This window comes from Empedobacter falsenii (genome assembly GCF_019308355.1).
GTDB lineage: Bacteria > Bacteroidota > Bacteroidia > Flavobacteriales > Weeksellaceae > Empedobacter > Empedobacter falsenii_B.
The window spans coordinates 1-57,671 of record NZ_JAAGKM010000009.1 but is presented as its reverse complement, the minus strand read 5'-3'; the positions used below and the strand labels follow the sequence as shown (position 1 = coordinate 57,671).

Genomic DNA, 57,671 nt, shown 5'->3' with positions numbered 1-57,671 from the left:
TCGTTTGAATGGTCCTTTTACGCCAGATTTAATGACACCAGTTTCTAAAATGAAAGAAACTGCTGCAGCTAATGGTTGGCCTTTAGATGTAGAATGGGGATTAATAGGGTCTTGTACAAACTCTTCTTACGAAGATTTAACACGTGCAGCTTCGATTGCGCAACAAGCTTTAGATAAAGGTTTAGAAGTGAAATCATCTTTTGGAATTAATCCTGGTTCTGAGGTAGTTCGTTATACTGCGGATCGTGATGGTTTATTAAAAACTTTCGAGGATTTAGATGCGGTTATCTTTACAAATGCTTGTGGACCTTGTATTGGTCAATGGGATCGTGAAGGTGCGGATAAAGAAGAAAAAAATACAATCGTTCATTCATTCAACCGTAATTTCAAAAAACGTGCGGACGGAAATCCAAATACATATGCTTTCGTAACATCGCCTGAAATGGTTGCGGCGATTGCAATTTCTGGACGTTTAGATTTTAATCCATTAACAGATAAATTAATCAATAAATTTGGTGAAGAAGTAATGTTAGATGCTCCAAAAGGAGAGGAATTACCAACAAAAGGTTATGCTTATGAAGATAATGGATATCAAGCACCTGTAGAAGATGGTTCTCGTGTAGAAGTGATCGTAAATCCAAATTCTGAGCGTTTACAATTATTAGAAGGTTTCAAACCTTGGAATGGTGAAAATATTACTGGAGCTAAATTATTAATCAAAGCATTTGGTAAATGTACAACTGACCATATTTCTATGGCTGGACCTTGGTTACGTTTCCGTGGACACTTAGATAATATTTCGAATAATACATTGATTGGTGCCGTAAATGCATTCAACCAAGAAACAAATTCAGTTAAAAATCAATTAACAGGAGAATACGGACCAGTTCCAGATACTGCACGTGCATATAAAGCGGCAGGTGTACCTTCTGTAATTGTTGGTGACGAAAACTATGGAGAAGGTTCTTCTCGTGAGCATGCGGCGATGCAACCACGTCATTTAGGAGCTGTTGCAGTTTTAGTACGTTCTTTTGCACGTATCCACGAAACAAATCTTAAAAAGCAAGGAATGTTAGCGTTGACATTTGCTGACAAAGCAGATTATGATAAAGTACAAGAAGATGATACAATCAACTTTATTGATTTAACGGAATTTGCGCCAGAAAAACCTTTAACAATCGAGTTTGTTCATGCAGATGGATCTAAAGATTTAGTTGTAGCAAATCATACATACAATACACAACAAATTGAATGGTTCAAAGCTGGTTCAGCATTAAATTTAATTAAAGCGCAACAAGCGTAATAATTATTTCAACATAAAAAGTAAAAGCCGATGTATTTCTACATCGGCTTTTTTTAATTGAAAATATTTTTTTTAAGATATTATTAACATTTGAAATACTAAAACAAAAAAAACCTCAATCATTTGATTGAGGTTTTAAGCAGTGGTGCCTCCAGGAATCGAACCAGGGACACAAGGATTTTCAGTCCTTTGCTCTACCAACTGAGCTAAGGCACCGCCTTAATTGTGATGCAAATATAGAGCGAAAATCCGTTCTACCAAACATTATTTAAAATATTTTTTAGACGAAAAAGCTATCTTGTTCATTTACCGAGAAATAAATTTTAAAATATTTTTATCTTTGCAAAAAATGAGTGGTTTTAATATTTTAATAGAGATTTAACAACTCATTTTTGCAATCTAATTTTTACAATTCGCAACAAATCATCATATTTGCGTCTTAGAATTCTATTATACATTCATAATGAAGTGGATTATTTGTAGTTTATCACTATTTAGCGTGGTAACAATAAAAGCTCAGTCAATATCAGTTTCACCTTATTCGGCATACGGAGTAGGGGAGCAATTGTTTGATAATAATACTGAACAAGCTGGTATGGGCGGTATCTCAACGGTTCCTACGAATCCTTTTGGACAAAGTGCGAATTTTTCGAATCCTGCAGCAAACCAAAACTTGCGTATGACAACTTTCAATGCAAGTGGAAGTGGAACTAATTATAATTTCAAATCTGGAACAGATAAAGAAAATGCAGGTCGTTTCAATGTTTCTAATATTTCATTGGCTTTTCCAGTTGGTGAAAAAGGAAGTTTCGGAGTTGGTTTTCAACCTTACACAGCGTTGGGATATGATATTATGAATACTTCTGAGAAAAATAATATCAAACAAACTGTACAGATGAAAGGTGATGGAGGGTTAAATAGTCTTCATGCTTTTTATTCAAGAAATCTTTCAAAAGGATTTTCTTTAGGTTTGCGTGTTAATTATCTTTTCGGAGAGTTGCAACGTAACGAGATTTTAGCTGTAGATGGAGCAAGTTTAGCTGTAGATTATAGCGATAAATCGAACTATCGTGGTGCTCAATTTACGTTAGGATCTATGTATACGAAGAAAATTGGAAAAAATAACAATTTAAACATTGGTGCTACTTATACATTAGGAACTAAGTTAAGAACAGATGTGACAGATCTTACAACTTCTTACACATATATCGGAACAACACAATATTCTGTAGATACAATTTCTATTATTAGAATTGATAATGGAAAAACTAAGATTCCACAACAATTTACTTTAGGAGCATCATATTCTAAAGATAATACGTGGTCGTTAGCTGTAGAAGCGAAATATAATAATTGGAAAGATTTCTCTCAACCATTAGAAGGTCAAAATACTACAATGTCTTCTGCAGTAGATTACAAAAACAATGTACGTTTGGCAGTTGGAGGATATTGGATTCCAGATTATAACAGTTACAAAAGTTATTTTAATCGTGTAACGTATCGCGCTGGGATGTATTATCAATCAGCTCAGTATTCTATTCACGGAACAGATATTGATGCTTATGGAGCAACTTTAGGTTTTGGATTTCCAATTGGAAAACAAAATGATGGCTCTATGATGAATATTTCGTTAGAGTACGGACAAAAAGGAAAAACAACAAACAACTTAATCAAAGAAAATTATTTAGGAGTTAAAGTTGGATTTGATATTAACGATATTTGGTTTAGAAAAAGAGTTATTGACTAATTTTGGACAAACAAAAATTGTATAAAAAAGCAAACGAAAAAGTTTTAATTAAACCGAGTATTGTATTTGGTCTGATTAGCGTTTTCGTTTTGCTTTTTTCTTGTAAAAAAGAACTTCCTCCTATCAGTAAAAAGAAGGTAGAATTCCCAACACGCACACTTATCAATGCAAATATTATCAACAAAGATTCTGGAAGAATTTCGGGTAATTTGCGTTCACCATTAATCGAAGAATATACAACCGTAGATTCTCCTTACACGATTTTTAGAAAAGGTTTAAACCTTGACTTTTATCAAAAAGGAAGTGTGAAACCAGGTTATTTTCAGGCAGATTGGGGAAGATTAAGTGATGTAACAGGAATCTACGAATGTAGAGGAAATGTAATTATCGTAAATGAGAAAGGTGATTCGTTGAAAAGCGAGCAATTATTTTGGAATAAGAAAAATAAAACAGTTTATACATCGAAAGAAGTTTACTTAATTAGCAAGGAAGGCGATTCGTTAACAGCGAAAAACGGTTTGCAAGCTACTGACGATTTAGAAACCTATACTTTATTCAATAATCAAGGATTTAAGTATGTTGATGATAATCAAAAATTCTAAAGAGCGTTAAAAAAATTAACAAAAAAGCGCATACTTGTCGCTTCTTCTATTTTATTATTCAATGTATTGTCGTATTTTCGCCACCTATTATAGAAATAACATTAAAATAAAACAATGGCAGTTTTAGGAGAAATTCGTAAAAAAACTTGGCTGATCTTCGTGGTAATCGGAGTTGCAATGTTAGCTTTCGTTGCAGGAGATTTATTCGGAGAGAATTCAAAAATAAAACAATTATTTACTGGAGATCCGTCTGTAGTTGGTACAGTGAACGGAGAACCTATTGGTATTGCAGAATATCAGAGTGCGTACGATCAAACACAAAAGATGTACGAAAATCAAGGTCAAACTGCAACTCCAAATCAAATTGCTCAACAAACTTGGAACAGCTTAGTTAGTCAGAAAGTGTTGAAACAACATGCTGAAAAATTAGGTTTAAAAGTTTCTGATGATGAATTTTGGAGCTATACAGCTCAAAACTTCGGAATGGCATCTGGTGCAGAAGCACAACAACAGATTGCTCAATTAGAAGCGAATGCGGCATCAAGCCCAGAAGCGCAACAACAATATAGAGGTTGGTTGCAAACTGCTGAACAAATAAAATTACAGATTTTATCTCAAAAATATTTTGGTTATGTAATGGCTGGTACAGCGGTTACAGGTAAAGAAGCGGATATTCAACAAGGATACAATATTTCGAATGCAAATATTCAGTATGCATTTGTTGATTATGCAACTTTGGCTAAAAAATTAAATGTAAAAGTAACAGACGAAGAAATTTCTGCTTACGAAGCGAAATATCCAAAATTGTTCAAAGCAGAAGGTTTAGTAAAATTAAGTTACACTTATTTCCCTGCTGGAGCTTCGACTGCTGATGACGCTGTTGCTTTAGCAAACATCAAAAAGTATCTGTCAACTCAAATTGTTCATGACGAAGTAAACAATGTTACAGATACAATTGCAGCATTTGGTTCTGCAAAAAGTGATTCGGTTTATGTGACTCAAAATTCTGAGAAACCATTTATTCCAAATTATTTTACAAAAGCAGAATTGGAACAAGCTCAATTAGGACCAGAAGCTACAAACTTCTTGAAAACTGCTACAGTTGGACAAATTGGTGGACCTTTCAAAATTGGAAATACATACCAATTATACAAACTTTCGAAATCGAAAGAAGTAAAAGATTCTGTAAAATCTAGTCACATCTTAGTTTCTTATACAGGAAGTGCTGCTGGAAACGGAGTAAAACGTACAAAAGACGAAGCAAAAAAATTAGCTGAGCAAATTTTAGCTGAAGTAAAAGCTAATCCAGCTTCTTTTGGTGAAGTAGCTTCAACAAAATCTGATGATAAATCATCTGCTGTACAAAAAGGAAGCATTGGTTGGGTTGGAAAAAACAATCAATTAGATCAAACTTACAATGGATTTATTTTTACAAAACCAGTTGGAACAGTTGATTTGGTAGAATCTCAATTTGGGTTCCATATCATCAAAGTTGATGATGCGAAAAACAAAACAGCTTATCAAGTTGCAAACATTGTAAAAACAATTGAGCCTTCTAAAGCGACAACAGAAAAAGCATTTACAAATGCAAGAACATATGTTCAGAATGTTGAAGGAAAATCATTGAATGATTTCAAAAATACTGCGAAAAAAGGTGGTTATTTAAATAATACAACAGAAGGAATTGAGCGTTATGCTGCAATTGGTCAAGATATTCCAAACGATCAGGACGGAGATATCTTAAAATGGGCTTTTGACAAGAAAACAGATAAAGGAGCAACAAACTTGTTTACATCTTCTACAGGAGATTACATCGTTGTTCATTTAGTTGAAAAATTTGACAAAGGTTTAGCACATCCAAGTGTTGTTCGTCAATATGTAGAGCCAGTTTTGATGCACGAAAAAATTGCTAAATTGGTTGATGAGCAAGTTGCAAACGGTGGATTGAATGCTTTTGCATCTAAATTCGGAGCGAAAAAAGGAAATGCTACGGTTAACTTCTCTAATTCTAATTTAACTGGAATTGGTTTAGAGCCTAAAGTTGTAGGAGCTGCGTTTGGTGTAAAACCAAATCAATCTTCTAAAGCGATTGCAGGTAATGCTGGAGTTTTCTACATTATTCCTTCAAATCAACAAATTCAAAAGAATCAAAAAGGTTCAATGATTTTGGATAATTTAAACCGTCAATTACAAGGACGTTTCCAACAAACATTGTTACAATCATTGATTCAAGCTGCTGACGTGGTTGATAACCGCGATAGAGCTTTACGTTAAGATTTAAATTTCTTATAATATAAAACTCCCAAGCTGTAAAGTTTGGGAGTTTTTTTTGATATATTTTTAAAACAGTTTTCTAAATCATAAATATAAATTTCCCATTTCGGGAAATAATTTATAACTTTATCAAAATAAAATAATTGAGAGTCATAGCTAGAAAAATATTACGAGAATTTTGGGAAAAACATTCTGATTGCGAACAGCAATTAAAATCGTGGTATCAAGAAGCTGAAAAAGGAACTTGGAAAAGTTTGAACGAATTGAAAAATGAATATCCAAGTGCAAGTATTTTAGAGGAAAATAGAGTTTGTTTTAACATAAAAGGAAATAATTATAGGTTAATTGTAAAAATTAATTTTAATTATCAAATGATGTGGATTCGATTTATAGGGACTCACGCTGAATATGATAAAATAGACGCAAATAAAATTTAAGATAATGAGATTAAAACCTATAAAAACAGAACAAGACTATCTTCAAGCTTTAAATAGACTTGAAGTGATTTTTGATGCAATTCCTGGATCTAATGAAGGAGATGAATTAGAAATTTTAGGCATTTTAATAGAAAAATACGAATCTGAAAATTTTCCAATTGAACTTCCAGATCCAATTGAAGCAATTAAATTTAGAATGGAACAACTTAATTATTCGCAAAATGATTTGGCTGAAATAATAGGTTTGAAAAGTAGAGCGAGTGAAATTTTAAATAGAAAGAGAAAGTTATCATTAGAAATGATTAGAAAACTGAATGAAAAACTTCATATTCCGTCAGAAGTTCTAATTCAGGCATATAAATAAAAATCTCCCAAGCTTAATAAGTTTGGGAGATTTTGGTTTATGGAAATTGATTATTTATTTTTTTTCAATTTCTGATAAAAAAGATTGAATGGAATCCATTTTATCTTTAGTTGTTATGATTTTGAAGAAAATAATATCACGATCATCATTGTCTTTAGAAATTTCAATTTTATGATAAGAATCTGATTCGGATAATTCAAACCATATTTCTTTATCGCAATTAGTTTGAAAAAGATTATATTTTATTATATCTAAATCCTTTTGAAAACTAAATTCTTGTTTAAGGAGTTTGATAAATTTATTTAGATAAGTTGAATATATCCAAAAATTATTTTCTTCCATATTTTTAATAGATTAACTTACTTATCAAACCCATTCGGATATTCGCTTTTTACAAGCTCTATCTTCGCTTCTACAGCTTTTTGTAAATCTTCTTGGTATTTGATTAATCTTTCTTGCAAAGTTGGATTAGTCGCACCTAAAATACGCGCAGCCAAAATTCCTGCATTCTTCGCAGCATTCACAGCAACCGTCGCAACCGGAATTCCATTTGGCATTTGCAAAATAGACAAAATCGAATCCCAACCATCAATAGAATTTGACGATTTAATAGGAACACCAACAACAGGAAGCGGCGTAATAGACGCAACCATTCCTGGTAAATGTGCGGCGCCACCAGCACCAGCTATAATGACATTTATTCCACGTTCGTGAGCCGTTTTTGCATAATCAAACATACGTTGTGGCGTACGATGCGCAGAAACAATTGTTAATTCGAAAGGGATATTTAGTTCTGTTAATAGATCGGCTGCTTGTTTCATGATAGGCAAATCGCTATCACTTCCCATTATAATTCCTACCATAATTGTTACTTTTTTGCCACGACTTTCACCGTTGCGTTAACTTGTTTTATGTTTTGTTTTAATTGTTCTAAATCATCGTTCACCAATGTAACGTGTCCCATTTTTCGACCTGGTTTTGTGATAGTTTTTGCGTACCAATGCAAAAATGTTCCTGGAATCGTCAATAATTCTTCAATATTTTCGATTTCTGCTTGTCCAGTTTGTCCTTCAGCACCAATCAAATTGACCATTGCAGAAGTTGTAAACAATTTTGTAGAACCAAGTGGTAATTGCATTAACGTTCTTAACATTTGATCGAATTGTGATGAATAAGCCGCTTCGATTGTCGAATGTCCCGAATTGTGAACACGAGAAGCTGTTTCGTTAACCCAAATAGATTGGTCTTTGTTAACAAACATTTCTACTGCGAAAACTCCTGAAGATTTCAATGCTTTTACAACATCGCGAGCAATTTGTTCCGCACGTTCAGTGATTTCTTTCGGAAGTGTAGAAGGCATTAATAAATAATCTAATAAATTATATTCTTCGTTTATAACAAATTCTACGGTTGGATAAGTCACGATATTTCCTGAATGATCGGCAACTGTAACCACTGCAATTTCGCGATCCAAATCGGCTGGCGTTTCGAAAATTGAAGGAGCTTGAAGCATTTTGTCTAAATCAGCTTCAGATTTTAGGAATTGAACACCTTTTCCATCATAACCATCTTTTCGAGATTTTTGAAAAATCGGATAATTGATGTCTTGTTTCGATTTTAAATCTTCCCAATTATCTAATCCAAAATAAGGCGCAGTCGGAATATTATTGTTGACATAAAATTCTTTCTGAACTCCTTTGTCTTGAATAATCGCTAAAGCTTCAGGATCTGGAACAACGCGTTTTCCAATTGATTTTAGGTAACGTAACGCTTCAACATTTACGTGTTCGATCTCAATTCCGATCGCATCTAAATCTTTTCCAAATGCAACAACCGTGTCATAATCTTTGAAATCGCCTTGTACAAAATGATGTGCATGTGGTGCGCAAGGTGCATCAGCAGCTGGATCTAAAATACTAATCTCGCAAGGATATTGCAATGCATTTTGCAAAAACATATACCCCAATTGTCCTCCTCCTAAAATTCCGATTTTTATCATATTGCGAAGTTAATGAATAATATAATTTCTATTTTTACGAGAATTAAAAAAGTATTGACGAGATGTTAACAAAATGGAGTAGAATTTTATTTTTTGTATTTGCTGGAATTTATTTAACGAGCAAGAGTTTTTATCAATATTTTGTATTCGATATGTTGGTGCAATATTCTATATATGCGCTGATTATTGCTTTTTTCTTGTGTTTGATTTACAATTATTCAATTCGAAAAGAAGAAAAGAAAAATATTTTATGGTTGATTCCTTTGGTTGCGATTCCAATTATTACGTATAAAAACTTAGGAAATTTCTATTTTGGAGAAAATGCAAAAGGAGAAAAATCTAATTTTAAAATTACGTCGATCAATATTTTTTCTCAAAATGAAGAATTTCAACATCTAAAAGATTATTTAGCTAAAGATAAAAGTGATGTAATTGTTTTACAAGAATTAACGCCTGCTTGGCAAAAACATGTAGAGTTTATCCGAAAAGAATATCCATATTATAAAGAAGAGGTGAGAAGTAACAATTTTGGAATTGCGATTTATTCTAAAATTCCATTCTCTAAAGTATCTACAAAAAATTATATTGATGAAATGCATCCGTCTATTTTAGCGGAAATTATTGTAGACGCTAAGCTGGTAAGCATTTTAGCAACACATCCTGTTCCGCCTTTACCAAATCAGGCTCGTTTTGAAAGACGAAATAAACAATACGAATTGATGAAGCAAGAAATTGATGCTTTACCGAATGAAAATATCATTTTAGTTGGCGATTTGAATTCAACAGTTTATTCTCCGAACTTCAAATTGGTGCAATCGGATAAAATGAAAGATGCTCGTTCTGGTTTTGGATTGAATAATTCTTGGAATGCTTTTATTCCAATTTTTCGCACAAATATTGACCAATGTTGGGTTTCGAAGAAAATAAAAGTGACCAATTTTTATCGTGGAGATGATATAAAATCAGATCATTTTCCGATTGTTGCAGAACTGAAAATAGATTAAGAATTTGGGTTAATTTTTAAATTTCAAAAAAAAGATTACCTTTGAAGTTCAATCGAAAGGGGTGCTTCTTTACAAGAGGCTGAGATTATACCCAAAGAACCTGGGCAGGTAATGCTGCTAAGGGAACTGGTACTTCACCAAATTACATTCGCGCGTAAATTATAAAAGTGTAAGATGGCTCCTTTCATAATATTTTTTAAAATTAATTATGAAAAGGTCGATTTTTTTATTGTCATTATTTGGTGCATCTATTCTTTATGCACAAGAAAAAGATTCTATTCAAAAAGAAGAAATTCAATTAGGAGAAGTTTCAATTGTCGAAAAACTTCCGATTACAGTTGAAAAGGTAACTGATAAAATGTTACAAAAGAAGAATTTGGGACAAGATATTCCAACTTTGTTAAATTCTGCTACGTCTGTTTCTATAACTTCCGATACTGGAACAGGAATTGGTTATTCGTCTATCAAAATTCGTGGACTTAATGAACAATCAATCAACGTTACATTAAATGGAATTCCGCTTAATAATCCTGAGTCTCAAGGTGTTTTTTGGGTGAATATGCCAGATTTGGCTTCATCTACAAGTTCTATGATAATTCAGAGAGGAGTTGGAACTTCATCAAACGGGATGGCTTCTTTTGGAGCAAGTGTTAATATCGAATCTCAAAATCCGTCTATCGTTCCTTTTGCAGAAGCAAATGTTTCTTTCGGAAATTATAAAACGCAAAAATATACAGTTCAGGCTGGTACGGGAAAAATACTAAATAATAAGTTGAGTATTGATGGACGTTTTTCTAAGATAAATTCAGATGGATATGTAGACAGATCTTGGTCAGATTTAATCTCTTATGATTTTACTGCCTTATATGAATTGAATGAAAAAACAAAGTTTAGATTTCAGAATATGTTTGGAAAAGAACAAACGTATCAGGCATGGAGTGGTGTAGATGCTGAAACTTTAAAAAAAGATAGAACATATAATTTTGAAGGAGAAATTTTAGACGAAAATGGAAAGGTTGAAGGTTTTTATAAAAATCACACTGATAATTACCGTCAAAATCATTATTTTCTTTCGTGGTTACAAGATTTTGGGAATAATTGGAAATCAAATTTAACAGTTCATTACACAAAAGGTAAAGGTTATTACGAGAGCTATAAAAATAATCGCAGTTTGAAACGTTATAAATTGGATTATTTAACTTCAGAAAAAAGAAATTTAATTAATCGTGAATATCTTGATAATGATTTTTATGGTTTTAATCTTGAAGTTGAAAATCAACGTCTAAATGATTTTAAAGTATTTTTCGGATTATCTGCAAACGAGTATGATGGCGATCATTATGGAAATGTTTTATGGGTAAAAGGCACGGATTTTAAGGATAAAGATTTCAAATATTACAACAATCGTTCTGTGAAAAAGCAATTGGCAGCTTATGCGAAAGTGTTGTATCAATTGAATAAGTTTGAATTATTTGGTGATTTGCAATATCGTTATGTTGATTATGATGCGAAATATTTACCAAATGGGAAAAATGATGATGAAAAGTTTAGACCATTTTCGGATACATTCAATTTTGTGAATCCGAAAGCTGGGATAAATTTTAAAATCAATTCTTCGAATGTATTGTATGCTTCTTATGGTATTTCACATCGTGAGCCTTTGAGAAATGATTATGTAGATTCTAAATCTAAACCAAAAGAAGAATTTCTACAAGATTATGAATTTGGTTATAGAAAAGTAGGACAACTTTCTTTGAGTGCAAATTTGTATTATATGGATTACCAGAATCAGTTGGTTGCAACAGGAGAGTTAAATGAAGTAGGTGCAAGAAAGCGTGTTAACTCTGGAAATAGCTATAGAAGAGGAATAGAGTTGGATGCGAATTATAAGGTTATTCCGAATCACTTGAATATTTTTGGAAATTTAACTTTAAGTCAAAATAGAAATATAAATTACGAAGAGGAGGTTTGGGATGAAAAAGGAATTTCTTCTATAAAAAATTATGGAAAAACAAAAATTTCGATGTCACCTGATGTGATTTCTGCTTTTGGTTTTGAAGTTATTCCTTTCAAAAATGTGTTGATTAATTTGACGAATAAATATATTGGTGAACAATATTTATCAAATACAGAACCAGTAGATGGAAAATTAGATAGTTATTTGGTTTCGGATCTTTTGATTCGATATTCGCCAAAAGTAAAAGGAATTAAAAACCTTGAATTTTCATTCTTGATTAATAATTTATTTGATGTAGAATATGAATCAAACGGTTATTATTACGGAAAAGCATTTTATTTTCCACAAGCTGGAATTAATGTTTTTGGCGGAGTTGGAATTCGTTTGTAAAAAGTCAAAAGCTCGAGATTTATCTCGAGCTTTTTTTATTCTTCAATATATTCAAGAGGAATATGCCAAATTTCGGTTTTATTTTTTTCTCGAAAGAAATCTAAATGTCCAATTTCATCTAATCCATATTCTTTTGGAATGATATTCAAACGTTTTTTCTTCGCATTTTTCAAAACTAATTTCCCAAATAAATCTACAGATTTTGGCGTTGCCATAAAATCATCATCCAAACTAATGATTAAAACAGGTTTTGTAATTTCATCATACAAATTTTGCGTTTCATCAGCGTAACCTAGAATTGAAGTTTCATTCAGAATTAGTTTTCGCCAATCTTTCGCAATTCCGATTGGAATTGGTTCACCCATTCCAACCTTTTGAGAAGGAAAAAATCCATAAAAAGCAGATAAAATAGGAATCGCAATACGAAAAAAGAAATTCACTTTTGGTTTATCCTTTTGATGAAAATTTTTGATATAGCCATATTGAGAACCAATCGTTACAATTTTATCATAAACTTTGTAAGCGCGTGTCAAACCAATCATAATTCCACCGATACTATGACCAATTAAAAATTTTTCGTGATTGGGATAAAATTCTTCGATATATTGTGTCAAACCTAAAAAATCTTTATCGGCCCAATCTGTAAAATGCGCTTTAAAATCTTTTAACTTTTTGGGTTTAGAATCGCCGATTCCGCGATAATCATACGTAAAAACCAAATATCCCTTATTAGCTAAATACGTTGCATATTTGGCATAAAAAGTTTGTTTAACACCAATTGCAGACGAAATGACAATGATTTTTTTGGTTGCGTTGTTTTCGCCAAAAGAGGTTACGGCAATTGGATATTTGTCGGAAGCTTCTAGTATGAATTTTTTCATTCTTTTTATTTGATAAGGTAAAAAATATACCTTTACAAGGTAAATCAATCTTATGAAAAAAAATATTTTAATTCTATTAATCTTATTCTCTTCAAAAATGTTTTCTCAACAATTAAAACCTGATAATGTGATTGGTTTTTGGAAATTACAAGAATCGGGCTTTTATGAAAATGGCAAAAAAGTGTCTAAAGAATTTGATGATTGCCGGTTAATGAGAAATTATACAATTTGGGATAATGGATATGCTATTTATAACTATGTAGAAGGAAGTAATGGCAATTGTTTTCCTAGTGAGCCTCGATTAACATTGTGGCGAATTGTTGATAATAGAATTCAATTTTACATTGATGATTATATTTTTGAGGATAGAATTGTGAAAATTAATCAAGATAAAACGATAACTTTTGAAACATATATTGATAAAAAAATTGTAGATTCTGATAAGAAATTTGAGAAAATAGCAAATACAATCAGTTATGATATTTTACGTAAACAATAAATAAAGAAAATAAGTTTTCAGGTTTATTTTTTATATTCACTTTACGTCATTCAAAATCTTTATTTTTACCACATAATTATTGAACCGAATGAAAAATATATTCAGCCTATTTTTAGCATCAATTTTATTGCTTTCAGTTTTTTCGTGCAAAGAAGACGATTCGTTGGCAATATCGCAAGATCAATTGTTGCGATCTGGAAAATGGCAATTGAAAGAAATTAGAAAAACGAAAGGGAATATAACGGAAACAGACAAGTTGTTGTCTTGTGAGCGACAGTCTACATTAGATTTTTCGGATGTTACGAATTATAATTCTAACATGTATAAAACCGAAAAAGGAAATTGTGTACAAGAACAAACGACAGGAACGTATGTGTATAATACGTCTAAAACAAAACGTTTGTTAACGATGTCTCTGAATGATACAACGTACAATTATTATGTGAAGCAGTTAGATCCAAAATATTTGATTTTGCAAGATACGTTGAGTAAAGTAGATACGATAAAGCTTCGTTTGCAAGTTTTTGAAATTGTAAAATAATAATGAAAATACCTTCCATTTTGGAAGGTATTTTTTATTCGAACATTTTTCGTGTAATAAAATCTTTGTCTAAACTCCAAGCGCGTGCAGGAGAATATTCACGTCCATAATAAATGATTTGAATATGTAATTTGTTCCACAACTCTTTTGGAAAGATTTTCTTCGCATCTTTTTCTGTTTCCTCAACATTTTTACCTTTTGTCAATTTCCATAATTTCATCAAACGATGAATATGTGTGTCGACAGGAAAAGCAGGATGACCAAACCATTGAGACATCACAACCGAAGCGGTTTTGTGTCCAACACCAGGTAATTCTTCTAATTCTTCAAAACCTTCTGGAACTTCGCCATCGTATTTTTCGATTAAAATTTCAGATAATCGTTTGATATTTTTGGCTTTTGTGTTTGATAAACCAATTTCGCGGATATAATATTTTATTTCATCTACTTCTAATAACGACATTGCTTTTGCGTTAGCAGCTTTCGCAAATAATTCGGGTGTTACTTGATTCACTTTTTTATCTGTTGTTTGGGCAGATAATAAAACGGCGATCAATAATGTAAAAGCATCTTGATGGTCTAATGGAATTGGTGGAACTGGATATAATTTTTCCAATTCATCAATCACAAATTGGATACGCTCTTTCTTTAACATCATAAGTTCTGAAACTTTTTGTGTAAAAATAATGAAACATCTTTAATTATGCTTTAAATAATCAGCCACAAGCTTTCTTACAAAAAAATAAAAGTAAATATTTAGCGACTTATTTTGGCGTTGTATAACATTACATTTGTAGTATAAATAAAAGATTAATTAGTTAAATCAGTTACGATTCAAGATTTAATCATTATTTTTACGAGAAGTTCTAAAGACAAATCAAGATGTTAAAAATAGGAGATAAAGTTCCAGATTTTAAAGGAATTGATCAAGATGGAAACGAAGTTTCGTACCAAGATTTTGCAGGAAAAAAATTAGTCGTTTTCTTTTATCCAAAAGCAAGTACACCAGGTTGTACAGCCGAAGCATGTGATTTACGCGATAACGAAAATGCGTTGAAGGCGCAAGGTTATCATTTGGTTGGAGTAAGTGCAGATTCTGTGAAAAGACAAAAGAATTTTGCTGAGAAGAACAATTTACGTTTTCCTTTGCTTGCAGATGAAAATCATGAAATTCTGAATGCTTTCGGTGTTTGGGGACCAAAGAAATTTATGGGACGCGAATTTGATGGAATTCATCGTACAACGTTCATTATTGATGAAAAAGGAATGATTACGGATGTAATTGAAAAAGTGAAAACAAAAGAACACGCAAAACAAATTTTAGAAAAATAAAAAATAATATAATGAGCGATTTAGACAATAAAAAGAAAGCGTTACAGCTAATCTTAGATAAGATGGACAAAGCTTACGGAAAAGGAACTGTAATGCGTATGGGAGATTCGGCTGTTGATGATAAAATAGAAGTAATTCCTTCTGGATCTTTGGGATTAGATTTAGCGTTAGGAGTAGGAGGTTATCCTCGCGGACGTGTTATCGAAATCTATGGGCCAGAATCTTCTGGTAAAACAACATTGACATTACACGCTATTGCTGAAGCGCAAAAAGCTGGTGGTATCGCTGCTTTTATTGATGCTGAGCATGCTTTTGACCGTTATTATGCAGCGAAATTGGGTGTTGATGTAGAAAACTTAATTATTTCTCAACCAGATAATGGTGAGCAAGCATTAGAAATTGCAGATAACTTAATTCGTTCGGGAGCGATAGATATTATCGTAATTGACTCTGTTGCGGCACTTACTCCAAAAGCGGAGATTGAAGGTGAAATGGGAGATTCTCGTATGGGATTACAAGCGCGTTTGATGTCTCAAGCTTTACGTAAATTGACAGGAACAATTAATAAAACGAAATGTACAGCGATTTTCATTAACCAATTACGTGAAAAAATTGGTGTTATGTTTGGTAATCCAGAAACAACAACTGGTGGTAATGCCTTAAAATTCTATGCATCTGTACGTTTGGATATTCGTCGTTCTACTCAAATCAAAAATGGAGATGAGGTAATCGGAAATCATTCGAAAGTAAAAGTGGTTAAAAATAAAGTTGCTCCTCCATTCCGTCAAGCAGAATTTGATATTATGTATGGTGAAGGAATTTCTAAAGTTGGAGAAATTTTGGATATGGGTGTTGAGAAAGGAATTGTAAACAAATCTGGTTCTTGGTATTCATACAACGATAGCAAATTAGGACAAGGTCGCGATGCTGTAAAAGAAGTATTGAAAGATAATCCTGAATTGGCAGAAGAAATTGAAGCTAAAATTGTCGCATTAATCAAAGGTGAGCCAGTAGATGGAAAACCATCAGTTGATAATCCAGCTGACGAAGCAGAATTATTTGCTGAAGATTAATTCGAAAGAATTTTTATATAATGATTTTAAGCTCTGAGGTAACTCAGAGCTTTTTTGTTTATCTTATTTTACATAAATCGCATAATCTCCTTTTATCATTTGTAAATTCTAAAGTTGTTTTTAAATCACAAGATGTTAAGTTGTACGAGACATCTTTTCCGTTTTCAATATAACCTCCGTCTTTAATTTTCCAAGTTCCTTGTAATAAATCTGATTGAGGGATATTAGAATCATCATCGTTATTACAAGATACGAAAAATGTAGTCGCTGAAAGTGTAGCAAATAATAATTTTTTCATAAGTTATTTTTTGATTGGCAATAAAGCTTTGAAAAATGATATTAATTAAACGTTTTTAAATATTTATAATAAAAAACCACTTCTGCAGAAGTGGTTTGTCATGTTGAATTTATTTCAACATTGTATACTGTTTATGATGAGAATCTGAAACGAGTTCAGAATATTCATATTTATTAGTTAAATAGTAAAGCCTTTAAGTAGGGAGGTATTAATAAAAAAAGACAATCAAATTGATTGTCTTTTTTGCTCCTCCTCTTGGGCTCGAACCAAGGACCCTCTGATTAACAGTCAGATGCTCTAACCAACTGAGCTAAGGAGGAAAATCCGATATTTTAAAATTTTATTTTTATGTCTTTGTTTGACATTTCACTAAAAAAGCTCCTCCTCTTGGGCTCGAACCAAGGACCCTCTGATTAACAGTCAGATGCTCTAACCAACTGAGCTAAGGAGGAATGTTGCTTAATTGTGGGTGCAAATATAGAAGTATTTTTTACACCCACAAAAAATATTTTAAAATTTATTTAAAAATCATATTCACAATATCGTTCCCGAAGATGAATACCATTAATCCTAAGATAATTACAACTCCAACCATTTGTGCTTTTTCTAAAACTTTTTCACTTGGTTTTTTACCTGTCACCATTTCATAGATGGCAAAAACGGCATGTCCACCGTCCAAACCTGGGATTGGTAATAAGTTAATGAATGCTAACCAAGCAGAAATCATTGCCGTAAATGACCAGAAAAATAACCAGTTCCATTCTTTTGGCATTTGTTTTACCATTCCAATTGGTCCAGCAACTTGTTTACGACCGTCTTTTACTTGGAACAATGTTCCAATTCCACGAACTTGCGTTGAAATCGCTTCAAATGGCTCTACAATTCCTTTTGAGATTCCTTCACCAATTGTATAATCTTCTTTTGATATTAATGAATCTAAATATGCTGTTGATCTAATGAATCCAATTTCGCCATTTTTGTTAACACTTACCATTAATTCAATAGGCTCGCCTTTTCTTTCAATACTTAAAGAAACAGTTTTTCCTTTGTATTCTTTTAATTTATTTTTTACATCTGAATACAATGGTGTTGTAAAACCATCAACAGCAACTACTTTATCATTCTTTAATAAACCTGCTTTTTGTGCTGCACTATTCTCAACAACAGAATCAACAACAGTTGGCATTTGAGGTACAAAGAAAGCACCTTTAGCGTTTAAAATTTCAGTTCTGAAATCTTCTGTAATTGGTAAAGAAACTTCTTTTCCTTGACGTTTTACATCTAAAGTTTCGCCACCTAACAAGGCTTCTTTTCCTATTTCGTTTAAAGATTGATATTTTACCCCATTTACTCCAATTGGAATATCACCTTTTTGTAAGCCAAATTTAGTTTGAGTTGCATTCGCTTCAATTCCGTATTGCATTTTGTTTACATCAACAAAGCTTTTTCCTTGAGAAATGAATAAAATAGTATAAATAATCATCGCTAAAATGATATTCACAATAATACCTCCTAACATAATGATTAATCGTTGCCAAGCTGGTTTTACGCGGAATTCCCATGGTTTTGGTTCTTGTTTCATTTGTTCCAAATCCATACTTTCGTCAATCATTCCCGAAAGTTTTACGTATCCTCCAAGAGGCAACCAACCGATACCGTAAACAGTATCACCAATTTTCTTTTTCCAAATGGCAAATTTCACATCGAAAAAACAAAAGAAACGTTCGACACGAACGCCAAACCATCGCGCTGTTACATAATGTCCTAGCTCGTGCAACATTACTAAAAGCATCAAACTAAGCATTAAGGTAGCTATCTGTATTAACATATTGTTTTAAATTTATTTATGTTCGAATTTTATTAAACGATTACAAAATTAATCGAATTTATTTATCAAAGCTGTTTATTTTTTCCATTCTAAGGTTTCTAACAATTTTTTTACATCTTTTTTGATATAATCAACTGCTGGAGCTAAAGAATCGGGTTTTGGTTGAGTTTTGAAATAAACCGAACCTGCTAAAAAATTCTTCACACTATCCGTCGCATGAAACTGAATATTAATTGCTGATTCTCCTCCTAATTCATACATAGTACCAAAAACCTTTTTTTCTGGAAAAGAAAATTCTTGTGGCGAGATAAAACTGGCTTTAACCGTCTGTTCTTGCACAAAACTCTCACTTTCTTTTATTTGAACGATTAAATCTTGTGGAGACTGAACCGGAAAATATGTCAGGTAAATTGTCGCTTTCATTCTTGGATAAACAATATTGAAAGAGTTTGGTTTTTTACCCATAATGACCTTCCCAAAGTTTGAATATTGGAAAGTATAAGGCACATTTTCTTTGAATGACAGATAAGTTTGCTGCGGATATTCGAGGCGAACTTGCCCTAAAGGTTTGGCAACTTCCTCGCTTTTATTACACGACACAAAAAAAATAGCACTACTACATAATGCTATTATAGTTTTAAAATTCATTGTATAACGTAAAACGTTAAGTTTTGTAAAATTCATTTAATTTTTTAATTTCTAAAAAGGCAAATCATCTTCTCCTTCATCTATAAAAGGCGGCTCGACAACCGTTGTGTTTTGTTGACTTTGCTGAACTTTCTTCTGATCATTTTGCATGGCTTGACGCTGTTCATTGTCAATTTTTGGTGTCAAAAACTCGATTGAATTTGCTACGATTTCTGTTGTATAACGCGTTTGTCCGTTATCGTCCCATTTGCGCGTTTTGATGCGACCTTCAACAAAAACTTTATCTCCTTTTTTCAGATAACGATCACATAATTCTGCCAATTTATTGCGTGTCACAATATTGTGCCATTCTGTTTCTGTAATTCGCTCTCCCGTTCTAGAGATATAAGATTCTGTTGTTGCAATAGGAAATCGTCCAATACAATTTTGTTCGTCAAAATGATGCAATTTTACATCATCACCCAAATTTCCGATCAAAAGTACTTTATTTGTTGTTCCATTCATAGTTGTAATAGGTTTTTAGTGGCTTGTTACTTACAAAGTTAATCCAAATAATGTTTATTTATAAATTTTTCTATTGGTTTTGGAAGCGGATAATGTTCGAGATCGTTTAAAGCAATCATTTCAAAATCATTTTCGGCTTGCAAATTTGTTATATCTCTTAAAGATACATTTAATTTCCAATATTTTATAAATAAATTTTGATGTGACAAAATGTGTTTCTCTTCTTCGATAAAAGTTAGATTATTTTCAAGATTATGATCTAAAATCCAACCTTTATCCAATAAATCAGTTTCAGTTTCGATTTTTGGAAAAGTGAATAAATTTTTCCAAACATCATTTCCAATTCGTTTAGACAAGGCAATTTTATCTTCATTTTCGATGAGAATAAAATGTAAAAAACGATTCGATACTTTTGTCTTTTTCAATTTTATAGGCAATTCGTTGACTTTATTTAATCGAAGCGCTTCACAAGATTCGTTAAGTGGACAAATTTCGCATTTTGGTTGTTTTGGTGTACAAATCGTTGCTCCCAAATCCATCACCGCCTGATTAAAATCACCTGGACGTTTTTTATCAATGATTTCTAAGCCCAAATCCCAGAAAATCTTCTTTGTTTTTGGCGAACTTATATCATCTGTAATATTAAAATATCGCGCAAAAACTCGAAACATATTTCCGTCTACAGCAGGCACAGATTCATCATATACAATAGATGCAATTGCAGCCGCAGTGTAATCTCCTACGCCTTTTAGCTTTTTTAGATCTTTGAAATTATTCGGAAATTGTCCGTTTAATTCATCAGCAATCGTCTTTGCCGTGAAGTGTAAATTTCTGGCACGGGAATAATAACCCAGTCCTTGCCAGAGTTTTAGGACTTTTTGTTCGTCGGCATTTGCCAAATCGAAAATAGTCTCAAATTCTTGTATGAAATTATTGTAAAATTTCATACCTTGGTCAACCCTTGTTTGTTGGAGAATAATTTCCGACAACCAAATATGAAATGGGTCTTTTGTATGACGCCAAGGTAAATCTCGTTTATTTTTGTCAAAATATGACAAAATCAGATAGTTGAAGTTCATAAAAACTGAAAAAATCTTTTTTTGTTGGGATACTATCGTTATATTTGCACCCGCTTTCAAATTTAAGAATAATAAGAGGAATTATGACAAAGGCAGAAATAGTAAATAACATTTCAGGTAAATTAGGACTTGAAAAGAGCGATACTCAAAGAGTGGTAGAATCGTTTATGGAGGAGGTGATTAAATCATTAGTAGAAGGAGAAAATGTATACTTAAGAGGATTTGGTTCTTTTACTATTAAAACTAGAGCTGAAAAAACTGGTAGAAACATTACGAAAGGAACTTCTATCATTATCCCAGCACACAACGTTCCTACATTTAAACCAGCTAAGACTTTCATCGAAGATGTAAAGACTAGCGAAGCAAACGTAATCAAATAACAATAAAATAATTGTATCATGCCAAGCGGAAAAAAACGTAAAAGACATAAGGTAGCGACGCACAAACGCAAAAAACGTCGTCGTCTTAACAGACACAAAAAGAAAAAATAATTAGTAGCTAAGCTATTAATAATTTAGTCTTTTTACAAGATAGCACTTTTCAATGGAAATTTTGGAAAGTGCTTTTATCATTTTTAAAAACATAATTTTTTGATGAGTAAAGAATTAGTGATTTCAGCCTTAGCTGATCAAGTACGCATCGCAGTTTTAGATGAAGGTCGCTTGATGGAATTTCATCAAGACACTGCAAATGATGGCTTTGCAGTTGGCGACATTTACTTGGGTAAAATCAAAAAATTAGCTCCTAGTTTAAATGCAACCTTTGTTGACATTGGTTATTCGAAAGATGCATTTTTACATTATCATGACTTAGGTCCACAAATACGTTCGTCAAATGCGTACAACAAAATTGTAGCAAATGGCACGTACAAAACCGAAAAATTGAAGAACTTCCGTATGGAAGAACCGATTGACAAAGATGGACAAATTACAGAAATCTTTGCCCCAGGTGATTCCGTTTTGGTTCAAATTACAAAAGAACCAATCCATACGAAGGGACCAAGAATTACTTCTGAAATTTCAATTGCTGGTCGATATTTAGTTTTAGTTCCATTTTCGGAACGTGTTTCGATTTCACAAAAAATCAAACAAAAACCAGAACGCGATCGTTTAATCAAAATTTTAGAAGGTTTAACACCAGAAGGCTTCGGAGTTATTATCAGAACAGTTGCTGAAGAGAAGAATGCAGAAGAATTACAAGCAGATTTGGCTTATTTGTTAAACAAATGGACTCAAATCTTCAAAAATCTTCAAAAAAAGAAAGCGCCAGCTAAAATTCTTAGCGAAATGGACAGAGCTTCTTCTATTTTAAGAGATAATTTTAATGATGATTTTATTAAAATTTCTGTTGATGATGACGAATTAGCTGACGAAATGCGCGAATATTTGGAAGTTATTGCACCAGATAAAATTAATTTGGTAAAAGAATACGACGATCCATTTGTTCCAATTTTTGAGAAGTTTAATGTCGAAAGACAAATTAAACAAGCTTTTGGTAAAACGGTAACTATTCCACAATCTAAAGGTGCATATCTTGTGATTGAACATACAGAAGCGTTACACGTAATTGATGTAAATTCGGGAAATATTTCTCGAAATTCTAAAAATCAGGAAGATTCAGCTTTTGCCGTAAACAAAATTGCTGCTTCTGAAATTGCACGTCAGTTGCGATTACGTGATATGGGAGGAATTGTTGTGGTCGATTTTATTGACATGACGGATGTAGAACATAAAAAAGAATTGTTTGAACATCTGAGAGCTGAAATGGCGAAAGATAAAGCAAAACATAAGATTTTGCCACCAAGTAAATTTGGATTAATTCAGATTACAAGACAACGCGTTCGCCCAGAGGTGAATTTTGTTACAACTGAAGAAAATCCTAACCAAGAATCGAATGAAGTTGAAGCACCTATCGTTACAATTGATAAAATTGAACAAGTGCTCTTGAATATCCTTGATAGAAAAGATAAGGATTTACGAAAAATGTCGTTGCACGTGCATCCTTTCGTAGCTGCTTATTTACAACATGGATTGCCAAGCATTCAGATGAAATGGTTTTTTAAGCATAAAAAGTGGATTAAGATTGTACCAAGAGATGCGTACAAATACTTACAATTTAATTTCTTGGACAAGGATCATAATACACTTTACAACGAATCAAATTAAGAAAAACCTCGCAATTGCGAGGTTTTTGTTTTTAATTAATCTTTTTCAACTCCTCCGCTAGAGTTTTCTGCGTCGACCATCATTTGTACTCTTTTTTTATATTCACTTTCAAGTTTTTTAAACTCTTCTTGATTGATTAATTTTCCTTTATTAGGTTCAGTAAATTTTAATGAATTATCCAATTGAATAGATTCTAATTTATATGTCATATATTGATCAGGAACGGTTTTAAATGATTTTCTCATCTCCAATATTAATCCAGGAAGATTATTATAATTATTAGGTCCACATTTCGATTTTATTTCTGTAGCATACCAAGCTTCGAGTAATAAATCACCTTCTTCGTATATTGCTTTCTTAACATTAAATCCTTTTATAACCTTAGTTTCTCGAGTCAAATTCCAATTTATTTTAGTGAAATCTACTTTTATCAAGTACAATTTATTATCCATTTCTCTTGAAACCTTTAAATAATTTTTATCAAAATCATAATAACTTTCTAAGTCTTTGTAGCCGCCAATGTAATTTAAATTGCTTGTAGCTCCTTGAGAATTATCAAGTTTTACAATTTGTTTTTGAGAACAACGATTATTATCACCAGTTAATTCTATATATAATGGTCGAGAATAACGTTTTTCAGTTTCTAAATCTTGTTCTGTTTTTCCGAAATTCATGAACTTACGAACTTCATATTCAACCTTGAATTTTTCTTGACCAAAACTAAATATTGGAAAAAAAATTAACAATAAATATTTCATATGTAATCGGTTTGAAGATAAATATACCTAAATTATATAAAAAAATCCGTTCAACTATTTGAACAGATCTTTTTATATTCGTTATTCAACTTAATACTATGAAAAAAGTCTTCCGAATTCTACTCAAAACTTTAGGCCTTTTAGTTTTACTAATTGTGGTGTATCTGCTTGCGGTAGTTTTGTTACCAATGATTCCAGTGAACAAAGAAAAACAAAAACTTAACGATCAAATTACTGCGTATATTTTGACAAATGGTGTACACACAGACATTGTAGTTCCTGTAAAATCTGAAGCGATTGATTGGTCTACTTTTGTGCTTTTTTCGGATACAAAATCGAAAAAAGAATACAAATATATTGCCTTTGGTTGGGGAGATAAAGGCTTTTATTTGGATACACCAGAATGGAAAGATCTTAAATTTTCTACAGCTTTCAACGCTGCATTTTGGTTAGGAGATTCGGCGATGCATACTACTTTTTATGATAATATGACTGAGAGTGAAGATTGTAAAAGAGTTGATTTGAGTGTAGAAGAGTATCAAAAATTAATTGTTTACATCAAGCAATCATTTAATTTGGATCAAAATAACAAAGTCGAATTAATAAAAACAGATGCTGTTTATGGAGATAGTGATTCGTTTTACGAAGCAAAAAGAAGTTATAGCTTATTTTTTACGTGTAATACGTGGGCAGCAAACGCACTAAAAGAAGCAAACAAAGAAGCGCCGTTGTGGACGGCAACACAACAAGGAATTTTTCGTCATTATGAATAATTTTTTTAAATTATTTCTAATTCATTTTCAAAGAGTTGCCTATTGATGCGACTTGTAGAACGAAAAAAAATACTTTTAAGATTTGGAAGTAATAAAATTTGCTCTATATTTGCAACACAATATCGATAACGATACTCCTCCTTAGCTCAGTTGGTTAGAGCATCTGACTGTTAATCAGAGGGTCCTTGGTTCGAGCCCAAGAGGAGGAGCAAAAAAGACAATCAATCTGATTGTCTTTTTTTATTTCACAAATATTTAACATTTCCTCACACAACCATTCACCTAACTTTTGCATCTTACTAATAGAAAAACAAATAAAATCAGATTAGTATGAAATTTAGAAAAGTATTTAGCGTTTTAGCATTATTAATGGTTATGGTAACATTCGCACAAAAAAATATGAAAATAGATTATTCAATGTATCCAAAAGCAAAAGATGGATATGAACAGAAAATTATCACTTTAAAACCACAAGCCAATGAAGAAAACTATTTAGTTGAAATATTTGCTGGGAAAAAAACAAAGGTTGATTCTTGTAATCAATTTTTCTTAAGTGGAAATTTTGATCAAAAAACTGTTGATGGTTGGGGTTATGATTATTTTAATTTCGAAACTGATGGAAATATAGCAGGAACTTTAATGGGATGTTTTGACAATAAATCTGTCGAAAAAATTGTACATGCTCAATCTTTGCAGACGCGTTACAATAGCAAATTACCAATCGTAGTTTACGTACCAAAAAGTTATACATTAGAAAATAGAATTTGGAAAGCAGATGAAAAACTTAATTTAGTTAAGTAATATTTATAGTTGTTAATTGAAAAAGCTCGAGAGATTCTCGAGCTTTTAAATTTTAATGAAATACCAATTGCGTAATCGTGTAAATAACTAAACCAACAAGTCCTCCAACCAACGTTCCGTTAATCCGAATAAATTGCAAGTCTTTCCCAACTTCCAATTCTAGCTTTTCGCTCAACTCTTTTCCTTCCCATTTATCAACGGTATTACTAATCAAACTTTCTACTTCTTTGACATTTCGTAAAATCATACGGTAAATAAAATGACGCACCCAACCATTAATCTTATCAATCATTTCTTGGTTATCGTTCAAATTCTCGGTCAATTTTATTATATTTTTTTTAATGTAAACTTGCATTGCAGAATTATCATCATCAAAACTTTCAGTCAAATTTTGTTTAATCGCCAACCACAAATCCAAAGCATAAACATTCAATCGTTCTTTTGTGATAAAATCATCTCGAAGCGATTCTAACCTAAATTTCCAATCGGGAGATTCTTTTATATTCTGAATATTTTCTCGGATAATTCGTTCGATATTATGACGAATTGGATGTTCTTTATCTTCTTCAACCTCATCCAAAAAACTCACCACGCCTTCTACTACTCCTTTCGATATTTTTTTACCAGCAAAAAATGAAATCACAGGATGTTTTTCGTTTAATTTATCTTTAATAATCAAATCACTTTCTAAGATATATTCTTTCGCTTTTGGAATAATTGCTTCTAAAATTTCGTTGTGTTTTTCCTTTTCTAAAATATACTCTAAACTTGATGATACTAATTCAGGTAAATCAAACTGTTTTAAAATTTCATCACCTTTCAAGGTTATAAAATCAACGACATCTTTATCATTTAAATCTTTGACAATTTTCTTGGAGAAATTAATCAATTCTTCTTGCAACATTTCTTGATTAGCAGGTTTATTCAACCAATCTGCTGCATATTTTACAACTTCTAATTTCTCGATATATGGACGAATTGTAGATGGCGTCAAAAAATTCTCAGTTACAAACTGTCCTAAATTATCTCCGATTGCATTTTTACTATTTTCGATCAGATTTGTATGCGGAATTTTAAGTCCAAGCGGATATTTGAACAAAGCTGTAACCGCAAACCAATCGGCAAGCGCACCAACCATCGCTGCTTCGGCAAATGCTTCCACATATCCGATCCATTTCACAGGTGAATGTTGACTTAGATAAACCATCAAAAAGTAAATAAAAGCCATCAAAATGAATAATCCTGTCGCAATAGCTTTATGTTTTTTGAGGTTTTGTATTTTCTGAAGTTCCGTCATAAAAGTGTTTTGAAAATTTGTTGCAAAAATTTAGCCAATCAAAAAAGCGGAGAATTCTCCGCTCAAATTTTTGTGTTTTTGATTTATTTACTTTCCTGAAAAACCAATAATGCAACATTTGCACTCGATAATAATCGTTGGCTATGATTGATTGTAAATAATCTTTCGAAAGACGATAATTCACGGTGAACAACACCTAAAACATCGATGTTGTTTTTTGTACAATAATTGATTAAACCATCTTCTACATCTTTACTCGGTTCAATTGTAATCATCGCTTCAGGATATTCTTCTTCCCATTCTTTTTTCACGCTTAACATTTGTGGAGTAATCGATTTATCATCAACATGTACAATGTTCAACAATTTATCGTAACGTTTTGTCACTTCTTCCATTTGCGATAAAGCTTTTGCTTCTTTTTGATTGAACAATGTAGCGTAAGCAAAATTTCTTTCTTCTTTAAATTTTACATTATTTGGAACAACCAACACAGGTGCAGGCGAATTGTTAATGACATTTACCGTGTTAGAACCAAAAAACTTTTTGCCTAAACTATTTTGTCCATTCGTTCCCATCACCACGTATTGTATATCTTCTTTGTTGATAATATCCAAAATCATCAACAACAAATCGCCAACAACCAAAGAACTCTCTATTTTAACGTGTTCAAGATTATTTTCTTTTGCAATATTCTTAAGTTTATTGATATAATTTTCGAAATTTTCTTCTGTAACTTCAAGATAATTTTTAAGATTTGATTGTACCGAGACTAACTTAATATTAGTTTTGAGAACTTTTGCAAGGTTTAACGCATACAAAAAAGCATTGTTCGCTGTTTCCGAAAAATCGGTTGGAAATAATATTTTAGCCATAATAATTAAATTCTAGAATAGATTGTTCTATAAATTTACAACTAAAATTTAGGTAAAGCCACAAAAAAAGTCTTGATTTCTCAAGACTTATCTATTTTTTAACCGTTTTTAATAACCAAAACGACGCAAATCATTCTCTTTGCTTCTCCAGTCTTTTCGCACTTTCACGAAAAGTTTCAAGAATACTTTTTTATCAAAGAATTTCTCTAACTCTTCTCTTGCTTCTTTTCCTACTTTCGATAAAGACTCTCCTTTATGTCCAATAATAATTCCTTTCTGAGAGTCACGCTCAACAAAAATTTCAGCTTCGATAGAAATTAAATTCAAATCTTCTTTGAAACGTTCTGTAACTACCTCAACAGAATATGGAATCTCTTTTTGATAGTTTAATAAAATCTTTTCGCGAATTACTTCATTTACAATAAAACGCTCCGAACGGTCTGTTAATTGATCTTCTGGATAATATTGCGGACCTTCTGGAATAATTGCTTTGATCTTATTAATCAACAAATCTACATTCACGTTTTCTTTTGCCGAAATAGGTAAAATCTCTGCTTTTGGTAATAATTCGTGCCAATATTCTACTGCTTCATTTAATCGATCTGGCGTAGCTGTATCAATTTTATTCAATAATAAAATAATTGGTGTAGATGTTTTTTGCAGACGTTCGAAAACTTGTTCATTTTTCAATCGTTTTTCTCCAATTTCTACAACATAAAGAATCACATCAGCATCCACCAACGATTCATTTACTGCATCCATCATTTTTGTTTGCAGTTCATAAGCAGGATCCAAAACACCAGGCGTATCCGAAAATACAATCTGATAATCTTCTCCTGTTAAAATACCTTTGATACGATGACGTGTAGTTTGCGCTTTGTGTGTTGCGATAACCAAACGCTCTTTCATCAACATATTCATCAAAGTAGATTTTCCAACATTTGGATTTCCTATGATATTTACAAAACCGGATTTAAATTTCTTTTCGTCTGACATTCTGCAAATTTAGTGATTTCTATAATATTATTTCAGATTAATATGTTGAAGAAAAGATTAATATTCTAATCCAATTTTAATTTCATAAAATTGATTTTGGTCTGTATTTTGAATAATTCTAATTAAGTTCAAAAAAATATGACGAAAGTTATGGTTTATTGAAAAATATGATTAATTTCATACATGTGTTATGGAAGATTAAATTAACCAAAATTTAAAAAAATGATGAAAGCAGAACTTATCGAAAAAGAAGAAGTAAGAAACTATAAATTTTTAGACGCGCCAAAAGACGAAGTAACGGTAGAGGCAAACAAATTGAATGGTGCAGTAAGATTAGGAAACGAATTCAAATCGAAAGCATATATTACATTTCAAACAGATCAAGGTCCTAAGAAAATTGAGACGACTGTTTGGTCTGTTACGGATAAATTTTTACAAATTAAGAAAGGAGTTTTGATTCCGTTAAAATCTTTAATTGATATTCAATACTAAAAATTGTTTATTGCTTAAATTAAAAAAGGGATACGACGATGTCGTATCCCTTTTTTAATTAATTATTTTTATTGGATTCTTTCAGCAATCTAATTAACTCTGCACGTATAGCAGCTTTATCATTACTTTTCGGAAAATCTCCGATAAAAAATGTTTGTTGCGGAACTTCATAAGGTTCTAATTCACTTTTTGGAATATCAACATGTTCTGCAAATCGACTTTCTATTACCAAAGAAATTACATCTTCTGTAGATCCTTTTTTCGGAAAAGCAATCACAATAAAGTTATAATCGATATATGGTTTTAATTTTTCTTCAATCAATTCTAAATTCACCACATCTTTCCTATTCAACTTACATTCATTTCCAGAAATCCATCTAAACTTTTTCTGATCATCCGAAACAACAGCCTGTCTATATAAATTTAGTGATTCTTTTTCGTAAGGCGAATTCAAGACTAAATTACCTTTTTCATCTTCCGAAAGTTCTATTTTATCTAAAACTGTATAATCTGTTTCATCTATTTTTTTTACTGCAATTGGAAATCCATTCGCGGTAAAAACTTGATAAAAACTGGTTTTCGTTTGATCATTCAATTTACTTTTCAAATCATTTGACAAATCATCACTTTCGATTGCAATTTTTTCGATTCTAGCCAAATCTTCAAAAGAATTTTCAATCTGTTTCTTTGTCAAATAAGCATAATTTAATGCGTATCCTATTTCGTCTTGACTTTCGTCTGTTAATGGAATCTTCACTTTATCCGAATCTTCATGACAATACAAATCAAAACCTCCTTCTATGGCTTGAACCAATGAAATTTCTCCTTCATTTTCTAAAACCGATGAACTTAAAAGTGTAGAATCTCCTTTTTTCAATCCTAAAAAATTATTTAACGAATGAAACGTTTCATTTACAAATCGAGGATCAAAATTCGATACATAAACATTATCTTCTCTCGAATAATGAAAATTAACTTTTTCTTCTTTTGAATCGATCTTTTTCATCAAATCAAAAATATCATTTTGCCATTGAAAGGTATTTTTATCCTGAAATTCACTTAAAATCTCTGGAATGTTTTTATTGTTAAAATCTAACTTCATAATAATTACTTTTGTGTGTTTTTAATTTACTGATAATCAAATTAAATCAATAATTTTACCAAAAAACTCGATTAAAATGTTTTTTCAACTTTTGTTGACAAAAAGTTGAAAAAAGCAGTTTCAAAAATTGGTAATTTTATAAAATTTAATGGATAATTATTTATCTTAGCAAGATGAATCACAAAACAGATTTTTCGAATTTAAGATTTAAACGAAATCTAAATTCTAATCCATCACATATAGAGTCATTTGAATTAGATAGTTTACAAGTCAAAAGTGATTACAATTACGATGATGTAAAAAATCTGAAACAGATTAACTTTTTACCCGGAGTTGCCCCATATTTACGCGGTCCTTATACGACAATGTATGTTCGTCAACCTTGGACAATTCGCCAATATGCAGGTTTTTCTACTGCAGAAGAATCGAATGCTTTTTATAAAAGAAATTTAGCTGCTGGTCAGAAAGGGCTTTCTGTTGCCTTTGATTTGGCTACTCACCGCGGTTACGACTCAGATCATGAACGTGTTGTAGGAGATGTAGGTAAAGCTGGCGTTGCGATAGATTCTGTAGAAGATATGAAGATTTTGTTCAATGAAATTCCATTGGATAAAATTTCGGTTTCGATGACAATGAACGGAGCTGTTCTTCCTATTTTAGCTTTTTACATTGTAGCTGCAGAAGAGCAAGGTGTTTCGCAAGATCAACTTTCTGGTACAATTCAGAATGATATTTTGAAAGAGTTCATGGTGCGTAATACATACATTTATCCGCCAACTCCTTCAATGAAAATTATTGCAGATATTTTCGAATATACTTCTCAAAAAATTCCTCGCTTCAATTCGATTTCTATTTCGGGTTATCACATGCAAGAAGCTGGAGCTACGCCTGTTTTGGAAATGGCTTATACCCTTGCAGATGGTTACGAATATGTAAAAACTGGTTTGGAAGCAGGATTGAAAGTTGATGATTTTGCTCCTCGTTTATCATTTTTCTGGGCGATTGGAATGAATTTCCCTCAAGAAATTGCAAAAATGAGAGCTGCTCGTATGTTATGGGCAAAATTGATGCAAGAATTTGAGCCTCAAAATAAAAAATCATTAATGTTGAGAACGCACTGTCAGACTTCTGGTTGGAGTTTAACAGAGCAAGAACCTTATAACAATATTGGTCGTACAGCGATAGAAGCGTTAGCTGCTGCTTTAGGAGGAACGCAGTCTTTGCATACCAATGCGTTGGACGAAGCAATTGCTTTGCCAACAGATTTCTCGGCTCGTATTGCGCGTAATACACAAATCATTTTACAAGAAGAAACTCAAATTTGTAGAACGGCTGATCCTTTTGGAGGAAGTTTTATGATTGAATCTTTGACAAATGAAATGGCAAATCAAGCGTGGGAATATATACAAGAAGTTCGCGAATTAGGTGGAATGACACAAGCAATTGAAGCTGGAATTCCAAAAATGCGTATTGAAGAAGCTGCTGCAAAAAAACAAGCCAAAATTGACTCTGGTGAAGTCGCAATTGTTGGTGTAAATGCTTATCGCTCGAAATTAGAACAACAAGAGTTCGAAATTTTAGAAGTTGACAACACTGCTGTTCGTCAAAAACAAATTGATCGATTAAATCAAATTAAAGCGGAGCGTAACAGCGAAGCTGTAAAAGATATTTTAGCACAATTAACAAAAGCTGCTGAAACAGGCGAAGGAAATTTATTAGAATTATCTATCGAAGCGGCTCGTCGTCGTGTTACTTTAGGTGAAATTTCTGATGCATTAGAAGCTGTTTTTGGTCGTCATAAAGCAATTACAAGAGGAATTCAAGGAGTTTATGCTATGGAAGCAGGTAAAATGAATAAATTTGAGGAAGCTCGTAATTTAGCTGACGAGTTTGCTGAAGAAGACGGACGTCGCCCTCGTATTATGGTAGCAAAAATGGGACAAGACGGTCACGATCGTGGTGCAAAAGTCGTTGCAACCTCTTTTGCGGATATGGGATTTGATGTGGATATTTCCCCATTGTTCCAAACGCCAGCAGAAGTTGCAAAGCAAGCTGTAGAGAATGATGTTCATATTTTAGGAATTTCTTCTTTGGCTGCAGGTCACAAAACATTGGTTCCGGAAGTTGTAAAGCAATTGAAAGAATTAGGTAGAGATGATGTTTATATCGTAGTCGGAGGTGTTATTCCGCGTCAAGATTATGATTATCTTTATCAAAATGGTGCAGATGCAATCTTTGGCCCAGGTACAAACTTAGCTGAATGTGCCTGCGAAATTTTAGAGAATTTATTGAAATCTTATAAATAAATCTATTTTAGTATGAGTATTCCTGTCTATTGACAGGAATATTTTTATATTTATACCACACAAACCTTAAAGCGAAATGAATAAAACTCTTCGAAATATTATCTTAATCATCTGTACAATTTTTATTATATGGTTTATTGGATACTTTCTGATTGGAGATTTTATCAGTTTAGAATTCGCGAATCATGACTTTGCAAAACTATTTCCAAAGCTTTTAACTTTTGCTGCGGCAGTTAGTATTTATGTGCTTTTTCTACTTTCGATCAAAAAGAAAGACGGATGGAGTTTTATGAATGTGATGAAATTTATCTTTGGAATTATCTTCGGATTTCTTCCACTTTTAACCTTCGAATATTATAGTATTGGAAGTTGTACAAATTGGAAAATTGATAAAAAAATTCAAAAAACGCTTTATAAATCCAATTCTTCTGATTCAGAAAAAATTGTTTTAATCGAAACATTTTGTCCAGAATCTAACCTAAAAACAACTCAAGTAAAGCGAATTGTAGAGATTACACCACTTTTTATAACAACTTCTGAAATTGATCTAAATAAAATTTCGGATAAAAGTTGGAAAAAACTTTAATCAAAATTAAACTTTGCCCAAAATTTGATGTCTAACAGATGAAGTAACCAATTCATCTCATGACAAAATATATTCTATCATTTCTTTTTAGTTTGATTACGATTTTTTCTTTTGGACAAGAAAAGATTACCGTCACTGGAAAAGTAACGGATGTACTTAATTTTCCTTTAACTGATTCTGAAGTTATTTTAGGCAATAAAGCCGATTCTACACAAATTTCTACTACATCTACAAATGATGATGGTACGTTCAAAATTGAAATTAATCTACAAGATAAACCTGTTTATTTAATTATTGATGATCCTTTAGAAGGCGTTTTCAAACAAAGTTTCGAATCGATCAAAAACAATATTGATCTTGGAACAATTATCATTAATCCGATGATTTATGATTTGGATGAAGTTGTGGTGACAAATGTGGAACCTATGGTTGTAAAACAAGATACAATCGAATATAATGCTGATTCTTACAAAGTAAAACCGAATGCAAATTTGGAAGCTTTATTGAGAGAATTACCAGGTTTTGAAATGGATGATAGCGGAAATATTACGGTAAATGGAAAAGATGTTAATGAGATTTTGATTGATGGTGAACCATTTTTTGGAACAGATGGAAAAGTTGCGTTAGAAAATTTACCTGCGGATATTATCAAAAAAATTCAGGTTTCGGATTATAAAACAAAGAACGAAAAATTCTCTGGAGAACGTTCGAAATCGGATAAATCTTCGCTAAACATTACCTTGAAAGAAGATAAAAAGAAAGGTTATATGCTCAAAGCCACGGCGGGTTACGGAACGGATAATCATTACGAAGGCAATTTGATGGCAAATTATTTTAAAGGTAAAAAGAAAATTAGTTTAATTGGTTCTTCAACGGATATTGCGGCTTCTGGAATGACAAGCGGTGAAGGTTCGCGTGGTCGTGGCGGAATGGGACGAAGAGGTTCTGATGGAGTAACGACAAATACTTCGATTGGATTGAATTATAGCGATCAATTAAATGATAATTTGAAAATTGGAGCTGATTATCGTTTGAATCATTCGTTTTCAAAAAATGATCAATACAAACACATCGAAAATTTTGCGCCTAAAAATATTTATACTTCTGATGCAAATTCTAAAACAAAAAACGAAACGTATGGACATAATTTTGGAACAAATTTAGAATGGACGAAAAACAACACAAAAATTTATTTTTATCCATCATTTAGTAATTCATCATCTACAAATTCATCGATTTCGGATAGTAAAACATATTCAGATTTGGGTGACTTGAGAAACCAAATGAATCAAACATCGAATGGAAAATCAAATTCGAATACATTTAAAACATTATTATCACTTAATCAGAAATTCAAAAATAAATCATATCTAGATTTTAATTCAAGTATATCGATTGGTAAAACAGATCGAAATTCGTTCATCAATTCAACAACATTATATACAAATGATACGATAGCGGATGTTTATCGAAACATCAATGAGAAAAATATTTCGAAGAATAATCAATACAATTTTGATGTAAAATATACGTATCCTATTACAGATTCTTTGAAAATTGCTGTTGGTTCTGCTTATAATTTAACCGATTCTGAAACCAATAATAGAACGTGGAATTATAATGATGTAACGGGAGAATATGACAATTTGAACAATGATTTGACGCGTTTTTATTCAACTAAATTGAATGAATTTAATCCATATGCACAATTATTACTGAACAAAAATAAAATTTCGGCAACTGTACGTTTTGGTGCAAATATCTATAATCAACAAAATTTTGGAACGTTTAAAGCAGATGATTACAGCTCAACTCAAAACAAAACCTTGCCAGATATTTCGGGAAATATTCGTTATCAAAGCGGAAACAACTCGCTGTCTTTAATGTATAATTATCAGACAAGTTTGGCTTCGACATCACAAGTTTTACCGATTTTAGATGAAACTGATCCGTTAGATGTTTTCAAAGGTAACCCAGATCTTGATCCAAATAAAGCGCATCAAATCAATTTGATGTTCAGCAATTTTGATCGTAAAACGCGTCAAGGATTTAACGCTAACTTAGGTTATACGTACAACGAATCGAATATTGTGAATTATACAGAAATGGATTATTCGATTTATAAACGAACTACAACGTATGAAAATGTAAAAGGAAATTATCGTCTGAATGGTAACTTTTTCTTTAATAAACAATATCAAAAAGGGATCAATAAATTTAGAGTAAATGTAGGAATGTCTGCGAGTTATGCTTTAACGCAAGGTTTTAGAGATGCGGTGAAATATGAGCAATACAATACAACTTTATCACCTACATTGAGATTAAATTGGGATTATGGTGATTATTTGACAATTTCACCTTCTTATCGTTTGAACTTTACAAATTCTAAATATGTCAATTACTCAATTGATAATCAAAATAATATTACGCACAATTTCGGAATTAAAACTATTTCTACTTTTCCTAAAAATTTGACTTGGACAAATGATTTCAGTTACAATTATAACTCGAGAATGGCAGCAGGTTTCAAGCGTGATTTCTTTTTGTGGAATACAAGTTTGATGTATCGTTTCTTCGATGATAAATTGGAGGCTGGTGTTAAAGTTTACGATTTATTGAATCAAAATAACAGTTATACGCGTACAATTACAGCGGAATCAACAATCGATCAACGCAATAATATTCTGACTCGTTTTGTGATGTTCTCGTTAACATTCAACTTAAATCAGTTTGGTGGAAAATCTACAAAAGGTGGAGACGGAGACCGACCAAGAGAAAGCGGTGGAATGAGAAGAATGGAAATGCAGTAGTAAAATAACAAAAAAAACGGCTCAATTTTGAACCGTTTTTTTTTGTTAATTATCTTTATCAACTCCTGTTTTTTTATTGATATTTTCTTGTATTTTTTGATAATATTCTTCTTCTATTTTATCAAATTCTGATATCGAAATTACTTTTCCTTTCGTCGGTTTTATTTTGTCATGTTGAATTTATTTCAACATCGAATATTGTTTATGATGAGAATGTGAAACGAATTCAGATTGATATACGAATAATTTATTCTAAAATATATTTCAATTTATAGCCAAACATTCCACGATCTTTGATCATGTCAGCAACACCTTCTGGACATTCATTTTCCCAATCTTGCTCAGCATTTGCAATTTTTTCTAAAATTCGACGCGAATAAGAATCTAAATAACCTCTGTTGTAATTCAAAATATCTTGAATTCTTCCATTATACAAGAAATATTTGTACAATTCGTGTACGCTATCACTTACTTGTAGATTTTTCGACGTCAACAAAATATCTTTTTCTTTGTCTAAATATGGATACAAATAAACTTTTACATTTTTCTTGAATAATTTTCCGAAAGCTTCCATGATTCCGCCAGGTAAATCGGCATAATATTGCTCATTGAAAATTTCGACCAAATTATTAACACCCATCGCTAAACCAACTTTGGTTTGATTTCGAGTAAATTTCGAGAAATAATCAACTAATTTATAATATTCAGAAAAGTTAGAAATGATAACATTGTAACCTAAACTACCAATAATATCAGCGCGATCTAAAAAATCTCGTTCATTCAATTCGCCTTCAAAACCAGAAGCAATCAAGTTAGAAAGCGTAATCTCAAATAAAATTTCGGTATTATCTGTTCTAACATCATCTTCTTGTTTGAAAATTTCTAAACCACCTTTGAACATATCCATATTTACATTCATAAAAGGGCGGAAAGAGCCACGAACAGCAAAGATATTTTTCTTGTATAATAAATCGGCAGGTAAAATATTTTTTCCTTGTGGATTGAAAACCGCAACATCAGTCATTCCATTTTTAACCAACTGAAGTGACATCAAACGATTATCAACATATTTGAATTGTGGTCCACGGAAATTAATCATGTCAATTTCTAATTGATCTTTATCCAACGTATCGTATAAAGATTTTATTAATTTTCGGGGATTATCGTAGTAATAATAAGCGCCATAAATCAAATTAACACCCAAAACACCTAAAGTTTCTTGTTGCAATTGAGCCGTATTTTCTTTGAATTTTACATGAAAAATAATCTCGTTTGCTTTTTCATCTTCTGCATTTAACTTGAAACGTAAACCTATCCAACCTTGACCTTCATTTTTCTTTGAATAATCAATTGTTGTTACCGTATTTGCGTAGGTGAAAAATGCTTTTTCTTTGTAGTGATCGTGGACTAGACGCTCTTTCATCAATTCCATCTCATGATCCAACATTTTTTTAAGGCGAGCTTGTGTCACATAACGACGATTTTCTTCTACACCATATATAGAATCGGACATTTCTTTGTCATAAGCACTCATCGCTTTTGCAACAGTACCCGAAGCAGCACCTGCGCGATAAAAAAAACGAACGGTTTCTTGACCTGCTCCAATTTCTGCAAAAGAACCGTATATTTTCGGATTCAAATTGATCTCTAAAGCTTTTTGTTTAGGAGTAAGAACTTGTTCTAATGCCATATTTTAATTTCAAATAGTTTGTGGTAAATTTACCAAATCATTATGGCTAAATCAAATATAAAAATACATTTTTTAGGAACAGGGACTTCACAAGGAATTCCGATTATTGGTAGCGATCATCCGGTATGTTTGTCAACAAATCAAAAAGATAAACGTTTGCGTTCTTCTTTGTTGTTAGAAAAGGATGGAAAGATTATTACGATAGATAGTGGACCAGATTTTAGACAACAAATGTTGCGTTATAATGCGCAAAGGTTAGATGGAATATTATATACACATGAGCATAATGACCATGTTTTAGGATTGGATGATATTCGCCCGCTTGTTTTTAAATCTGGAGAGGATATGAATGTCTATGGTTTGAAACGCGTGTTGGATGAATTACATAATCGTTTTCCATATATGTTTGCTGAACATAAATATCCTGGAGTACCAACGGTAATAGAGAATGTTATAGAAGATGAAAAATTTTCGGTTGCTGGATTTACGATTGAACCAATTAAAGTTCTACACGGACCCTTGCCTATTTTGGGATATTTAATTGATGATAAAATTGCTTATTTGACGGATGTAAAAACGATTCCAACAGAATCTCTTGAAAAATTACGAGGAGTAGAAGTTTTAATCATTAGTGCGCTGCGAGTAGAACAAGAACATTTTTCGCATATATTATTAGATGAAGCAATACGATACTCGGATTTAATAGGCGCAAAGCAGACATATTTTACACATATTTCGCATCATTTGGGATTTCATGATGAAGTAGAGGAAAAATTACCAAAAGGTAAACATTTGGCTTACGATACGTTAGAAATAATTCTGTAAAAAGTTTAAAAAATAGTTGGAAAAATAAATAAACTAACATTATATTTGCAGTCCATAAAGGCTCGGATGGCGGAATTGGTAGACGCGCACGACTCAAACTCGTGTTCCTTTGGAGTGTGGGTTCGATTCCCACTCCGAGTACTACTTTAAAGGTTTAATCGACTGAATTTCAGTTGTTTAAACCTTTTTTTATATATCAATGTAATTACATTTGTAAACACTTTCTTAGAATTAATTATATTCTTATACTACTGCAAGCCAAATATACGAAAAAAGTAAAATACTTAAATTAAGTTATTTTTATAAAATAAACTTTGTTATATAAAATATTATTACTATTTTTGCATAAAATTGATTTTAACATTTTTGGCATACCTTTTGTATATCTCTTTAGCGAACAATAAAAATGAGAAAAAAATGGAGGGGAACCAGTATTTAATGTTAAATGGAGGTGATTTAGAGCAATTATTAAAAGATGTTGTTATTCAATATTTTGAATGTAAATTTCAAAAATTAGAAGATTATATAACAAATCCTTTAAGTACTACAGTTGCTGTTGAAGAACAAAAGTATACGAGAAGACAGATTCAAGATATTTTTGGCATAACTTATCAAACTGTTATTAATTGGGAAAAACAAGGCGATTTAGACGCTTTATCTGAGTTTAGTAATGGAGGTAGAATTAGGTATTTTTATACTTATGAAAATGTCAAAAAATTAAGTAATATCAAATCTGTTAAAAACAATCATTTATTAACTGCTTAAAAAACCAATAATACATACAGAAATAAAAGAAAATAAAAAATCGTATCGAAGCATAGGGGTGTATGTCCAATCGCTTGTATTTAAATTGATTATAGGTTCAATTTATTTTCTTTTATAAATGTATTTGTATAGCTGTTTTTTAGTGCTTAAAATATAGCAATTACTGGGGTAGTAATTCTGTATTTTTTTGAGATTTATCTCACTTCAAAGCCGTTATTTCTTAACGGTTAATTTTTATCTACACATTTTAAAGTAAAATAAGAATAGACATAGGTTTCCTATTGTGTAGGGGGATTGCTATGTTTTTTTTAAAAAAATAAATATGAAAAAATTGAAAAAAATTAATGGGAGATATTCATCTAAACATGGTTGGAAAATGGTTATTTCAAAAATGATATTTGATTATGTTAATAACCATAAAAACATATTTCCTGAAAGTTTAAAATGGGATGAATTGTTATATATCATTAGTAAAATGGAGTATAAGATTTTTACTAAAAAATATAGAGATTTAGCAGGGGATTTTATTCCTTTTCCATCTGCTGAATTGAAGAGATATAAAGCTGATTATAGTAAGTATTTGGATTTTCTATTGTCAATAGGAATATTAGATAAGAAGAATTACTCAACTTATAAAAAACGATGTACTAAATATAAATTTAATTATAAAAAGGCTTATTTATCAGGCTACAGGATTTTTGATATAAAAAATATTGAAATTAATAGAAGTATTAAACATCCAAAAAATGATTATTTATTTCAAGGTTATAAGGATAAAGATCTTGCGCATTTGACAAAATGGTTTAATGATGATTTACAATTTGACGAAAATAATTTTTTGGAACTAATGCCGTCCAAATTGACAAAAAAAGACAAAATGTATCATATAGATGATGATGAGTTATTTAGAAAAATTTATTTAAGAATTCAAAGTTATAATAGGAGTGCAGAGGAATTAAAAAATAAAAACTTTAGAATGTCAAGAAATAAGAATTCTGATAATAGATTTCACACTAACTTGACGAATTTGTCTAAAAAATTAAGACAATTTGTAAGATATAAAGGAGAAACATTATATAGTTTAGACATAAAAAATTCACAACCATTTTTCATAATAGTATTAATAGAAGGATTGATAAATAAGAATAATAATATAATAAGAAATATAAATAAAGTATACGGTAATAACAATAATGGTATAGTCTCGAAAATATCTTCTACATTCCTTTCTGACAAAGAGTTTCAAGAAGAGTTTGAAATTTTAAGAAAATGGATTTTAGAAGGCGTTTTTTATGATGAAATTATAGAGATTTATAACCTTCAAAAAGCAAAAAATGGAAAGTATAAAATTAAAGTTTATATAGAAAATAAAAAGAAAACGATAACAAAGGGTTTTGAATCTATTAGAGAGGCTTCTAAGGCACTTACTCTAAGATTGCTTTATACGCCTGCTAAAAAGAAAGATGAGCACTATAATGCGTTTAAAAGTAGGTTTCCTAAAATTTGTGATTTTTTTGTTTTCTTAAAAAATTATTCAGGTGGAAAAAAGAATAGTTATAAAAAATTTCCAAAACTTTTACAACATATAGAAGCTGATTGTATTATTGATAATGTTACAAAGAAAATTGCGAAAAAACATCCTCATGCTCCTATATTTACTGTACATGATTCTATTGTTACAACTGAAGAATATATTGATGAATTTCAAGATTTGATGTTTAACTATATATCAGAATATACAAATGGCTTAACACCGAAATTAAGTAAAGAATGTTGGTGTGCCGATGACGATATTACTGATTCTTATTTAGAAGCGGCATAGAATATAAAAATCTCGACTTTTAGGAGTTGAGATTTTTTTATTTAATATTATTTCTTTTAATATTTTCAAATAATTCTGATAATTCTAAATCTAAAGCAAAGGCTATAATAGAAATAGTGACAATATTTGGCTTAACAACTCCTTTCTCTATTTTATAGAGGTATTGTCTGTCTTTACCAACCATTAAAGCTAATTCCGTTTGAGTAAGTTTCTTTAATTTTCTGAACTTTCTTATCTCTTCGCCAATTAGTTTGGGGATAGTTGTGTTAATATTTTTTAAATCACTTTCCATTTGCACGAAAATGAATCAAAAAATACTGCATATTGTAACCTTAAACTACTGCATTATTGTATATTTGTAAAAAATATTTTTAATCTAAATTAATTATTTTCATTGATTTATGGTTTCCCGTAAAAACATAATGAAAACTTATAATAGATTTGAATATAAAATTTAATATAAAAATTATGAGTAAGTCTATTTTATGGATAATTAAGATTGTTTTAATTTTTGTTGTTATTGTTGTAATGACTGTTACAAAAGAAATGGGCATACCTGCTATAGTGAGGAATGTTATAGGTATTGCGATAATATTTGCAATTATCAAGTATAAACCGTCTAATGAAAATGAAAATAACAATAATCAGACACTTAATAAGAATTAGTGTTTGTAGATTATTATAAGGTACTTGAAGTCAATTCTGATGCTACAAATGACCAAATAAAAATTGCTTTTAAAAAACAAGCTTTAAAGTGGCATCCAGATAAAAATCAAACAATTGATACGACTATCCAAATGCAAGAAATTAATGAAGCAAAATTAATTTTGTTAGATAATGAAGCTAGAGCAAGGTATGATATTGAATATTTGAAATTTCAAAATTTTAAAAATGTACATAGTTTTGAAACAGATGATAATAAATATCAAGGATATACTGTAGAAGATGATTTATTAGAGAAATGGATTAATAATGCTAAAAAACAAGCATCTGATATAGTAAAACAAAGTTTGGAAGATTTTAAAGGTGTTTCAATAGCAGCTTCTAAAGGATGTTTGGAAGGTGTTTATTCATTGATAGTTTTTGTAATTATTATTAATCTATTAGCGTTATTGATTTATTTTTTTATTTAAAATTACTTAATGGAAGAAAATTATTGTCCTGTGGAAAGTAAAGATGATAGGCTTTCTATTGTTTATCTAATAACTTTAATGTTTAATGAGTTAGGTAAAGAAGTGAGTGTTAATTTAGATAGTCTGATTAGAGATTTAAACTTAACAAAAGTAGAATGTGATGATTTTATATCAAAAAAAGATGTTAAATCTTTAATTCATTCGTTATCCAAATTTGACAATTTTACTAAAGACTATCTTGTTACTGCTATTAATGAAGTACTTTTTGATAATTTGCCATTAAGTATTGAAAATAATGAATTTGTAAATGATTTTTTAGTTGATAATGCGGGTTTTACAAACGGAGAATTTAAGAGACGAATAGATAAAATTAATATACTTCTAAGTAATTTTTCAAAAGAATCAATTTCGGATGAATTATCTGTTAAAACAGAAGAAATAAAGAGTTCGGTTAAGTTACCAATAATTATTGTTTCATTTTTAATAGCATTATTAGGGGGAGCTTCCTTATTTTATTATTTTCAAATTAGATTAACAAGTGAAAAAGCATCAAATGAAGCCACTAACTTATTTAGTCTAATGTCTACCAAAACTACTTCAGATGAAAAAAGCCTATTAAAATTATATCCAAATGTTGATAAAATTGGTAAAAGAGTTGTAATTGATAAAGATATTTTTATAAAAAATGTTGTAAAAAATTCAAAAGGAAATTACATTGTTTATGCAATATTCAGTAACAAGTATCCGATACAGGTTGAAATTGGTCAAGAAAATTTTAAAAATCAAGTAATTAGTTCCAAAGGTTTATCCTATGCATATTATAATAATATAATGGAATTTGGGATAAAAAAGGGATGTATTATTGGGGATGAAAATGATGTTGAACTTGGATTGATAATTAAAAATAAAAAGCTTGAAAGTAAATTTGAATCCTTAAAAATATTAATGAATTTTAATTTTAAAAATAATGTTAAAATTCTACCTAATGTAGAAGAGGTTAACCCATATTATATGTCGAGTTACTTAAAGGGAGATGTTAGTATTGTTAATAATAACAATGTTCTTTTAAAAAGTGGAAGTGTAAATTTAAAATTAGTATTTAAAGATGTAAATAATAATTCAATTGGTGGAAAATCATTATTTGTTAATGATGTATCAGCTAAAAATAGTGGCTCAGCAAATGTTTTTATTTCTAATATTCCACAAAATGCAACATCTTATGAACTAGAATGGAAAATTGTTTTAACAAAATTCAATGAAAAATTAATAGAAGATCAAATAGTTTTAGAAACAACAAATGACTGTAAGTAATATTAAAAATCTGTGTTTTTTAAAATCAAAATTGAAAAGTGTAATAAAAAGTAAATGTCTTGATGAATACTCAATGAAAATTAATTATTAGAAAAATGTTATGGAAATAAAATTACTAAAAAATAATGTTACTTTAATTTTGTTATTTTTTTCAAGTTATATTTTTAGTCAGAATGTAAATGTATGTAATTATTCAAATTCGAATATTTCTGAAATTGAATTAATTTTTTCAAGCACTCCAAATGATAGGTTAATTTTAGAAATTGTTAATGAAATAGAAGAATCAATAGGTGTACAAAATAATTTTATTGTTATCAATAAATCAGACTTTAATAATTGTGCGGCTTTAAACTATTTCGGAAGTAGAGTTATTATTTATGATTTTGAATTTCTTAAAAGAATATCTAACAATAAAAGATATGTTATTACTTCAATTTTAGCACATGAAATCGCTCATCACCTATTAAATCATACATTAATTGAAGCACGTGATTTAGAAGCAAGTAAGAGAAATGAATTGGAAGCAGATTATTTATCAGGTGTAATCATGAAAAAATTAGGTTATTCGTTGAATGAATCTATAGAAGGTATAAACAAATTACAAGAATCGAATGATGATTTTTTCAGTACACATCCCATAAAACAAAAAAGGGACTTGATAATTACTCAGGCTTTTGATGATAATGAATATGATATAAATAGTTACATTGATAAAATTTTGAAATTATCTAAATATAATAGTTTAACTATTATTAATTCAAAAAATTATGATAGAGGGATAAATTTAATAAACAATAGTGAATATAGCAAAGCATTAATTGAGTTAGATAAATTATCTGAAATTGATGAATTTCTGTATTTAATAGGTGCAATAAGAAAGGTTGAAATATATAGAAATCTATATAGCGAAGAACTTGCTTTGAATGAACTTTTAAAATTAGAAACACGTTTAAATAGTCCGAACTTTATAATTAATAAATTTTCAAGAGATCATAAAAATGAATTTATTGCAAATTACTTGTATTTTAATATTGGAGGAAGTTATGAATTATTAAATGAAAAAGAAAAGTCAATTAAATACTATGAAAAAGCTTTTAGTTTTTTACCTGATGATAAAATAATTAAAGCAAAAATTGGTATATTAAATTATGAATTAAAAAATTATGAATCTGCTATAAACTATTTGAATGATAATGATATTGAAAAGTTATTGGTTGAAAATAATTTTTCGCCTGTAATATTCAAAAAGTTTTTTTTCTCAAGAATTGATACTGCTTTAAAATTAAATTATTCATTTAAAGAAATGGGAGTTATTTACGATAACATTTTATCAAATTATAGTGCTAATTTAAATGAAGATGATTTAATCTATATTATTAAATTATATTCAGAAATTTTGATTTATGATTTTAATAAGAATGATAATGTAAAAAATGAATATAAAATAAATAGATTTTATATAAAATTTAAACAAATAAAAGACCCATCTAAAGAAAATTCTAAAGATTATCTTAATATAATATTAAAATTCTATCGTGAAAATGAGGTTATTTATGATAGACAGAAAAGAGTACAGGAAGAAATTACATCTTATTTAAACGCTTTATGAAAAAATATGCTTTTTTATTTATAATACTATTAAATAATTTATCATTTGCTCAAAGTGATATTTTTAAATCTAATATAGTAGTGTATGAGACAGGAGTCCTAGACGATGATAACAACATCACGTATTTTAATAATCATATAGCTTCTAGTTTAGAAGAAATAGAAAAAAATCAAATAATAATTAAAAAATATAAAAATAATTATTATTTGATCATTGATCAAAATTTATGGAGTGGAGAGATAGGTGAAGTTAAAAATACAAGAGTTAATGATTTTTCTTTGAAAACAAGTTTTCTATGGGCTATAAAATCAGAAGATGATTATATACCAGCAACTGTGATTTTACGACAAGAGAAAAATGAAAAATTCAAAATAATTGATACGTATATGTTAGTAATATTTGATAATAAAAATATTTTCGAGTTTAAAGGACCTTCAATATCAAAAGAAATTATTGAAATATCAGAATTACAATAACAATAGATTTTATTTTTTAGTTAAAGTGTTTTTTCAACAACAAGTTATATGTGAATTAAAATGGGGTTTTCTTGTAAATCGTCATCAAAAAGTGGATACTAATTAGTAAAAAATAATGTGAAAATTTTAGTTGATTTTTTATGTAAATCTTTCAATAATGGGATAAAACAAATTAATTATAAATAATATGAAAAAAATTTACTTATCAATGTTAATAATGGGTACAGCCATTAGTACTTTAAATGCTCAAATTTCAGATGATGTTAAATTCGGTATTGTAGCTGGAGTTAACTTTAATAATATGTCTAAAAATCTTAACTCAAAAACGGGTTATCATGCAGGTGTTAAGACTGAAATAGATTTACCTCGATTAAGTGACGGTATCTATCTTGAAATAGCAGGTTTGATAACATCAAAAGGAGCAAAATTTGATGGAGGCTATGAAGTAGGAAATATCAACGCTACTTATTTGGAAGTGCCAATTCATTTAGGGTATAAATATGATATTAATTCTAATATTAAGGCAATTGGAAATTTTGGGCCTTATTTTGGGATAGGACTATTTGGTAAAATAAAATACGATAGTTATTGGGGAGGTGAAGATGAAGAAAATACTTTTGGTTGTGAGGGTCTAATGAATACTATTGATTTTGGTTTAGGTCTCAACTTAGGAATAGAACTTAAAGAAAAACTACAATTTACTTTTGGCTATGATTTTGGTTTAGTTAACATGAATAAAATATACCATAAAGGAGCGGTAACAAATGATTTAAAAAACTCTAATTTTAAACTTACCATGGCTTATATCTTTAATTAATGTTTTTAGTTAAATACACAACCCTATAACAAGGAAGAGGGCTATATCATATTTACTTTTGATGTAGCCCCCTTTGTTTTTATATAAAATCTGATAATGCTTGTACAGATTTTTCTTTTTCAATTTTATTATATCGTTGTAGCATTTTAATATCAGAATGCCCAGTCATAACCATTATTTGATGAGGTTTTAATAATGGCTCATCCATTAGTTTAGTTATTAAAGTTCTTCTACATGTATGAGATGTAACAAGTTCCCATTTTTCATAATTTCCTTCAATTTTTCTAAATTCTTCTTTCCCGTTAATTAACTCTTTACAAAGCTTAGAGCCTCTTACAATCTCATTTATTTTAGCTTTCTTACAAACTTCTTTAATATATTCGTTAAATTTAACATCAGAAATTTTTCTTGGAAAATTTCCTTCATATTTTTTTAGTATTTCTTGGAGTTTTTTGCTATTTGGGATTAAAACTTCTTTACCTGTTTTAATATTTTTATGCATATATATATTATTATTTAAGACAGCATTTTCTAAATTGAATAAATCACTAACCCTTTGTCCTGTATAACAACCTATTAATAACCAATCTCTTGCGTTGTCATACATAGAAAACTTTGTAAGTTCTAAATTACTTATTCTTGTTATCTCATCATTATTTAAATAAATGTAATCTTTCGGTGTTACTTTATATTTAAATTTACCCAATAAATAATCATCATTTACTTCTAATTCATATTCATAAGCTTGTTTAAAAATTGCCTTAATCTTATTAATATAGGTTGCGATTGTTGAAGAGTTGTATCTTTTATTATTACAGAACTCTATCAATTTTTCAAACATATGTAAATTGAAATCTTTAAAATTCAATTTTAATTTTTTAGTTTTTTCAAAATCAAATAACAAATTGTATGTAGAATTATACCCTTTTATTGTATTTGGACTAAAATCATTTTTCTTTTGATTGATTTGAAATTTAATGAAATCAAGTAAAAATTCAGGCGTTTCTTGAATTTTATTTGGATTTTCTAAATCAAAAAAAGAATAATAGTTAACCAAAAGCCATTCTTTATCAATTTTTTTACCATCAAGAATAGACTTATGATAGGAATTCATAATGAATAAATCAAATTCTTTAATTCTTAAATTTAACTTGTTAAGGTCGTCTACTTTAGAATTCTTCTTAACTTTCTTCAGATTTTTATCCCAACAATTTTTAGGGATTTTAATTTCTTCAATCGTAAGGCTTAACTGCTTCGAATTTCTTGATTCTCTAAATTTGTAAGTTAAACTATTCCAATCCGAGTTTGTTCTCACCGAAAAATTACCTTTAGCCATATTGTTTTTTTAAAAATTAATATTCAAATACGATGCCTAAAATGTTATCACATTTGTAAACACATTTTTAGTAATAATTCAATAATTAATTTTATACAAAAACTTTAAAAATAGACTAAAGTGTTGTTAATAAAAGTGTTTAGATGGATGTTTATCTATAATTTATATATAAAATTTCTATAGGTATGACTACCACTCCGAGTACTAAGCAAAAGCTCGAAACATTAGTTTCGAGCTTTTTTTATTTACATTCTCCTTTTTGTATAATTTTTACTTCAAATTTTCGGGCTCTATCATCTATAAAAGTAACTTCGTTTTCATAAAATTCAGGAAGTTTGTAATGCGTATTATCCAGCCAACCACCATTTGGCCAATCAATTTTATGCAGATAATTATTTTTCGTTGTTATAGTTACTCGATATGTCTTTGTTGACTTATTCGTTTTAACCTTGACATTTGCGCAATATTTTCCATCTTCAATGTGATCATTTATATTATGAAAATCTGAAGATGAGGAACAACTATAAATAATAGTAAAGCAAAAAAGTAAAAGTATATTTTTCATCATCTTTTTATTTAATCTTCGCTTAACAATCTATTGATATTCTGTTAAGCTTTGAATTTAATTTGCTGCATACATTTGCAGTAACAAAATCCTCATGTGTTAATTTATATCATTTCTCAAAATTACTTCTCTTTTCGGGAAGTTTTTTTGTTTTTATTAAGAAATCAGATTAAAATGTAACGTACTATACGCCTAATTTTTAAGTAGAATACATATTGAAATTTTATTAATAATCAGTCGTTTATAAGTGTTTTATTTTTAATAAAGATTTAACTTCTTGAGTTTTATATTAACGTTAGGTGGCATAGTAGTTGTCATTTTATTCACTTTTTAATTAAAACTTAAAATTACTCAGATGACTAATATAGATTCAAAAAAAAATCTGGCAAACACGATTTTGTTATCCACCACGGAGCCTAAAACAGTGTTAAAGGTTATTCGATCGGATGAACATGAAAAAAAGTCTTTAAGAAATAAATTCATAGAGAGAATTTCTAAAAACTGTCTTACAAAGAAAGATTATCTAGTAATTGCTACAACTTTTGTGATTATGCTAACTTCTATTCTTTTTTTGTTTATTTATAAAAGTGAATTTCTACAATGGCATAGCACTAAATTATCTACCTGGTGGGGTGTTATTATTTATAGCCTTGGATTGGCACTTCTTATTGTTAAAACTTCTTTTCTTTTTTATTTAGGCTATTTATTCATAAAATATAAACCGGTCAAAAATGTTGCTGATGTAGATTTACCAACTTGTACCATTATTGTTCCGGCGTATAATGAAGGAAAATTAGTATATGATACTTTGTTAAGTTTAGCTGATAGTAATTATCCATCCGAAAAATTACAGATCTTAGCCGTTGACGATGGGAGTAAAGATGATACATGGAAATGGCTTCTTGAAGCGAAGAAAGTATTAGGAGATCGCGTTACACTTTTTCAACAGCCAAAAAATATGGGAAAACGTCATGCATTATATAAAGGATTCAAAATTGGAAAAGGGGAAGTTTTTGTGACGGTTGATAGTGATTCTATTGTAGATGAATCTACGCTTAGAAACTTGTTAAGCCCTTTTGTAGTGAATGAAAATTGTGGTGCTGTCGCTGGCAATGTTCGTGTATTGAATAAAGAAAAAGGTTTGATTCCAAAAATGTTGAGTGTTAGTTTTACATTTAGTTTCGAGTTTGTGCGATCTGCTCAAAGTGTGTTAGGTTCTGTGTTTTGTACACCTGGAGCTTTAGCAGCTTACAGAAAAGATGTTGTACATAATTGTTTGGAAGAATGGATAAATCAATCTTTTTTAGGGCAACCAAGTACAATCGGGGAGGATAGAGCTTTGACAAATATGATTTTGAAACAAGGTAAACATGTCTATTTTCAGAAAAATGCAATGGTTTATACCAATACTCCAGAGCGTTATAAGAATTTATACAAAATGTTTATTCGTTGGGAGAGAAGTAATGTTCGTGAGAATATTATGATGACAAAATTTGCTTTCACCAACTTTAGAGAAGGTTCTACAGTAGGAACTCGTATAATTCTGATGATGCAATGGATAAAATTAATCATGGCAATTCCATTATTTTTAATTTTAATCTTTTTTGTCGCAACACATCCAATTTTATTCATCACAAGTACATTGTCTGGCGTTTTAGTTTTTTCAAGTATTCAGATGATTTTTTATGCAAAAAAATACAATTTTAAAGAAGCTTTATTAGCATACGTTTACAGTATTTTCTATATGTTCACGCTTTTTTGGATTACGCCTTATGCCATTGTAACAGCAGGAAGAAGTGGTTGGTTAACGAGAGAATTACCTCAGGCAACTTAAAATTTTAAATATTAATTCATACAAAAACTTCTCTCATTGGGAAGTTTTTTTGTTTTTACATAAAAAGTAAAAGACTAACAGCCATTACAAACATTCCGATTACAATTCCGTAAGTTGATAATTTTTTTCCAGCGTATTCGTTAGCGGTCGGAATTAATTCATTAATCGAAATATAAACCATCATACCTGCGACACTTGCGAAGATTGCTCCGAAAATTGATTCATCAAAAAATTGTAACAATACAAAATAGCCAATTAATGCGCCAATAGGTTCTGTTAATCCTGATAAAAAGGAATATAGAAATGCTTTTTTTCTATTCTTTGTAGCGTAATAGATTGGTATAGCAACGGCGATTCCTTCTGGAATATTATGAATAGCAATAGCTGAAGCTATAGAAATTCCGTAAGTTGGATTTTCTAATGCTGACAAAAAAGTTGCTAATCCTTCAGGGAAATTATGAATTGATAAAGCTAAAGCAGAAAACAAACCCAAACGCAATAATTTCTGATCGTTTGTCTCTGTTTTATTTTCATCGCAATGATGATGAGGCAATATTTTATCGATTAAAATAATGATTAAAATTCCAGTAAAAAATCCCAATAAAGTATATGTGTAACCTAATTTTTCTCCAAAAACTGTTGATAAAGATAATTTTGCTTTGGTCAAAATTTCTACAAAAGAGACATAAAGCATTACGCCAGCAGAAATTCCTAACATTACGCCTAAGAATTTTGGATTGAATTTTTTGTACAATAAACACAAAAGGCTTCCAATTCCAGTACTAATTCCGGCAAGAAAGGTTAAACTAAAAGCAAATATCAACGGGTTTGAAAACATTAATTTTAATAAATAAGTTAGATTAATCTAACAAATATAATCTTTTCATTGTTTTGAACCAAGATAAATTAAGAAACCAACAAATTTCAATGTAATTTATCAGTTGTTGTAAATTATGAAAAGGATAAACTTATTTTTGTTGTATTAGTTTTTATTCAGATGGAACTTTTAGACGAAAATATTCAAAGCGATGTGTATCGCTCAATGCTCGAAATGATTGCTAAATTGGGATTATCGAGTTATTCTACCACAATAATGACAACAATTATTCTATCAATTTTGTTAGTTATTATATTGTATGCGATCGATTTTTTATTACGAAAAGTGTTACTACTCGTTTTAACCAACTTTATTGCAAAAAGTAAAACCAAGATTGATGATTTATTGATCAAGAACAGGGTTTTACAATTCGCGACACATATTGTTCCAGTAATTGTCGCCAAAGAAGCAATTCCACTTATTTTCAAAGGATTTCCGAATTGGATCAAAATTGCGATGCAAATTACAGATGTTGCATTGGTAATTGCTGTTGGATTGTTGTTTAATGCAATTTTTAAATCGTTCAGGGATTTTCTTCGAGGTAATAAATCTTTTTCAGATAAACCAATTGATAGTTATCTGCAAGTGATGAATATTTTGGTTTTCTTTGTTTGCGGAATCCTAATTTTTTCGATTGCGACAGGGAAATCGCCTATTACATTTTTGGTTTCTTTGGGAGCAGCTTCGGCAGTTTTGATGTTGGTTTTTAAAGATTCGATATTAGGTTTTGTGGCGAGCATTCAGGTTTCGATGAATGATATGGTGCGCGTGGGTGATTGGATTGAAATGACAAAATATGGCGCAGACGGAAATGTTACCGAGATTAATTTAGGAACGGTAAAAGTTCAGAATTTTGATAAAACAATTACAACAATTCCGACGTATGCCTTGGTTTCAGATTCGTTTCGTAATTATCGCGGTATGCAAAATGCTGGTGGACGCCGCATTAAACGTTCGATAAATATTAAAATGAATTCGATTCGATTTTTGACAGAAGAAGAAATTGAAGAATTGAAAAAAATCCGCATGTTACACGATTTTATTGTGGATAGAACGAACGAAATCAATCAATATAATGTATCGAATAAAGTTGATCCAACGATTTTTGCGAATGGAAGACGAATGACGAATATTGGTCTTTTTCGACAATATATCAAGACATATACCTATAATAGTCCAAAAATTAGAACAGATTTGATGTTCGAGGTTCGACAACTTCAACCAACTGAACATGGTTTGCCAATTGAGTTATTTATGTTTACAAATACAACGGTTTGGAACGAATATGAAGTGATTATGGCTGATATTTTCGATCATATTATTGCGGTTGTTCCATATTTCCATTTAGAAATTTTCGAGTCGCCTTCTTCGGATGATATGCGTGTTATTGCAGAAGCTATAAAAGCTAATAATTAACAAAGAAGCTGAACATTAATGTTCAGCTTCTTTGTTTTCGTTTGGTTTTTCCATCAAATTAACCATCAAATTTTTTAGTTTTTGATACATAAAAGAAGTTAATAAGATTAAAATTCCTAAAACAATAAAAGATATTATTCTGAAAATATTGCTCATTTCCCAAACATCTACGAAATATAATTTTAGAATAATCAATCCAAATAATATAATTCCAACAATAGGAAAACCTTTCAGTTGCTTTCTTAATCCGAAATAAATCAATACAAATCCTAAAACTGCCCAAATAATTGGTAATAATATCATTCGGAAAATATCGGCTTGATGTGAGAAATTAGAAGAGTTTTCGTCAAGTGTTATCAACATAAAACCATTGTATTTCTCGAAACTAATCACATAAACTAAGACAAGCATACTGATGATTTGTTTTGCTTTGGAGCTTTGGAAATCGCTACTTTTTACAACAAAATAAATAATGTAAGCTGTCGGAATGAGATAACTCAAATAAAGAAAATAACTACCGATGTTATAATTTGTTTTGTTTAGTAATAATGGAATTTCGGCAATCATTGGTAAAAATACAATGCAGAAAGTTGCTGAAATTTGTAAAACAAGTTGCAAGGTATTTCCTAAATTTAGTTTTTCGCGTAGCGTTAAAATAAAAGCAATAAAGAATAATGTATATATCAATACATAACTTACAATCATCATAAAGTTGAAATACGGTTCGATTTGGTAAATTAATTCGAATAAAATTCCTGTGTACATCAATAAAAGAGATATTGAGATGAAAATAAATTTGGAATGATTGAGCTTGAAACCTAAAAATTGTTCTTCGGTTTCGAAATCTTTCATCAAATAAATATTGACAACAGAACAAATTAATGCAATAAAACTTGTAATGAAAACGTGATTGAAAATTACCACTAAATGTTTTTTAGTATCAATATAATCAAACCAATTGACGCATAAAGCAATCAATAAAAATGGAAACATCGCAATGAAAAAGATTTTGAAAATGTTTTCTTTACTTTTTTTCCAAAGGAATAATAATAGCGTTGATTCAATTGCGAAATAAATTGAAACGACATTTGCTTTAAATTGTAAGGCAACCGCAGTTGTGATAAGCGCAATGCTCAAACCGATTAAGGTATTTTGTAATAAATTATTTTTAGATGTTTTGTAGATGTAAAATGCACCGAAAGCGTTTGTCAATCCAAATAAGAAAGCTATCAAACCATTGTTATTTCCACCAATAAAATAATAAACTGAAGAAATTAAGATGGTTGATAAAATGGTATTGAAAATAAGTAAAAGGCAATTCCAAACCGAAAATTCTCCTTTTTTGAAACAATTCAACACACTTGTTGCCGTAAAAATAACGTAAAGCAAGCCAAAGAAAAGATATTGCGTTGAGGTTTTGGAATCGTCAATCCACGCAATACTATATATAAAGGTAAAAGCAAACGCGATAAATGAAATGATTTGCCAGTTTTTTCCCAAAACCATGTACAGCATACTCAAGTTTAGAATCGTTAAATAACCAAACAGAAATACAAAATTGCTTTCGCCTGTACTAATCATCAATGGAGCGGTAAAACCACCAATAATCGAAAAAATGGCTAAAACTTGTCGGTTATATAACATTGCCATCACGATAGAAAAAATAGTCACAATTGTTAGTAATCCAAAAGTGCTATTTTGAGAAAGTAAATGATATTCTCGGAAGGCAATGGTTAAGGTGAAATATAAAACGGTTAATCCACCACCAATTAAAATGGAAGAAAAGATTTCAAAATTTTTCCGAATAAAATGAGCAATTCCAATAATTCCTAAACCAACTCCAATTCCAATCATCACGCGAAAAGTTTCGTTAATCCAATTTTGATCAATTGCATATTTTACGAAGTAAGCAATTCCTAGAACTAAGGTTACAATTCCGAAAATCGTCAAGAAATTGTCTTTAATAAATGCAATTGCGCTGTTTAGATTTTTATCAAAACTACTTTCAGTTGTTTGTTTTGGTGGGATTTTGTCAAAAATACCTTTTGGCATTTCAACTTTATGATAGGAAACAACTTCTGGTTGAGGTTCAATTTTTTTCTCTTCAACTATTTTTGGTTGCTCAACAATTGGTTTTGATTCAGTTTTAATTTCTTTCGCATTCAATTGCTCTTGCAAATGCTTTAGTTTAGTTTCTTGATAATCAAGTTGTTTTTTTAGTTGCGAAACTTTGTTGAACAAAATCACAATCAATACGAATATAATAATGGCAATTAAAAATTCCATAAAGTATTTTTTAGGTAAATTGAAGTTAAGCTTTTTTTCAGAAAGCCTAAAATTTTGTTTCATACATACCAAAATCATTCTGTTTTCGTTATTCTACAAAATCTTTATTTTTGCTAAATGTTTAAAAAGCTAAGTACATTATTGTTTATCGCGCTATCGACTTCGATTTTTGCGCAAGATGGAACGCGTGTTTATGAGTTTTTGAACATTACAACTTCTCCACGTCAAGCGGCTTTGGGAGGAAATGCAGCAACTTCTTGGGATGCTGATCCAAATTCTTCTTTATGGAATCCTGCCTTGATGAACCGAGAAATGCACGGACAATTCGGAATTAATTATGTCAATTATATTGCGGATGTAGATTTTGGAACATTTTCGACGGTTTATGAAATCGATAAAGAAAACTTTGTTTCTGTTCATGGTCAATATGTTGATTACGGAAAATTAATTGGAACTGACGAAAACGGAAATGTGACAGGGAATTTCAAAGCAAATGATGCAGCGATTACAGTTGGTTATGCACGTGTTTTGGGTGATTATTGGACAGTTGGAGCAAATTTAAAATACATCAATTCTACTATCGAATCATATAAATCTTCGGCAATTGCTGGAGATGTTGGTCTTTCGTACCACGATTTTGATAAAAATATCAATGTTTCGCTGGTTGTGCGTAATATCGGTCAACAAATTCAAACGTATAATGGCAAAAAAGAAGATATGCCAACGCAAGTTAATTTGGGAATTTCGCATCGATTAGAACATGTTCCGTTAGAATTTACGTTTTCTTTGCACGATTTGCAGAAGTTTGATATTTCTCAACCTTATAATAAAAACGGACAGGAAGTTTCTGCTGGAAGAAAAATGATTGATCATATTTCGGTTGGAGCAGAGCTATTTCCAGAATCTGACTTTAATATGCGTTTAGGTTATAATTTCAAACGTGGAAATGAATTAGCAGCCGAAGGAATTCGCTCTTTATCTGGTTTAACGTATGGTTTTGGAATCCGTATAAATGCTTTTCGATTCGAGTTTAGTCATGCGAATTACCACAAATCTGGAGGTTCTAATCACTTTGGTTTGATTCTTAATTTAGACCGAATTATTCAAGGTCGAGATTATTGGAGAAGTAATCCTTGGTTATAAAAACTTTTCAAACAACTATAAAATCTTATCTTTGTCTTCAATTCTATATAGATGAAAGAAAATTTAATTATTGCAATCGACGGATATTCTTCTACAGGAAAAAGTTCGATGTCAAAAATTATTGCAAAAAATCTTGGTTATACACATATTGATAGCGGTGCAATGTATCGCGCTGTGACTTTGTATGCGTTTCAACATCAGTATATTGTCGATAATAAAATTGATGAGCAAGCATTAATAATCAATTTATCTGACATTAAGATAGAATTTAAACAAGATCTTATAACTCAAAAGAATCTTACCTTTTTGAATGGTGAAAATGTAGAAGCTGATATTCGTACGATGGAAGTTTCTAAAATGGTTAGTCCAATTTCTGAAATTCCTACTGTTCGCGATTATTGTGTTGCACTTCAACAGCAAATGGGAAAAAAAGGTGGTATTGTAATGGATGGTCGCGATATTGGGACAACAGTTTTTCCTAATGCAGATATCAAAATTTTTGTCACAGCTTCACCAGAGGTTCGTGCGCAACGTCGCTTTTTAGAATATCAACAACAAGGGAAAAATATTCCTTTGGATGAAGTGTTGAAAAATGTGAACGAAAGAGATTATATAGATTCTCATCGTGCGTATTCTCCACTTCGTAAAGCAGATGATGCCATTGAAGTGGATAATTCAAACATGAATTTGGAAGAAACGGTGAATAAAGTGATGGAGATTATTAATTCTAAAAAATAGAATCCTCTGTTGCAGTTGTAAATTCTTCCAGAAATTTCATTCCTCGGTAGGAGTTTCCTTTTAAGTTTAGTTTAGGACTCCAAACCGAAACAATGTAATATTTAGGCATAATTGCAACAATTCCTCCGCCAACACCACTTTTGCCAGGTAATCCAACTCGAAAAGCAAATTCACCAGATTCATCATAGAAACCACAAGTTTGCATAATAGCGTTGATTCGTTTTGTTTGACTAATGTTCAAAATTTGATAATCATCAAACAAGTTTTTTCCTTTATTAGCCAAAAATGAAAAAGTTTTGCTCAATTCCATACACGTCATTTCAATCGAGCAGATATAAACATACAAATCCAGAACTTCATCAGGAGAATTATGAATGTTGCCCAACGATTTTATAAAATTTGTCAAAGCTGTATTACGATAAGCAGTAGAAAACTCACTTTTTGCAATTTTATCAGAATATTGAATAGAATAATTACCAGAAACCTTTTTGATAAAATCTAAAAAATATGCTTTCGGATTATCGCAAATATCAATTAAGATGTCGCAAACCACTAAAGCGCCCGAATTAATAAATGGATTTCTAGGAATTCCTTTGTCAGTTTCTAATTGCAATAATGAATTAAAAGGCGTTCCCGAAGGTTCTACATCAACTCTCTCCCAAATTTTCTCGCCAGTTTCTCTATAAACTAAAGCCAAAAGCAACACTTTTGAAATACTTTGAATCGAGAATTTTTCTTCACAATCACCAAATCCAAACTGAAGTTGATCCGTAAACAATAAAGAAACTCCAAATTTCTCACCGTCTATTTTAGATAATTCAGGTATATAGTTAGCTGTTTCACCCAAATTCTCTTCTTCAATTACTTTTAGGTAAATGTTATTTATTATCTCAAAATATTCTTTTTCTTTCGAAATCATCGCGCATATTATATATAGTATGAATGTAAATCTATTTTACATGTTAAACAAAATTAAAAATTTATTTATTTTTTTGAATAAACCATTTTCGCTTTGAGACAATTCCTCCCGAATAGTTCCTTCAAAAGTATCCATTTTGCTTTTCTTGAACAAAAGAAAAGCAAAACGTCTAATCATTTTATGAGTTTAAAAGGTATTCTTGAGTAATTAACAAGTTTAATTTTCCTGTCGTTTCGAGCTTGTCGAGAAATCTATCTCGTTATAATTTTCTGCTGTAAAAACGGGTTTTCTCGTCAAAAATCTAATATCTCACATCTCAAATCTAAAATTCTCAAAAAATATTTTCCATTGTACCAGCGACTTAAGGAAAGAATGTAAAATAAATGTAAAT

The 57,671-nt window shown here is 30.4% G+C and carries 54 protein-coding genes and 5 tRNA genes (1 of these 59 running past the window's edge); 34 read left to right on the top strand and 25 right to left on the bottom strand.

Going from position 1 to position 57,671, the window contains the following annotated elements:
• On the top strand, positions 1-1,303 hold the 3' portion of the coding sequence (locus G0Q09_RS05945) for an aconitate hydratase (protein ID WP_125349916.1). It extends 962 nt beyond the left edge of the window; the window shows 1,303 of its 2,265 coding nt (coding positions 963-2,265); its start codon lies beyond the left edge, outside the window; it ends in the stop codon at positions 1,301-1,303.
• Positions 1,304-1,446: 143 nt separating this feature from the next.
• On the opposite strand, the gene G0Q09_RS05940 is transcribed toward G0Q09_RS05945, so the two are convergent.
• Positions 1,447-1,519: transfer RNA gene (locus G0Q09_RS05940), tRNA-Phe, on the bottom strand.
• Positions 1,520-1,766: 247 nt separating this feature from the next.
• Here G0Q09_RS05940 and bamG point away from each other — a divergent pair.
• The 5 genes from bamG (at position 1,767) to G0Q09_RS05915 (ending at position 6,727) form a co-directional block, all read left to right on the top strand.
• On the top strand, positions 1,767-3,050 hold the full coding sequence (gene bamG, locus G0Q09_RS05935; protein ID WP_257468088.1) for a BamG family beta-barrel-assembly machinery protein: 1,284 nt from the start codon (positions 1,767-1,769) through the stop codon (positions 3,048-3,050).
• 17 nt (positions 3,051-3,067) lie between these two features.
• Positions 3,068-3,652, top strand: coding sequence for an LPS export ABC transporter periplasmic protein LptC (gene lptC, locus G0Q09_RS05930; RefSeq protein ID WP_257468087.1), 585 nt, complete (start codon positions 3,068-3,070; stop codon positions 3,650-3,652).
• A 114-nt stretch (positions 3,653-3,766) separates the two neighbouring features.
• The gene (locus tag G0Q09_RS05925; protein ID WP_219034264.1) at positions 3,767-5,926 is read left to right on the top strand and encodes a peptidylprolyl isomerase; all 2,160 of its coding nucleotides are present in this window, start codon (positions 3,767-3,769) and stop codon (positions 5,924-5,926) included.
• A 143-nt stretch (positions 5,927-6,069) separates the two neighbouring features.
• Positions 6,070-6,363, top strand: coding sequence for a type II toxin-antitoxin system HigB family toxin (locus G0Q09_RS05920; protein WP_219034263.1), 294 nt, complete (start codon positions 6,070-6,072; stop codon positions 6,361-6,363).
• A 4-nt stretch (positions 6,364-6,367) separates the two neighbouring features.
• Positions 6,368-6,727 carry a helix-turn-helix domain-containing protein gene (locus G0Q09_RS05915; RefSeq protein WP_125349912.1) on the top strand — a complete coding sequence of 120 codons (360 nt, stop codon included), beginning with the start codon at positions 6,368-6,370 and terminating at the stop codon, positions 6,725-6,727.
• A 54-nt stretch (positions 6,728-6,781) separates the two neighbouring features.
• Here the strand turns inward: G0Q09_RS05915 and G0Q09_RS05910 are convergent, their stop codons facing one another.
• The 3 genes from G0Q09_RS05910 to G0Q09_RS05900 are packed head-to-tail and all read right to left on the bottom strand — an operon-like array spanning position 6,782 to position 8,726.
• Entirely contained in the window at positions 6,782-7,069 is a 288-nt protein-coding gene (locus G0Q09_RS05910; protein ID WP_219034262.1) for a hypothetical protein, read from the bottom strand.
• Between the two features lie 17 nt (positions 7,070-7,086).
• Positions 7,087-7,590 (bottom strand): 5-(carboxyamino)imidazole ribonucleotide mutase, encoded by a 504-nt coding sequence (purE, locus tag G0Q09_RS05905; protein WP_219034261.1) that lies wholly within the window; start codon positions 7,588-7,590, stop codon positions 7,087-7,089.
• Between the two features lie 5 nt (positions 7,591-7,595).
• Positions 7,596-8,726, bottom strand: a complete 1,131-nt coding sequence (locus G0Q09_RS05900; RefSeq protein ID WP_219034260.1) for a 5-(carboxyamino)imidazole ribonucleotide synthase — start codon at positions 8,724-8,726, stop codon at positions 7,596-7,598.
• A 62-nt stretch (positions 8,727-8,788) separates the two neighbouring features.
• On the opposite strand from G0Q09_RS05900, the gene G0Q09_RS05895 reads away from it, so the two are divergent.
• Both G0Q09_RS05895 and G0Q09_RS05890 read left to right on the top strand, forming a co-directional pair.
• A complete protein-coding gene (locus tag G0Q09_RS05895; protein WP_219034259.1) occupies positions 8,789-9,730 on the top strand; it encodes an endonuclease/exonuclease/phosphatase family protein in 942 nt (313 codons plus the stop codon).
• Positions 9,731-9,938: 208 nt separating this feature from the next.
• Entirely contained in the window at positions 9,939-12,077 is a 2,139-nt protein-coding gene (locus G0Q09_RS05890; protein ID WP_219034258.1) for a TonB-dependent receptor, read from the top strand.
• Positions 12,078-12,112: 35 nt separating this feature from the next.
• Here G0Q09_RS05890 and G0Q09_RS05885 read toward each other — a convergent pair whose 3' ends face one another.
• Complete coding sequence (locus G0Q09_RS05885; protein ID WP_219034257.1) at positions 12,113-12,958, bottom strand: alpha/beta hydrolase family protein; 846 nt, start codon at positions 12,956-12,958, stop codon at positions 12,113-12,115.
• A gap of 52 nt (positions 12,959-13,010) precedes the next feature.
• On the opposite strand from G0Q09_RS05885, the gene G0Q09_RS05880 reads away from it, so the two are divergent.
• Positions 13,011-13,457, top strand: a complete 447-nt coding sequence (locus G0Q09_RS05880; protein ID WP_219034256.1) for a lipocalin-like domain-containing protein — start codon at positions 13,011-13,013, stop codon at positions 13,455-13,457.
• Positions 13,458-13,545: 88 nt separating this feature from the next.
• Positions 13,546-13,998, top strand: coding sequence for a lipocalin family protein (locus G0Q09_RS05875; protein WP_219034255.1), 453 nt, complete (start codon positions 13,546-13,548; stop codon positions 13,996-13,998).
• Between the two features lie 34 nt (positions 13,999-14,032).
• Here G0Q09_RS05875 and nth read toward each other — a convergent pair whose 3' ends face one another.
• Positions 14,033-14,653, bottom strand: a complete 621-nt coding sequence (gene nth, locus G0Q09_RS05870) for an endonuclease III (protein WP_038333161.1) — start codon at positions 14,651-14,653, stop codon at positions 14,033-14,035.
• Positions 14,654-14,874: 221 nt separating this feature from the next.
• Between nth and bcp the strand changes: the two genes are divergently transcribed.
• Together bcp and recA are read left to right on the top strand one after the other, a co-directional pair.
• Complete coding sequence (gene bcp / locus G0Q09_RS05865) at positions 14,875-15,330, top strand: thioredoxin-dependent thiol peroxidase (RefSeq protein WP_125349907.1); 456 nt, start codon at positions 14,875-14,877, stop codon at positions 15,328-15,330.
• Positions 15,331-15,341: 11 nt separating this feature from the next.
• Entirely contained in the window at positions 15,342-16,403 is a 1,062-nt protein-coding gene (gene recA, locus G0Q09_RS05860) for a recombinase RecA (RefSeq protein ID WP_038333157.1), read from the top strand.
• A gap of 58 nt (positions 16,404-16,461) precedes the next feature.
• Here recA and G0Q09_RS05855 read toward each other — a convergent pair whose 3' ends face one another.
• The 7 genes from G0Q09_RS05855 to mutY form a co-directional block, all read right to left on the bottom strand.
• The gene (locus tag G0Q09_RS05855; protein ID WP_219034254.1) at positions 16,462-16,701 is read right to left on the bottom strand and encodes a hypothetical protein; all 240 of its coding nucleotides are present in this window, start codon (positions 16,699-16,701) and stop codon (positions 16,462-16,464) included.
• 246 nt (positions 16,702-16,947) lie between these two features.
• Positions 16,948-17,021, bottom strand: a tRNA-Asn gene (locus G0Q09_RS05850).
• Positions 17,022-17,079: 58 nt separating this feature from the next.
• Positions 17,080-17,153 (bottom strand) — tRNA-Asn (locus tag G0Q09_RS05845).
• A 65-nt stretch (positions 17,154-17,218) separates the two neighbouring features.
• Positions 17,219-18,529 (bottom strand): RIP metalloprotease RseP, encoded by a 1,311-nt coding sequence (gene rseP / locus G0Q09_RS05840; protein WP_125349902.1) that lies wholly within the window; start codon positions 18,527-18,529, stop codon positions 17,219-17,221.
• Positions 18,530-18,604: 75 nt separating this feature from the next.
• A complete protein-coding gene (gene gldD / locus G0Q09_RS05835) occupies positions 18,605-19,213 on the bottom strand; it encodes a gliding motility lipoprotein GldD (protein WP_257468083.1) in 609 nt (202 codons plus the stop codon).
• A 15-nt stretch (positions 19,214-19,228) separates the two neighbouring features.
• Entirely contained in the window at positions 19,229-19,681 is a 453-nt protein-coding gene (locus G0Q09_RS05830; protein WP_219034253.1) for a single-stranded DNA-binding protein, read from the bottom strand.
• Between the two features lie 38 nt (positions 19,682-19,719).
• The gene (mutY, locus tag G0Q09_RS05825; protein ID WP_257468082.1) at positions 19,720-20,739 is read right to left on the bottom strand and encodes an A/G-specific adenine glycosylase; all 1,020 of its coding nucleotides are present in this window, start codon (positions 20,737-20,739) and stop codon (positions 19,720-19,722) included.
• 104 nt (positions 20,740-20,843) lie between these two features.
• Here mutY and G0Q09_RS05820 point away from each other — a divergent pair, with 104 nt between their 5' ends.
• Together G0Q09_RS05820 and G0Q09_RS05815 are read left to right on the top strand one after the other, a co-directional pair.
• Positions 20,844-21,140, top strand: a complete 297-nt coding sequence (locus G0Q09_RS05820) for an HU family DNA-binding protein (protein WP_019975652.1) — start codon at positions 20,844-20,846, stop codon at positions 21,138-21,140.
• Positions 21,141-21,353: 213 nt separating this feature from the next.
• Positions 21,354-22,925, top strand: a complete 1,572-nt coding sequence (locus tag G0Q09_RS05815; RefSeq protein WP_038334846.1) for an Rne/Rng family ribonuclease — start codon at positions 21,354-21,356, stop codon at positions 22,923-22,925.
• 35 nt (positions 22,926-22,960) lie between these two features.
• Here G0Q09_RS05815 and G0Q09_RS05810 read toward each other — a convergent pair whose 3' ends face one another.
• Entirely contained in the window at positions 22,961-23,683 is a 723-nt protein-coding gene (locus G0Q09_RS05810) for a GLPGLI family protein (RefSeq protein WP_125349904.1), read from the bottom strand.
• Between the two features lie 98 nt (positions 23,684-23,781).
• On the opposite strand from G0Q09_RS05810, the gene G0Q09_RS05805 reads away from it, so the two are divergent.
• The 3 genes from G0Q09_RS05805 (at position 23,782) to G0Q09_RS05795 (ending at position 25,257) form a co-directional block, all read left to right on the top strand.
• Positions 23,782-24,456: a TIGR02117 family protein gene (locus G0Q09_RS05805; RefSeq protein WP_125349905.1), complete on the top strand. Its 675-nt coding sequence runs from the start codon at positions 23,782-23,784 to the stop codon at positions 24,454-24,456.
• A gap of 135 nt (positions 24,457-24,591) precedes the next feature.
• Positions 24,592-24,665 (top strand) — tRNA-Asn (locus G0Q09_RS05800).
• 121 nt (positions 24,666-24,786) lie between these two features.
• On the top strand, positions 24,787-25,257 hold the full coding sequence (locus G0Q09_RS05795; protein WP_219034251.1) for an ecotin family protein: 471 nt from the start codon (positions 24,787-24,789) through the stop codon (positions 25,255-25,257).
• 52 nt (positions 25,258-25,309) lie between these two features.
• Here G0Q09_RS05795 and G0Q09_RS05790 read toward each other — a convergent pair whose 3' ends face one another.
• The 3 genes from G0Q09_RS05790 to era all read right to left on the bottom strand — a co-directional run bounded on the left by G0Q09_RS05790 (position 25,310) and on the right by era (position 28,422).
• Positions 25,310-26,554, bottom strand: coding sequence for a DUF445 domain-containing protein (locus G0Q09_RS05790; protein WP_219034250.1), 1,245 nt, complete (start codon positions 26,552-26,554; stop codon positions 25,310-25,312).
• An 83-nt stretch (positions 26,555-26,637) separates the two neighbouring features.
• On the bottom strand, positions 26,638-27,426 hold the full coding sequence (locus G0Q09_RS05785) for a universal stress protein (RefSeq protein WP_125350660.1): 789 nt from the start codon (positions 27,424-27,426) through the stop codon (positions 26,638-26,640).
• A gap of 108 nt (positions 27,427-27,534) precedes the next feature.
• On the bottom strand, positions 27,535-28,422 hold the full coding sequence (era, locus tag G0Q09_RS05780; RefSeq protein WP_038334822.1) for a GTPase Era: 888 nt from the start codon (positions 28,420-28,422) through the stop codon (positions 27,535-27,537).
• A 222-nt stretch (positions 28,423-28,644) separates the two neighbouring features.
• Between era and G0Q09_RS05775 the strand changes: the two genes are divergently transcribed.
• Entirely contained in the window at positions 28,645-28,914 is a 270-nt protein-coding gene (locus G0Q09_RS05775; RefSeq protein ID WP_219034249.1) for a hypothetical protein, read from the top strand.
• 58 nt (positions 28,915-28,972) lie between these two features.
• On the opposite strand, the gene G0Q09_RS05770 is transcribed toward G0Q09_RS05775, so the two are convergent.
• The gene (locus G0Q09_RS05770) at positions 28,973-30,016 is read right to left on the bottom strand and encodes a hypothetical protein (protein ID WP_219034248.1); all 1,044 of its coding nucleotides are present in this window, start codon (positions 30,014-30,016) and stop codon (positions 28,973-28,975) included.
• Positions 30,017-30,189: 173 nt separating this feature from the next.
• Between G0Q09_RS05770 and scpA the strand changes: the two genes are divergently transcribed.
• From scpA to G0Q09_RS05755, 3 genes are all read left to right on the top strand, one after another.
• The gene (scpA, locus tag G0Q09_RS05765) at positions 30,190-32,322 is read left to right on the top strand and encodes a methylmalonyl-CoA mutase (protein ID WP_125350662.1); all 2,133 of its coding nucleotides are present in this window, start codon (positions 30,190-30,192) and stop codon (positions 32,320-32,322) included.
• A gap of 76 nt (positions 32,323-32,398) precedes the next feature.
• The gene (locus tag G0Q09_RS05760) at positions 32,399-32,908 is read left to right on the top strand and encodes a hypothetical protein (protein WP_038334805.1); all 510 of its coding nucleotides are present in this window, start codon (positions 32,399-32,401) and stop codon (positions 32,906-32,908) included.
• A gap of 59 nt (positions 32,909-32,967) precedes the next feature.
• On the top strand, positions 32,968-35,718 hold the full coding sequence (locus G0Q09_RS05755) for an outer membrane beta-barrel protein (RefSeq protein WP_219034247.1): 2,751 nt from the start codon (positions 32,968-32,970) through the stop codon (positions 35,716-35,718).
• 247 nt (positions 35,719-35,965) lie between these two features.
• Here the strand turns inward: G0Q09_RS05755 and G0Q09_RS05750 are convergent, their stop codons facing one another.
• Entirely contained in the window at positions 35,966-37,408 is a 1,443-nt protein-coding gene (locus G0Q09_RS05750) for a TonB-dependent receptor (RefSeq protein WP_219034246.1), read from the bottom strand.
• Between the two features lie 42 nt (positions 37,409-37,450).
• On the opposite strand from G0Q09_RS05750, the gene G0Q09_RS05745 reads away from it, so the two are divergent.
• The 4 genes from G0Q09_RS05745 (at position 37,451) to G0Q09_RS05730 (ending at position 40,820) form a co-directional block, all read left to right on the top strand.
• Positions 37,451-38,233 (top strand): MBL fold metallo-hydrolase, encoded by a 783-nt coding sequence (locus G0Q09_RS05745; protein ID WP_219034245.1) that lies wholly within the window; start codon positions 37,451-37,453, stop codon positions 38,231-38,233.
• Between the two features lie 60 nt (positions 38,234-38,293).
• Positions 38,294-38,374 (top strand) — tRNA-Leu (locus tag G0Q09_RS05740).
• A gap of 210 nt (positions 38,375-38,584) precedes the next feature.
• Complete coding sequence (locus G0Q09_RS05735; RefSeq protein WP_219034244.1) at positions 38,585-38,998, top strand: MerR family transcriptional regulator; 414 nt, start codon at positions 38,585-38,587, stop codon at positions 38,996-38,998.
• A gap of 322 nt (positions 38,999-39,320) precedes the next feature.
• Positions 39,321-40,820, top strand: a complete 1,500-nt coding sequence (locus G0Q09_RS05730) for a hypothetical protein (RefSeq protein WP_219034243.1) — start codon at positions 39,321-39,323, stop codon at positions 40,818-40,820.
• A gap of 37 nt (positions 40,821-40,857) precedes the next feature.
• On the opposite strand, the gene G0Q09_RS05725 is transcribed toward G0Q09_RS05730, so the two are convergent.
• Positions 40,858-41,112: a helix-turn-helix domain-containing protein gene (locus tag G0Q09_RS05725; RefSeq protein ID WP_219034242.1), complete on the bottom strand. Its 255-nt coding sequence runs from the start codon at positions 41,110-41,112 to the stop codon at positions 40,858-40,860.
• Positions 41,113-41,485: 373 nt separating this feature from the next.
• Between G0Q09_RS05725 and G0Q09_RS05720 the strand changes: the two genes are divergently transcribed.
• From G0Q09_RS05720 to G0Q09_RS05700, 5 genes are all read left to right on the top strand, one after another.
• Positions 41,486-41,953 (top strand): J domain-containing protein, encoded by a 468-nt coding sequence (locus G0Q09_RS05720; protein ID WP_219034241.1) that lies wholly within the window; start codon positions 41,486-41,488, stop codon positions 41,951-41,953.
• 9 nt (positions 41,954-41,962) lie between these two features.
• The gene (locus G0Q09_RS05715; protein ID WP_219034240.1) at positions 41,963-43,264 is read left to right on the top strand and encodes a hypothetical protein; all 1,302 of its coding nucleotides are present in this window, start codon (positions 41,963-41,965) and stop codon (positions 43,262-43,264) included.
• A gap of 100 nt (positions 43,265-43,364) precedes the next feature.
• A complete protein-coding gene (locus G0Q09_RS05710; protein ID WP_219034239.1) occupies positions 43,365-44,873 on the top strand; it encodes a M48 family metalloprotease in 1,509 nt (502 codons plus the stop codon).
• Complete coding sequence (locus G0Q09_RS05705; RefSeq protein ID WP_219034238.1) at positions 44,870-45,349, top strand: hypothetical protein; 480 nt, start codon at positions 44,870-44,872, stop codon at positions 45,347-45,349. Before G0Q09_RS05710 ends, G0Q09_RS05705 begins: the two co-directional genes overlap by 4 nt.
• Positions 45,350-45,536: 187 nt before the next feature.
• Positions 45,537-46,166 carry a porin family protein gene (locus tag G0Q09_RS05700; RefSeq protein WP_219034237.1) on the top strand — a complete coding sequence of 210 codons (630 nt, stop codon included), beginning with the start codon at positions 45,537-45,539 and terminating at the stop codon, positions 46,164-46,166.
• Between the two features lie 79 nt (positions 46,167-46,245).
• Here G0Q09_RS05700 and G0Q09_RS05695 read toward each other — a convergent pair whose 3' ends face one another.
• Positions 46,246-47,502, bottom strand: a complete 1,257-nt coding sequence (locus G0Q09_RS05695; RefSeq protein ID WP_219034236.1) for a tyrosine-type recombinase/integrase — start codon at positions 47,500-47,502, stop codon at positions 46,246-46,248.
• Between the two features lie 241 nt (positions 47,503-47,743).
• On the bottom strand, positions 47,744-48,067 hold the full coding sequence (locus G0Q09_RS05690; RefSeq protein ID WP_219034235.1) for a hypothetical protein: 324 nt from the start codon (positions 48,065-48,067) through the stop codon (positions 47,744-47,746).
• 550 nt (positions 48,068-48,617) lie between these two features.
• Between G0Q09_RS05690 and G0Q09_RS05685 the strand changes: the two genes are divergently transcribed.
• Complete coding sequence (locus G0Q09_RS05685) at positions 48,618-49,901, top strand: glycosyltransferase family 2 protein (protein ID WP_371875730.1); 1,284 nt, start codon at positions 48,618-48,620, stop codon at positions 49,899-49,901.
• Between the two features lie 55 nt (positions 49,902-49,956).
• On the opposite strand, the gene zupT is transcribed toward G0Q09_RS05685, so the two are convergent.
• The gene (zupT, locus tag G0Q09_RS05680; protein ID WP_219034233.1) at positions 49,957-50,739 is read right to left on the bottom strand and encodes a zinc transporter ZupT; all 783 of its coding nucleotides are present in this window, start codon (positions 50,737-50,739) and stop codon (positions 49,957-49,959) included.
• Positions 50,740-50,898: 159 nt separating this feature from the next.
• Between zupT and G0Q09_RS05675 the strand changes: the two genes are divergently transcribed.
• The gene (locus G0Q09_RS05675; RefSeq protein WP_219034232.1) at positions 50,899-52,194 is read left to right on the top strand and encodes a mechanosensitive ion channel family protein; all 1,296 of its coding nucleotides are present in this window, start codon (positions 50,899-50,901) and stop codon (positions 52,192-52,194) included.
• A gap of 15 nt (positions 52,195-52,209) precedes the next feature.
• Here G0Q09_RS05675 and G0Q09_RS05670 read toward each other — a convergent pair whose 3' ends face one another.
• Entirely contained in the window at positions 52,210-54,480 is a 2,271-nt protein-coding gene (locus G0Q09_RS05670; RefSeq protein WP_219034231.1) for a DUF2339 domain-containing protein, read from the bottom strand.
• A 117-nt stretch (positions 54,481-54,597) separates the two neighbouring features.
• Between G0Q09_RS05670 and porQ the strand changes: the two genes are divergently transcribed.
• Positions 54,598-55,623: a type IX secretion system protein PorQ gene (gene porQ, locus G0Q09_RS05665; RefSeq protein ID WP_038333143.1), complete on the top strand. Its 1,026-nt coding sequence runs from the start codon at positions 54,598-54,600 to the stop codon at positions 55,621-55,623.
• A gap of 51 nt (positions 55,624-55,674) precedes the next feature.
• Positions 55,675-56,361 carry a (d)CMP kinase gene (cmk, locus tag G0Q09_RS05660; RefSeq protein WP_219034230.1) on the top strand — a complete coding sequence of 229 codons (687 nt, stop codon included), beginning with the start codon at positions 55,675-55,677 and terminating at the stop codon, positions 56,359-56,361.
• On the opposite strand, the gene G0Q09_RS05655 is transcribed toward cmk, so the two are convergent.
• On the bottom strand, positions 56,351-57,280 hold the full coding sequence (locus G0Q09_RS05655) for a glutaminase (RefSeq protein WP_038333140.1): 930 nt from the start codon (positions 57,278-57,280) through the stop codon (positions 56,351-56,353). The two genes, cmk and G0Q09_RS05655, sit on opposite strands and share 11 nt — an antisense overlap.
• Positions 57,281-57,671: the final 391 nt, after the last annotated feature.

Excerpts from the sequence above, each read along its gene's own strand:
- bamG (WP_257468088.1), top strand. The coding sequence starts at position 1,767 with ATGAAGTGGATTATTTGTAGTTTATCACTATTTAGCGTGGTAACAATA.
- G0Q09_RS05925 (WP_219034264.1), top strand. The coding sequence starts at position 3,767 with ATGGCAGTTTTAGGAGAAATTCGTAAAAAAACTTGGCTGATCTTCGTG.
- G0Q09_RS05915 (WP_125349912.1), top strand. The coding sequence starts at position 6,368 with ATGAGATTAAAACCTATAAAAACAGAACAAGACTATCTTCAAGCTTTA.
- G0Q09_RS05910 (WP_219034262.1), bottom strand. The coding sequence starts at position 7,069 with ATGGAAGAAAATAATTTTTGGATATATTCAACTTATCTAAATAAATTT.
- purE (WP_219034261.1), bottom strand. The coding sequence starts at position 7,590 with ATGGTAGGAATTATAATGGGAAGTGATAGCGATTTGCCTATCATGAAA.
- G0Q09_RS05900 (WP_219034260.1), bottom strand. The coding sequence starts at position 8,726 with ATGATAAAAATCGGAATTTTAGGAGGAGGACAATTGGGGTATATGTTT.
- G0Q09_RS05895 (WP_219034259.1), top strand. The coding sequence starts at position 8,789 with ATGTTAACAAAATGGAGTAGAATTTTATTTTTTGTATTTGCTGGAATT.
- G0Q09_RS05890 (WP_219034258.1), top strand. The coding sequence starts at position 9,939 with ATGAAAAGGTCGATTTTTTTATTGTCATTATTTGGTGCATCTATTCTT.
- G0Q09_RS05885 (WP_219034257.1), bottom strand. The coding sequence starts at position 12,958 with ATGAAAAAATTCATACTAGAAGCTTCCGACAAATATCCAATTGCCGTA.
- G0Q09_RS05880 (WP_219034256.1), top strand. The coding sequence starts at position 13,011 with ATGAAAAAAAATATTTTAATTCTATTAATCTTATTCTCTTCAAAAATG.
- G0Q09_RS05875 (WP_219034255.1), top strand. The coding sequence starts at position 13,546 with ATGAAAAATATATTCAGCCTATTTTTAGCATCAATTTTATTGCTTTCA.
- nth (WP_038333161.1), bottom strand. The coding sequence starts at position 14,653 with ATGTTAAAGAAAGAGCGTATCCAATTTGTGATTGATGAATTGGAAAAA.
- recA (WP_038333157.1), top strand. The coding sequence starts at position 15,342 with ATGAGCGATTTAGACAATAAAAAGAAAGCGTTACAGCTAATCTTAGAT.
- G0Q09_RS05855 (WP_219034254.1), bottom strand. The coding sequence starts at position 16,701 with ATGAAAAAATTATTATTTGCTACACTTTCAGCGACTACATTTTTCGTA.
- rseP (WP_125349902.1), bottom strand. The coding sequence starts at position 18,529 with ATGTTAATACAGATAGCTACCTTAATGCTTAGTTTGATGCTTTTAGTA.
- gldD (WP_257468083.1), bottom strand. The coding sequence starts at position 19,213 with ATGAATTTTACAAAACTTAACGTTTTACGTTATACAATGAATTTTAAA.
- G0Q09_RS05830 (WP_219034253.1), bottom strand. The coding sequence starts at position 19,681 with ATGAATGGAACAACAAATAAAGTACTTTTGATCGGAAATTTGGGTGAT.
- G0Q09_RS05820 (WP_019975652.1), top strand. The coding sequence starts at position 20,844 with ATGACAAAGGCAGAAATAGTAAATAACATTTCAGGTAAATTAGGACTT.
- G0Q09_RS05815 (WP_038334846.1), top strand. The coding sequence starts at position 21,354 with ATGAGTAAAGAATTAGTGATTTCAGCCTTAGCTGATCAAGTACGCATC.
- G0Q09_RS05810 (WP_125349904.1), bottom strand. The coding sequence starts at position 23,683 with ATGAAATATTTATTGTTAATTTTTTTTCCAATATTTAGTTTTGGTCAA.
- G0Q09_RS05805 (WP_125349905.1), top strand. The coding sequence starts at position 23,782 with ATGAAAAAAGTCTTCCGAATTCTACTCAAAACTTTAGGCCTTTTAGTT.
- G0Q09_RS05795 (WP_219034251.1), top strand. The coding sequence starts at position 24,787 with ATGAAATTTAGAAAAGTATTTAGCGTTTTAGCATTATTAATGGTTATG.
- G0Q09_RS05790 (WP_219034250.1), bottom strand. The coding sequence starts at position 26,554 with ATGACGGAACTTCAGAAAATACAAAACCTCAAAAAACATAAAGCTATT.
- G0Q09_RS05785 (WP_125350660.1), bottom strand. The coding sequence starts at position 27,426 with ATGGCTAAAATATTATTTCCAACCGATTTTTCGGAAACAGCGAACAAT.
- era (WP_038334822.1), bottom strand. The coding sequence starts at position 28,422 with ATGTCAGACGAAAAGAAATTTAAATCCGGTTTTGTAAATATCATAGGA.
- G0Q09_RS05775 (WP_219034249.1), top strand. The coding sequence starts at position 28,645 with ATGATGAAAGCAGAACTTATCGAAAAAGAAGAAGTAAGAAACTATAAA.
- G0Q09_RS05770 (WP_219034248.1), bottom strand. The coding sequence starts at position 30,016 with ATGAAGTTAGATTTTAACAATAAAAACATTCCAGAGATTTTAAGTGAA.
- scpA (WP_125350662.1), top strand. The coding sequence starts at position 30,190 with ATGAATCACAAAACAGATTTTTCGAATTTAAGATTTAAACGAAATCTA.
- G0Q09_RS05760 (WP_038334805.1), top strand. The coding sequence starts at position 32,399 with ATGAATAAAACTCTTCGAAATATTATCTTAATCATCTGTACAATTTTT.
- G0Q09_RS05755 (WP_219034247.1), top strand. The coding sequence starts at position 32,968 with ATGACAAAATATATTCTATCATTTCTTTTTAGTTTGATTACGATTTTT.
- G0Q09_RS05750 (WP_219034246.1), bottom strand. The coding sequence starts at position 37,408 with ATGGCATTAGAACAAGTTCTTACTCCTAAACAAAAAGCTTTAGAGATC.
- G0Q09_RS05745 (WP_219034245.1), top strand. The coding sequence starts at position 37,451 with ATGGCTAAATCAAATATAAAAATACATTTTTTAGGAACAGGGACTTCA.
- G0Q09_RS05730 (WP_219034243.1), top strand. The coding sequence starts at position 39,321 with ATGAAAAAATTGAAAAAAATTAATGGGAGATATTCATCTAAACATGGT.
- G0Q09_RS05725 (WP_219034242.1), bottom strand. The coding sequence starts at position 41,112 with ATGGAAAGTGATTTAAAAAATATTAACACAACTATCCCCAAACTAATT.
- G0Q09_RS05715 (WP_219034240.1), top strand. The coding sequence starts at position 41,963 with ATGGAAGAAAATTATTGTCCTGTGGAAAGTAAAGATGATAGGCTTTCT.
- G0Q09_RS05710 (WP_219034239.1), top strand. The coding sequence starts at position 43,365 with ATGGAAATAAAATTACTAAAAAATAATGTTACTTTAATTTTGTTATTT.
- G0Q09_RS05705 (WP_219034238.1), top strand. The coding sequence starts at position 44,870 with ATGAAAAAATATGCTTTTTTATTTATAATACTATTAAATAATTTATCA.
- G0Q09_RS05700 (WP_219034237.1), top strand. The coding sequence starts at position 45,537 with ATGAAAAAAATTTACTTATCAATGTTAATAATGGGTACAGCCATTAGT.
- G0Q09_RS05695 (WP_219034236.1), bottom strand. The coding sequence starts at position 47,502 with ATGGCTAAAGGTAATTTTTCGGTGAGAACAAACTCGGATTGGAATAGT.
- G0Q09_RS05690 (WP_219034235.1), bottom strand. The coding sequence starts at position 48,067 with ATGAAAAATATACTTTTACTTTTTTGCTTTACTATTATTTATAGTTGT.
- G0Q09_RS05685 (WP_371875730.1), top strand. The coding sequence starts at position 48,618 with ATGCTAACTTCTATTCTTTTTTTGTTTATTTATAAAAGTGAATTTCTA.
- zupT (WP_219034233.1), bottom strand. The coding sequence starts at position 50,739 with ATGTTTTCAAACCCGTTGATATTTGCTTTTAGTTTAACCTTTCTTGCC.
- G0Q09_RS05675 (WP_219034232.1), top strand. The coding sequence starts at position 50,899 with ATGGAACTTTTAGACGAAAATATTCAAAGCGATGTGTATCGCTCAATG.
- G0Q09_RS05670 (WP_219034231.1), bottom strand. The coding sequence starts at position 54,480 with ATGGAATTTTTAATTGCCATTATTATATTCGTATTGATTGTGATTTTG.
- porQ (WP_038333143.1), top strand. The coding sequence starts at position 54,598 with ATGTTTAAAAAGCTAAGTACATTATTGTTTATCGCGCTATCGACTTCG.
- cmk (WP_219034230.1), top strand. The coding sequence starts at position 55,675 with ATGAAAGAAAATTTAATTATTGCAATCGACGGATATTCTTCTACAGGA.
- G0Q09_RS05655 (WP_038333140.1), bottom strand. The coding sequence starts at position 57,280 with ATGATTTCGAAAGAAAAAGAATATTTTGAGATAATAAATAACATTTAC.